Consider the following 56905-nt stretch of genomic DNA (forward strand, 5'->3'; position numbering starts at 1 on the left):
TCGTCGCTGGCGAAGGCGTCGATGGCGTTGCCGCCGCCGCTGCGCAGATTGCGGGCGTGGGCAAGGTGCATGTCGCTGACGATGCCGCCTATGGCCATGCGCTTGCCGAGAATATCGCGCCGCTGGTTGTCGAACTGATGGGGCATCATGACGCCTTTATCGCGCCTGCCACCAGCAACGGCAAGAATATCGCGCCGCGCGTCGCGGCTCTGCTCGACGTGATGCAGATCAGCGATATCCTGTCGGTCGAGAGCGAAGACACGTTCACGCGGCCGATCTATGCGGGCAATGCGATTGCTACGGTCAAGAGCAAGGATGCCAAGAAGGTCATCACCGTTCGCGGCACGGCGTTCGAAAAGGCGGCTCGCGAAGGTGGTTCGGGCACGGTGGAAGCGGTGGCGTCGACCGGGGACAAGGGGCTGTCGGCCTTTGTCGGGGCGGAGATCGCCAAGCTGGAGCGGCCGGAACTGACCAGCGCCAAGATCATCGTGTCGGGTGGCCGGGCGCTCAAGGATGGACCGACGTTCGAGGAGGTCATCTATCCGCTCGCCGACAAGCTCGGCGCTGCGGTCGGGGCCAGCCGGGCCGCGGTCGATGCGGGCTATGTGCCCAACGACTATCAGGTCGGGCAGACCGGCAAGATCGTTGCGCCGGAAGTCTATGTTGCGGTTGGTATTTCCGGGGCGATCCAGCATTTGGCGGGGATGAAGGACAGCAAGACCATCATCGCCATCAACAAGGATGAGGATGCGCCGATCTTCCAGGTGGCGGATATCGGTCTGGTGGGCGATCTGTTCAAGATCGTGCCGGAATTGACAGCCAAGCTCTAAGAGCTGGGCAAGACACAGAAAAGGGCGCGGACCATGTGGTTCGCGCCCTTTTTTTGTGCGTCGTCGGCGGGGTTATTCGCAGTTGACGTCGTTCTTGTCTATGGCTCGACCGGCCAGAGCGCCAGCGCCGCCGCCAAGGATGGTGCCGAGCGTCTTGGAGCCGCCGGGGGCGATGACGTTGCCGAGGACGCCGCCAGCCAGGGCACCGACGATGGTGCCGGTGGTGCCGTCGTCGCGCTTGCAATAATAGCGGCCGTCGCGGTCGCGGTAGATTTGGTCATTGTCGCGCAGTGGGCGGCGTTGACCGCGGGGCGGGCCGCGACGGTCGCTGGGACGGTCGTAGCCGTAGCCGCCGCCGCCGTAATTGTCGGTGGCGCAGGCTGCGAGCGGCAGCATGCTGAGGATCGCGGCAGCGAGAATGGGTTTGCGCATGGGGTGGCTCCTTCTTTGGGATGGCCGGGCAGACGGGGATGCCGCCCGTCCGAGCCGCTAGAGGGAGCGGCGGCTCAGGACGGACGGCGACCGGCGGCGAACGGGGGGTGAGCGGCCGCCGGTATCTGAAAAAAATCAGTTGAAGTTGGTCGCCGATGCCACCGAAGGGCTGGTCATGGCAGGCGTCGTCGGGCGAAGCGTGGTGTCGCTCTTGTCGGCCAGTTCCGCCTTGGCTTCGCCATAGCGGGCGACGATGTCGTCCTTAAACTGGGTCAGCTTGCCGTCGTCATACAGCTTCTTGCCGACATAACCTGCGATGGCGCCGAAAATCAGGGTGCGGATCATGATATACTCCTTGGGGATGGGGTTCGCCAGTCATAACCGGCGGCGGCCCCAGGAGTTCCGCAATGATGTGGATTGTCAGGCGGCGTCGAGCGCTTCGGACGCGGTCTTGTCGCGGCGGGCGCGGCCCGCGTCGGTCAGATCCTGGCGGCCGGCCATGGCGAGCCATGCGGCTTCAGCGCGCAGGCAGCGGTCGCGGACATTGTTGAGGGTAGCGGCGTCGGCGTCCGTGCGCGCCTTGGCAGCGAGGGTACGGTAATCAGGGGCGGCCATGTCGGGTCTCCTCTTGGAAAAAGGGAAAGTGGGGCGGGCGCGGCGCTCTTTTGCAAAGCGCCGCGCCCGATCCGAAGGCCGTCTATATTACTCGGCGTGCGAGATATTCACCGCAGCCATCTTGCCGCGCTTGTCCTGCTCCAGGTCATAGGACACGCGGTCCTTTTCACGCAGGGTAGCCAGGCCAGCACGCTCGACGGCGCTGATGTGAACGAACGCGTCCGCGCCGCCATTGTCGGGGGCGATGAAGCCATAGCCCTTGTCGGCGTTGAAGAACTTGACGACGCCAGTGATGCTGCTCATAAATTATTCCTTCTTTGCTGTCGGCGAACCCCGTGTGGACGCGCCGGGTTGCTAAGGGGCAGGGAAAGAAGGAAGTAAGGTGCCGCAAAGCGCCAAAAACCGTCGATTTGCGACTGTAGCCTCCCCTATGTAGGGCAAGGCGCAGCAAATAGCAAATGGCGTGCGCGCGGCCGACCCGATGCCCCCTTTCTTGTGGTCGCAAACACGGCCCGTTCAGCCCCAAACGCCGCGCGTTCAGCCGGATGCTGCGGCCTGGGCGGTGCCGAAATAGGCGTCGCGCGCGCGGGCGGCGGCTTCCTCATAGGGGCGGCGATCGGCGGCGATGCGGGCGTTGACGGCGTCTTCCTCGTCCGGCGTCAGGTCACGCTCATAGGCGTCGATCTCATAGATGCTGTCGCTTTCCTCGCCAACGAAGCCGGGCGGAGGGGGATAATCGGTGCGCCATTGTTCGAGAAATTCATCCCACCAGATGCCGCGCAGATGGGTGACGGCCTCTTCGGGCGGCAGGGTGGTGAGGTCCAGCTCCGGTTCGCGGGGCGGATCGGGCGGAAGTTCACACCGTTCCTGGAAGGCGGAAAAGGGCGGATACGCGGCCTTGGCGGTGCCGGTCATCAGCGTCATGCGCGCGGCGACGAACAAAGCGGCGGAAGCGCCGGGCGACAGGGCGGTGGCGGCAGTCTCGACCGCTTCGGGCGTGGCGGGGCTGGTGCCGTCGAGCAGGCGGGCATCGTCCATGTCGCGCGCCATCGTTTCGGCACCGGGGCGGGGCAGGCCGAGCTGGTCGGCCTCCGCCTGCGCTTCGTCGGCCGGGCAGAGCATGTCGAGATAGGCGGCGAAGTCCTGCGCGACGACGCGGGCGAGCGCGGCGTCGCTGCCCGGTGTCGGGCAGTCGGCCATGCGATCGAGCCGGGCGAGCATCGACATGGCGAGGCGATTGTCATGGCGGTGGCGGGTGACTTCGAAATTCTCTTCATCTTTGCGGATGGTTTCGGTCTGGCCGACGATGGCGCGGGCCATCAGATCATCGGCGAGGCGCGCGCGGGCAATGAGGATGGCCGCGTCCCAGCCGAGGCGAAAGGCCGCGCCGTCCTGACGAATGCGCAGATTATAGGCCGAGCGCGCCGTGATGCGGACCGCTTCGCAGGCGAGGCGGATGACGCCGGTGGCCGCGAGGGTTTCGATAAAGCGGCGTTGGCGCGCGGGGCACCAGCCATCGGCGCGGGTTTCGGGCGACGGGGTGAGGGTGGGGAAGTGGTACGACATGAGTGCGCGCGCCTCCGGCTGTGGGGTTTGCGGCAAGGGTAGGCAGAAAGGGGGGATGTAGGAAAGAACAAAATGGGAACAAGGTGGTGTTCAGGACTTGTTTTTGTGGCGGTCCAAGATGGCCTGCAATTCCTTCATGACCTCTTCATGCGGAATGCCGGGTTCGTTTGATGCCATCGCAGCTTCCACCTCTGCGCGGAACCAAGCATCATATTCGGCGGGGTCTTCCGGCGACATCAGATGAGGCGGCGGGTCGAAGTCTGACTCGGTGAAGGCGTCATCGTCTGGCATAGTGGGGTTATAGCATAGAGAGAAGCGTGCGTGGACAGGCAGTTTTAGGCGCGATATTGTCTTTTGCCTATAATCGGTATAATCCTGATTTTGGTAATAACGCTCACTCGTGTCACGGCAGTCAGGCCAGGCACCCCTTATAGAGGATGGTATGGGCAGGATTGATCACAAGCTGCTGGAGGTTTCCGCGAAGGAGATTGCCGGGAAGCTCGGCTTTTATACCGATGAGGCGATGTTGCGCCCGGTCGGTATTCAGAAACATGGCGTCACGCGGGTCGTGATGCTGTCGCTGATGGAATATGAACGACTGCTGCGCCGGGACCGGCAGGTCATGTTGACGAGAGAGCTTGATGACGAAACGCTCGACGCCATCCTCACCGCAGAGCCGGGGGAACGCGCCAAGGAAGCCGGGCGGCGGCTGGCCAATCCCGACGCCGGGTGATGTCCTCTGCTATGCCTATCTTTGGGCGCGGGAAGCGGCCCAAGGGCAGGAAGAAGGATTAAAGGACAGGCCGGTCGTGGTGGTGCTGGCGGCGACGGATACCGGGTCCGGCATTAAACTGACGGTTGCGCCGATCACCCATCGCGCGCCGGATGGTGCGGGGGATGCCGTCGAGGTGCCGCTGGCCGTGAAGCGCGACCTGGGGCTGGACCGCGATCGTAGCTGGATCGTCGTGACTGAGGTCAACAGCTTCCTGTGGCCGGGGCCGGACGTGCGACCGCTGGCGGATGGCAGTCCCTTTTATGGCGCGATACCGGACTGGCTATTCCTGCGGATGCGGGAAGGGATTGGGGTGCATGCTGGGCGGGTGAGGGTGACGAAACGGACGGAGTGAGGTTTTCGGACTTGTTGAACCGCTCCCGTAGTTGGCCAAAGTTGAAAGTGCTGTCTTATCTATGTCGCAATGGAATAGAAGATACAAAGATTTTTGAATCGGGGTCTTCGATTCCGCAATCTGCTAAGATAGTTCTGAAGGCATGTAGCATAGGCAATTGATTATCTGTCGGGCCGATTATCACCCTATCCAGCAATGATGGAATGTCGACGCCTTCTAATCCCTCGTCCGGGATATTGCTCAATGGAATTTTGCAAACCTGTTGAGGCACACCCCGCACTATTTCTATATCCATTTTAATATGCGAGGATAATTCAAAGTCTGGTGAGTAAATTATACGCCACTCACGTTCCTCGCGAAAGCCTGGATGCTTTGTGCATAATACTGCGAACTTAAATGCGTAAAATAGTCCATCCAGTAAAGCTTGTGATCCCAATGATTTGATGAATTCGGCTTCATATAGTAGTGCGTCTACTGTGTCAGAAAAAATCTCTTCAAATCGACCTTGATCTAAATAGGCTACAGGAGAAGAATAAGCTTTCAAAGCGTCGGTTGGACTCAAAAAAGGCCCATTTTTGAATACTAATGCAACCCCGTTTGAACCACCATATGCTCGCCACATTGAAAGGCGGCCTAAAAAATCTTCGCTATCCCGATGTTCTGAAAAACATGTTATAAAAGTCTTGTATTCCAGATTATTGAGCCATCCATTAAATAAATCCTCTAGTCTTTTGTCAAGATTTTCTTCGATCTCATTCAAAAAATTTCTTAGTTTAATACCTGCATTGCTCTTGTAAGCGGGGAATAAGCAAGATTTTCCATGTTCCACTTCAGCGAAGTCGTTCATCGTCACGAGATTTCGCATCCATACGTTGTTATTGCGTAATATGCTCGCTGCCACTTCAGCGGTTGTGTAGTGTACAAAACGTGCATTTCGTCGACGCATGGATGATTGCCGCTGAACCATATGCGGCATGAGCAAGCCGGTAAATTTCAAGGCTTCAGGGGGAATTTCAATCATAAACTCACTCCGCTGCCACACTCTCCAGCCCCAACAACGGCGCGAGATAGTGCCCGGTAAATGACCGTGGCTCCTTCGCGACCTTTTCCGGCGTGCCCTCGGCCACGACTTCGCCGCCTTTGACGCCGCCCTCTGGACCCATGTCGATGATCCAGTCGGCGGTCTTGATGACATCTAAATTATGTTCGATGACCACGACGCTGTTGCCCTGGTCGACCAGCGCGTGGAGGACTTCGAGCAGTTTGCGGACGTCTTCGAAATGCAGGCCGGTGGTGGGTTCGTCCAATATGTAGAGCGTCTGGCCGGTGGCTCTGCGCGCGAGTTCCTTGGCGAGTTTGACGCGCTGGGCTTCGCCGCCTGAGAGGGTCGTGGCCTGCTGGCCGACCTTGACATAGCCCAGGCCCACTTCGGCGAGCATGGCCATCTTGTCGCGGATGGGGGGGACGGCCTTGAAGAATTCGACGGCGTCCTCGACCGTCATGTCCAGCACGTCGGCGATCGAGTGGCCCTTGAACTTCACCTCCAGCGTTTCGCGATTGTAGCGCGCGCCGTGGCATACGTCGCACGTCACATAGACGTCGGGGAGGAAGTGCATCTCGATCTTGATCAGGCCATCGCCGGTGCAGGCTTCGCAGCGGCCGCCCTTGACGTTGAAGCTGAAGCGGCCGGGTTTGTAGCCGCGCGCCTGGGATTCGGGCAGCCCCGCGAACCAGTCGCGGATGTTGGTGAAGGCGCCGGTATAGGTGGCCGGGTTGGAGCGGGGGGTGCGGCCGATGGGCGACTGGTCGATGTCGATCACCTTGTCGCAATGTTCGAGGCCCGTCACCTTGTCATGCGCGCCGGCCAGGATGCGCGCGCCGTTGAGGGCGCGGGCGGAGGCGGCGTAGAGCGTGTCGATGGTGAAGCTGGACTTGCCGGAGCCGGAGACGCCGGTGATGCAGGTGAAGGTGCCGAGCGGGATCGACGCGGTGACGCCGCGCAGATTATTGGCGCGGGCGTTGTGGACGGTCAGCTTCTTGCCGGTGCCCTTGCGGCGTTTCTTGGGCACTTCGATGCGGCGGGTGCCGTTGAGATAATCGGCGGTGAGGGAGTTTTTGGCTTTGAGGATCTGCTTGAGCGTGCCCTGGGCTACGATCTCGCCGCCGCGAATGCCGGCGCCTGGCCCCATGTCGACGATATAGTCGGCGTGGCGGATGGCGTCTTCGTCATGTTCCACGACGATGACGCTGTTGCCGAGGTCGCGCAGGCGTTTGAGGGTGACGAGCAGGCGGTCATTGTCGCGCTGATGCAGGCCGATCGACGGTTCGTCGAGGACGTAGAGGACGCCGGAGAGGCCGGAGCCGATCTGGGAGGCGAGGCGGATACGTTGGGATTCGCCGCCGGACAGCGTGCCGCTGGTGCGGTCGAGGTTCAGGTAATCGAGGCCGACATTGTTGAGGAAGCCGAGGCGCTCAACGATTTCCTTGAGGATGGCGCGGGCGATCTGGTTCTGCTGGTCGTTGAGCTTGTCGGGCATCGCGGTGAAGAAGGCGAGCGCGTCCACCACCGAGCGGCGGGTGGAGAGGGAAATGTCCTCGCCCGCGATCTTGACGGCGAGCGCTTCGGGCTTGAGGCGGGCGCCGTGGCAGGTTTCGCAGGGCTGGGCGCGCTGGTATTTGCTCAGTTCCTCGCGCATCCAGGCGGACTCAGTTTGCAGGAGGCGGCGGTTGAGGTTGCCGATGACGCCTTCGAACGCCTTTTTGACCTCGTAGCTTTTGCGGCCGTCCATGAATTTGAGCGTGACCGGCTTGCCGCCGGTGCCGTGGAGGATGATGAGCTTCACTTCGCCCGGCAGGTCGGCCCAGGGGGTGTCGAGCGAGAAGCCGAATTCCTTGGCGAGGGAGCCGAGGACTTGCATATAATAGGGGCTGGGCGGGTTGGACTTGGCCCAGGGGACGACCGCGCCCTTTTTGAGCGAGAGGGCTTCGTTGGGGACGACGAGTTCGGGGTCGAACTCCTGCCGCTCGCCCAAGCCATCGCAGGCGGGGCAGGCGCCCATGGGGGCGTTGAAGGAGAAGAGGCGGGGCTCGATCTCGGCAATGGTGAAGCCGCTGACGGGGCAGGCGAATTTTTCGGAAAAGACGATGCGGTTGGCGGGGATGCCGGTGTTTTTCATGCCTTTGGCGGATTTGCCCCCACCGCCGTTCGTGTCGAGCGCAGTCGAGACACCTTGCGCGGCGTCTGGGATCGGTTTCTCGACTTCGCTCGAAACGAACGGACTTTGTTGGGCCACCTCAGCTACCGTGCCATCCGCCAGGTCCACGAACGCCAGCCCGTCCGCCAGTTTCAGCGCCTGTTCGAAACTGTCCGCAAGCCGCGTGCCCATGTCGGGGGCGACGGCGAGGCGGTCTACGACGACTTCGATGTCATGCTTGTACTTCTTGTCGAGCGCGGGGGCGTCTTCGATCAGCATCATTTCGCCGTCGATGCGGACGCGGGTGTAGCCCGCCTTCTGCCATTCAGCGAGTTCCTTGCGATATTCGCCCTTGCGGCCGCGCACGACCGGGGCGAGCAGGTAGAAGCGCGTGCCTTCGGGCAGGAGCATCACGCGGTCGACCATCTGGCTGACGGTCTGCGCGCTGATCGGCAGGCCGGTCGCGGGGCTGTAGGGAATGCCGACGCGCGCCCAGAGCAAGCGCATATAATCGTAGATTTCGGTGACGGTCGCGACGGTGGAGCGGGGATTGCGGCTGGTCGTCTTCTGCTCGATGCTGATCGCGGGGCTGAGGCCTTCGATATGTTCGACATCGGGCTTCTGCATCATCTCAAGGAACTGGCGCGCATAGGCGGAGAGCGATTCCACATAGCGGCGCTGTCCCTCGGCATAGATGGTGTCGAAGGCGAGCGAGGATTTGCCCGACCCCGAAAGCCCGGTGATGACGATCAGGCTGTCGCGGGGCAGATCGACATCGACGCCCTTGAGATTATGTTCACGCGCGCCGCGGACGGATATGTGGGTAAGGCTCATGTGGGGCGTTGTTCCAGATTTGTTCTAATTGGGCAATATCGAAATCGCCCACTGAAATGGCAACGCTGAGCATGTTCGGCAAGGCGTCCAAAGGGCCGACTGGGCGATCATTCATAAAAATGCACGATGCATAGTCCAGGTGAATTTAGTAATAATCATTGACGAATCCGGATCAAAAGATGTTGATTTATTATAATTATTTCATAAAGTAGCACAAAAAAAATATGTGTTCAGGCCTGTTGAGCCGCAAAGGGATTTTTATGGCTACTGCTGATACGACGAAACCAACTTTGACTTCGCTGAGTTTCCCGAAAACTGTGGACGTGAAGAATGGTGGCAAATATCTGACGTTTACAGCAGGTGCCAGTGATGTTGGGCTGGGCGTGGATTATGTCTATGTAGGCTTTACCAAAAGTTGGCAGTCTAGTTCGAGCAGGACATCAGCCTTCGTTGCTTACGATAGCACTGACAGCTACGCCGATGGCGTGTCTTCTCGCGAATATTATATCGACGCGACATCCGGAGCGGGAACATACAGTATTAGCAATGTAACTGTGTATGACAAGGCTGGAAATTATAGATATTATGAAGCCTCTGAGCTGGCAGCCATGGGCATAGCGACCAGTTTTGAGGTCGAGAGCAATCAGCTATCTGATTCGACAAAGCCAGTTTTGACGTCTCTAAGTTTTCCAAGTAGCGTGGATGTAACCGACGGTGGGAAATACCTGACGTTTACAGCAAGTGCCAGCGATGTTGGGTTGGGCGTAGATTATGTTTATGTAGGCTTTAACAAAAGTTGGCAGTCTAGTTCGAGCAGGACGTCAGCCTTCGTTGCTTACGATAGCACTGATAGCTACGCCGATGGCGCTTCTTCTCGCGAATATTATATCGAAGCGACATCCGGAGCGGGAACATACAGTATTAGCAATGTAACTGTGTATGACAAGGCTGGAAATTATAGATATTATGAAGCCTCTGAGCTGTCAGCCATGGGCATAGCGACCAGTTTTGAGATTGAGAGCAACCAGCCGTCTGACTCGACAAAGCCAGTTTTGACGTCTCTGAGTTTTCCAAGTAGCGTGGATGTAACTGACGGTGGTAAATACCTGACGTTTACAGCAAGTGCCAGCGATGTTGGGTTGGGCGTGGATTATGTCTATGTAGGCTTTACCAAAAGTTGGCAGTCTAGTTCGAGCAGGACATCAGCCTTCGTTGCTTACGATAGCACTGATAGCTATGCCGATGGCGCTTCTTCTCGCGAATATTATATCGACGCGACATCCGGAGCAGGAACATACAGTATCGGCAATGTAACTGTGTATGACAAGGCTGGCAATTATAGATATTATGAAGCCTCTGAGCTGTCAGCTATGGGCATAGCGACCAGTTTTGAAATTCTGGACTTCAATGCTGGTGTTACGGCCACAGTTGCAGCATCCGGTGTTGTCGCCGAAGGCACAGGCGCAACGCTAATACCATTGCTGACGCTGAAAAATATCGGAGCTTACACAGGGACTGTAACGCTCGCCTTCGACGCCGAGCAGTCGACCATGACGGCCAGTGAGGTCAATGTTCCGAACTTCAACGGCCTCTACAGTATTTCGCAATCGCCCGCTCGCGATTATGTGATCGATCTGCCGGCGATCGGCGTCATCGACGACCTTCTCATCGAAGGTGATGAAATATTGGCATTCAAGGTGGCAGCCAGTGGGCAGATATTTTCGTCGGGCAGTGACAATATCATCGTGAAGGTCACCATTGCTGATAACGATCGCGTCGGTACGGTCGGCAATGACGTAATGAATGGAGATGAGGGGCATAATCTGTTCGTTGGTCTTGCGGGTAACGATGTGCTGAACGGGTTTGGGGGCGATGACTGGTTGCAAGGTGGTTTAGGCCATGACCGGCTGAATGGTGGCTTTGGCAATGACCGTCTGGACCCTGGCGCGGGGAACAACATCGTCGATGGAGGCGCTGGGAGCGATATGCTGGTGCTGGCCGGGGTCAAGGCGAGCTACAGCTACCTTTTGTCTGGCGGCTGGACCTTTGTGGTGGGCGAAGAAGGCGCCTCGCGAACTGTAAATGTAGAACATGTCGCCTTTGCCAACGGGGCGCTGGGAAGTGCCGATCTGGCGGGTAGCTTGTCGGCGTTCGACGGGTTGCGCTATATCGCTGGTTATGGGGACCTGATCGCTGCCTTCGGATCCGATGCAGATAGCGCGACCGCGCATTATGTGGCGAGCGGCTTTGCCGAAGGGCGCGATGCCAAAGAGTTCGATGTGCTCGATTATATCGCAGGCTATGACGATCTGATCGCAGCTTTTGGCACCGACACGCAAGCGGCGACACGCCATTATATCGATGGCGGCTTTGTGGAGGGCCGCAGCGACGCCTTGTTCGATGGGCTGCAATATATCGCCTCCTATGCCGATCTGATCGAGGCATTCGGAACGGACGCGGACGCCGGGGCGCGCCATTTCATCCAGGACGGTCGTGACGAGGGACGGAGCGACGATCTGTTTGACGGGCTGCAATATGTCGCGTCCCATGGCGATCTGATCGGCGCGATTGGTACGGATGTGGAGGCGGCGGCCGAGCATTTCATCAAAAACGGCTATGGCGAAGGCCGAATGGCAGACGATTTTGACGGCTTGCGTTACATTGCGTCGAACGCGGACCTGATCGTCGCGCTGGGCGATGATGATGACGCGGCTGCGCGCCATTATATTCTGGCAGGGCAGCAAGAAGGCCGGGATGTCGACGGGTTCGATGCGCTGGCCTATGCGGCGGCCAATCCTGATCTGGCGGCAGCTTTCGGCAGCGACGTCGATGCGCTGACCGAACATTATATCGACACGGGCTATTTTGAGCATCGTGTGGTGGCTCCGGGCGCGGATATGTTCATGGCGGCCTAAGCGGATCATCCCGCGAAATGTCTGGCCAAGTGCGTCTTGCTGGCGCACGTTCGGCGTTACCGTGCCTCTGCCTGATCCTGCCATCTGCATCGCCGCTGGGGCGTGGCTGGCGGTGCGCCGATTGAGGATGTGATGCCATGACCGATCCTGTTCCACGCGATATCGTCATCATCGGGGGCGGGCAGATGGGGGTGGCGCTGGGCTATTATCTGCGCCGGGCGGGGGCGGATTTCCTGATTTTGGATGCGGAGGACGGGCCGGGCGGAGCGTGGCGGCATGGGTGGGAGTCGTTGCGGCTGTTTTCGCCCGCTGGCTATAGCTCGCTGCCCGGCTGGCTGATGCCGCCGCCGGCCCATGATGGCTATCCGACGCGCGATGACGTACTGGCCTATTTGCGGGACTATGAGGCGCGCTATGCGCTGCCGATCGAGCGGCCCGTGCGGGTGGCGGCGGTCGAGCGGGCGGGCGATGCTCTGGCGGTCGTGACCGACAAAGGGCGCTTTGCCGCGCGGATGGTGGTCAGCGCGACGGGCACCTGGTCGCATCCCTATATGCCCGACATGGCGGGGCGGGCGCTGTTTGCGGGGGTGCAGGTCCATTCCGCGCATTATGTCGGGCCGGATGCCTATGCGGAGCAGAGCGTGCTGGTGGTCGGCGGCGGCAATAGCGGGGCGCAGATCGTGGCGGAACTGGCGCCGGTGGCGCGCACAAGCTGGGTGACGACGCAGGAACCGTTGTTCCTGCCCGATGATGTCGATGGCCGGGTGCTGTTCGAACGGGCGGTGGCGCGCATGAAGGAGGCCCCAAGCGATGTGCCGGTGGGGGGCATTGGCGATATCGTCATGGTGCCGCCGGTCAAGGCGGCGCGGGCGCGCGGCGACCTCAGCACCCGGCGGCCGTTCACGCGGATGACGGCGACGGGCGTGGTGTGGGCCGACGGGTCGGAGACGGCGGTCGATGCGATCATCTGGTGCACCGGGTTTCGCCCGGCGCTGGCGCATCTGGCGGGGCTGGGCGTGGTGGAGGCGGATGGGCGCGTTCTGGTGGAGCAGCAGCGGTCGATCAAGGTGCCGCGGCTGTGGCTGGCGGGCTATGGCGACTGGTGCGGGGCGGGATCGGCCACGCTGATGGGCGCGGCGCGCACGGCGCGGGATCTGGCGGCGAGGCTGGTCGAGGCGCGGGCGGTTTAGGGGAGGGGGGCTTTGCGGGCGGAGGGGGCGCGCCTGCGCACGCAAGGCCACGGAACGGCACACGGCGATGACCCTGTCTGATCCTCGACATCATAGAGGCCGTAACAGTTGACCTGTCAGGATTTATTGTCCAGTCCATAGCCGAATAAGTCGGAGAAATGCTGTGGCCGTTACATTTGGTTCGCCTGGTGATGATGTATTTAACGGCACGGACGGTGATGACGAAATCTATGGTTGGACCGGTGCCGACATCATTTACGGCAATGGCGGCAACGACAAGCTGTGGTCCGGCACGGTCGACCCCTATGCGGGTGCCACGATAGACTGGACGGGCGTCGATATCGGCCTGGAGCATGACCAGATATTCGGGGGCGACGGCGATGACATCATCGGCGTCGGCACTGGCGACGATGTCGATGGTGGAGCGGGAACGGACCGGCTTTATTATTCCTTCTATGGCGCGACAGACGGGGTTACCATATCGACGTCCCAGTTTCTGGGCGAGGCACCGCGCATCGTCGCCGGTGGCACCATCCGCAACATAGAGATCGTGGTGCAGCTGGAGGGCAGTAGCGCCAGCGATGTGATCGATGCGGCGACTCAAAGCGAGCGGATCACGATCTTTGCCGGAGACGGTTTTGATAGCGTGACGGCGCATGACAGCAGCGTGACGCTCTATGGTGGTGCCGGCGATGACCGGTTTTTCAGTGGGACGGCGGCCGACTTTTTCAGCGGCGGCGAAGGAACCGACACGGTCGATTACAGCCGCTATGGCCAAGGCGTGACCGTCACCCTGGGTCAGTCAAACTGGGGCGAGGGGCCGGACGGCGATCAGTTCGTCGATGTCGAGCAGGTGGTGGGATCGGCCCATGCCGACACGATCTCCGGCAACGACCAGGCCAATAATTTGGAAGGTGGCGACGGCGATGACAGCCTGTCCGGGCTGGGCGGCGATGACCTGATGTTCGGGGGTGCCGGTAACGACCAGATGATGGGCGGAGACGGTGGAGACACGCTGTTCGGCGATGCAGGCGACGACCGCATGTCGGGGGAAGCCGGCAATGATTATCTGGTTGGCGGCAGCGGCAACGACCAGTTGTCCGGTGGCGACGGCGATGACGAACTGTCCGGCGGCCAGGGCAATGACCTGTTGGAAGGTGGGCGCGACAACGACACCATCTACGGCGGCATCGGTGACGATGTGGTCCGCGGCAATGATGGCGATGACAAGCTCTATGGCGACGGCGTCATCAGCAGCACTGGCGATGGCGACGATCTGATCGAAGGCGGAAATGGCAATGACCTGATCCGTGGCGGGGGCGGTGACGACACTCTTTATGGCGATTCGGGCAATGATGATCTTGCCGGGGGTAGTGGCAGCGACGTCATTTATGGCGGCGACGGCGACGACTGGATCGATGGTTTTGGCGAATATGGCTATGGCCTCGACGAGCATCCCGACAGTCTTTTTGGCGGTGCGGGCAACGACCGCATCAGCATATCCTATGGCGACAGCGCCGATGGCGGGATCGGCGACGACAGCCTTTTCGTCAACTTTTATTCCGGCGCTACGAGTGGTGTGTCCGCTGACCTGACGCTGTTGACCAATGGCGGATCCCTGAACATCGGTGGAGGGACACTGTCTGGGTTCGAATATGTTAGCGGTTTGTCGTTGACCCAGTTCGATGATGTCGTCGTGGCGGGCGCGGTACGCAGCGCGGCCGAAGGGATCAGCATCGATGGTTGGGGCGGAAATGATGACCTGACCGGTAGCCTGGGCGTCGATATGATCTATGGCGGCGATGGCGATGACATCCTGCGCGGCGGGCTGGGGCGCAACAGCGAGGTTTCGCCAGGTCTTGATCGTTTGTTCGGCGAAGCGGGTAACGACACTATCCTGATCGATCGCGACGGCGCATTTGCCTTTGGCGGCGAGGGTGACGACCGCATCATCGGCGGCGATGGCGACGATGAGATACAGGGTGACAATGGCGATGACGTTCTGAGTGGCGGCGGCGGGAATGATGCTCTCGCCGGCGGGGACGGTGTCGATTCCTTGCAGGGCGGCTCCGGGGACGACATTTTGGACGGCGGCGCTGGCGACGATCGCCTGTTGCCGGGGACGGGCCACAATATCGTCGACGGCGGGGATGGGTTCGATACGGTGGTTCTTACGGGTGGCGTTGCAAGTTACAGCTATCTCGTGTCGGGCGCTTCGACTTTCGTCATAGGCGAAGAGGGCGCTTCGCGGATCGTGAATGTAGAACATGTCGCTTTTGCCAACGAGGCGCTGGGAAGTGCCGATCTGGCGGGCAGCTTGTCGGCGTTCGATGGGTTGCGCTATATCGCTGGCTATGGGGACTTGATCGCTGCCTTCGGACCCGATGCAGATAGCGCGACCGCGCATTATGTGGCGAGCGGCTTTGCCGAAGGGCGCGATGCCAAAGAGTTCGATGTGCTCGATTATATCGCAGGCTATGACGATCTGATCGCAGCTTTTGGCACCGATACGCAGGCGGCAACACGCCATTATATCGATGGCGGCTTTGTGGAGGGCCGCAGCGACGCGTTGTTTGATGGGCTGCAATATATCGCCTCCTATGGCGATCTGATCGAGGCATTCGGGACGGACGCGGACGCCGGGGCGCGCCATTTCATCCAGGGCGGTCGTGACGAGGGACGGAGCGACGATCTGTTCGACGGGCTGCAATATGTCGCGTCCCATGGCGATCTGATCGGCGCGATTGGTACGGATGTGGAGGCGGCGGCCGAGCATTTCATCAAAAACGGCTATCGCGAAGGCCGAATGGCCGACGATTTTGACGGCTTGCGTTACATTGCGTCGAACGCGGACCTGATCGTCGCCCTGGGCGATGATGATGACGCGGCTGCGCGCCATTATATCCTGGCAGGGCAGCAAGAAGGCCGGGATGTCGACGGGTTTGATGCGCTGGCCTATGCGGCGGCTAATCCTGATCTGGCTGCCGCTTTCGGCAGCGACGTCGATGCGCTGACCGAACATTATATCGACACGGGCTATTTTGAGCATCGTGTGGTGGCTCCTGGCGCGGACATGTTCATGGCGGGCTGAGCGGTAGTGATAGTTCAAGCCGATGACGCTGCTGCGTTATGGGTTTAATGAGTTGAGGAGGGTGAGATGGATTTCACGGGTGGTGCGGGCGACGACATCTATACGGGCGACAATAGTGACGAATATATTTCCGGTTTGGGGGGAAATGACTGGTTGAGCGGCGGAGAGGGCGCTGACAATATTGCCGGTGGCGCAGGGGCAGATCGTCTCAATGGCGGGGACGGCAGCGATGTGCTGTTCTCCTTCGGTCGGACCACCAATATGATGGCACCCTATTTCCCTTTGTTGGCCGGCGTTGTTTCCGATGATATCTTCGCGGATGTCGACACGCTGATCGGTGGTGCGGGGGACGATTTTTTCTTCGCGGGCTATGGCGACCATATTGATGGCGGCAGCTATGATTCCTTCGGCAATCGGCTTTTTATTAGTTTTCAGGGCGCGACGTCCGGCGTGGTTGCGGATTTTCGTCCGCTGCAAAACGGCGAGTCGATAACGATCGGCGGCGGAATCATTTCCAACATCCAGAATATCGGCTTTTTGGAGGGAAGCGAATATGATGATTTCATCGCTTCTATCGACACTTATTATCCCAGCGGTGCTGACATATTCGGCCGCGGTGGTAATGATACCATCATCGCAGACTATTATTCTGGTTGGGGTGGTGCGATCTGGGGTGGTGATGGAGAAGACACCGTCGATGCGACTGGAGCGCAATATGGCGCCAGGGTATATGGGGAGGCCGGCAACGACATTATCCGGATGAACTACGGTACTGCTGATGGCGGTGATGGTGACGACATCATTTATGGCGGTTCGGCCTTTGGCGGTGCGGGCAACGACAGGCTGATCGATGTGATGAGTGGCGATGGCGGCGACGGTAACGACATCATTACCCTGAACTTCAGTTATTATGGCAACGGGGTCGCGACCGGCGGTCGGGGCGACGACCTGATACGAGGCACGGACTATGGTAGCGTGTTGGTCGGTGGAGAAGGTGCCGACGAGCTGTTTGGCGGCGCGGGTGCCGACTTGATCTATACAGGCGGCAGGAATGAGGATGGATCGGCCCTAGCCGATGTCGGCGTAGAAAAAGACTTCGTTTCAGCAGGCGCGGGTGCAGACACCATATGGGCAGGTGTAGGCGACGACGTTGATGGAGGAGATGGCGCTGACACACTCTACTATTCGTTCGGCGGCGCGACGACGGGCGTAGACATTTCTACACACCAGTTCCTCGGCGCAACAGCGCGGGTGATCGGTGGTGGAACGATCATCAGTATCGAGAGCCTAGCCGAATTACGAGCGAGCAGTTTCGACGACAGGATCGTGGCCACAACACAAGATGTCAGGCTGTCAATTTATGGCGGTGCAGGCAATGACGTTGTGACATCAAGTGGCAGTTCTATCACATTTCGGGGCGAGGAAGGGGACGACCGGCTGATCAGCGGCGAAGCGGCCGACATGTTCGTCGGTGGTTTTGGTACCGATACGATAGACTATTCCTTGTACACAAATGGCGTAACCGTAACTCTTGGCCTTTCTGGTGCAATCGGGATCGGCGGCGGCGGCGATAGTCTCATTAGCGTGGAGAATGTGGTCGGCTCTGCGTTCAGTGACGACATTCAGGGCAACGAGCTTGCCAATATGCTGGAGGGCGGTGCAGGTAACGATACAATTCACGGCGGCGCTGGCGATGATCGCCTGCTGCCGGGGACGGGCCACAATATCGTCGACGGCGGGGATGGGTTCGATACGCTGGTTCTTACGGGTGGCGTTGCAAGTTACAACTATCTCGTGTCGGGCGCTTCGACTTTCGTCATAGGCGAAGAGGGCGCTTCGCGGATCGTGAATGTAGAACATGTCGCCTTTGCCAACGAGGCGCTGGGAAGTGCCGATCTGGCGGGCAGCTTGTCGGCGTTCGATGGGTTGCGCTATATCGCTGGCTATGGGGACTTGATCGCTGCCTTCGGACCCGATGCAGATAGCGCGACCGCGCATTATGTGGCGAGCGGCTTTGCCGAAGGGCGCGATGCCAAAGAGTTCGATGTGCTCGATTATATCGCAGGCTATGACGATCTGATCGCAGCTTTTGGCACCGATACGCAGGCGGCAACACGCCATTATATCGATGGCGGCTTTGTCGAGGGCCGCAGCGACGCCTTGTTCGATGGACTCCAATATATCGCCTCCTATGGCGATCTGATCGAGACATTCGGGGCGGACGCGGACGCCGGGGCGCGCCATTTCATCCAGGGCGGTCGTGACGAGGGACGGAGCGACGATCTGTTTGACGGGCTGCAATATGTCGCGTCCCATGGCGATCTGATCGGCGCGATTGGTACGGATGTGGAGGCCGCGGCTGAGCATTTCATCAAAAACGGCTATGGCGAAGGCCGAATGGCCGACGATTTTGACGGCTTGCGTTACATTGCGTCGAACCCGGACCTGATCGTCGCCCTGGGCGATGATGATGACGCGGCTGCGCGCCATTATATCCTGGCAGGGCAGCAAGAAGGCCGGGATGTCGACGGGTTTGATGCGCTGGCCTATGCGGCGGCCAATCCTGATCTGGCGGCAGCTTTCGGCAGCGACGTCGATGCGCTGACCGAACATTATATCGACACGGGCTATTTTGAGCATCGTGTGGTGGCTCCTGGCGCGGATATGTTCATGGCGGGCTGAGCCGCGCCCGCCGCAAAAGGGCTGGCCAAGCGCGCTTGGCTGCGGCACAGCGCGCGCCATTATGCGCCTGCCTGATCCTTCCACCTTCATCGCCGCCGGGGCCAGTGCCGAGGTGTTCCGGCTGGGCGAGGGGCGGGTGTTGAAGCTGTTTCACGACGGGATCGACTCCAGCATCGTCGCGCGCGAATATGCGATCGCGCGGGCGGTGCAGGCGAGCGGGCTGCCGGTGCCGCGCACTTATGGCGTGCAGGAAGCGGGCGGGCGGCAGGGGATCGTCTATGCCGACATGGCGGGGCCGGACCTGCTCGCCTATATGGCGCGCAACCCGCATCGCGGGCGCTGGGCACTGGGCGAGATGGCGCGGTTGCAGCAGCGGATTTCGGAATGCCATGTGCCGACGCTGCGCAGTCGCAAGGCGATATTGCGCGTGGACATAGAGGCGGCACCGGTGGGCGAGCGGCTGCGCGCGGCGGCGGTCGATCGGCTGGACCAGCTGAACGAGGGCGATGCGTTGTCGCATGGCGACCTGCACCCCGCCAATCTGATCGTGACCGAGGAGGGGCTGGCGGTGATCGACTGGTCGCGCGCGGCGCGAGGCATGGCGGCGACCGATGTGGTGCGGACGGAGATGGTGATGCGCTTCGGGCCGGGCGGCGATGTCGGCGGCGAGGGCGGCGCGGCGGTACTGGGTTGGGCGGCGGCGAAGATGCGCGATGCGGCGAGCGCTTATTATGTGCGGCGGCACCGGGCGCTGACCGGGCTGGACCCCGAAGCGCTGGCGGCGTGGCGGGCGCTGGTGGCGCTGGCGTGGATGCGGCAGCGGGCGCCGTCGCGCGAAGCGGCGTTCGAGGCCTATCTGGTGGAGGCGTTGGAGGTGGCGGGGCTGCCGCCGCTGGAGCGGGACGCGGCGCCCATGTCGTTGGTCGGGCCTGATTGACGGTTGATCCCCCGCACATGCCGCCCAGCGGGAGCGGAGGGCCGATTATCGAACGGACGGCGCATCGGGCGTGCGCTGCCCTATAATGGCGGTAAGTTCAGAGACGGTTCAGCCCTGATGGTGTCGTCTCCGGCCTGACAGTTTATCCTGATCCCGGTGTGCCCGACAGCAACCTGGATACGCCCCCGGCCATCCCTTGCGCCGGGGGCGTTTTCTATTGTCCCTCCCATCGTTACGATTCGAGCTTTCCCTTACGGCACATGTCGTTCGTGGCGGCGCGAGATGTCGTTCGTCCTGCGGTTGGTCGGCGCGATTTTGCGCTTCGTCGGTGCAGGCGTCGTTCGCCGATGACGCGGGCTGCCGGTCGAAGCGGGCGGGCATCGGGCGGGGCGCGGGGCTAAACAGAATGGGCGAACGGGGCAGGACGCCGACCCCAAGACCCCGGCTCCCCCCGTTCGCACCCCGGCCCGCCGCGCAGCCCCCCATTTGGCGGCGGACCGGCCAAACCAGATTTTTAAGGAGATAGATGATGTTCCGTTCGACCCTGTTTGCCGCCGCCGCTTCCGCCATCCTGTTCGCTAGCGCCGGTGCCGCTTCCGCCGAGGATTTCGCGTCCAATGGCCGCACCAGCCCGGTCTATCATGGCGACCTCGACCTATCGAACCCCGCGCATCAGGCGCAGTTGCGCAGCCGCATTGCGCGTGCCGCCAAGCGGGTGTGCGCCGCCAGCGACCTCGCCACCGAGCAGGCATGCAAGGCCAAGGCGATCGCCCGCGTCGAAGCGCCGATCAGCGCGGCGATCGCGCGGGCCGAGACGAGCGAGCGCTATGCCGATGCGCGGGGCAAGGACGGGTTGCCGCTGGTCGCGAACTGATTGGTAGCGCGACGTGATAGAGAGAAGGCCCGGTGAATTGCCGGGCCTTTTTTGTGTTTCGGCATCCTCCCCTGGTAGGGGAGGTGGCAGGGCGTAGCCCTGACGGAGGGGTGTCACGCTATCGTGAGGGTGACACCCCTCCACCGCCTTCGGCGGTCCCCCTCCCCTTACAGGGGAGGATTGGACTTGTAACGGTTTTGTGCCGGTCACCTATCTCATTATGCCACCTTGGCTTCGAACGCGAGCGGGCTGATGCCGCCTAGATATGAATGGCGGCGACGGGTGTTGTAGAAGCCATTGATGTACTGAAAGATGGCGGCTTCTGCCTGACGCCGCGTCGGCCAGCTCTGCCGCCAGATGAGTTCCGCCTTCAGGGATTTGAAGAAGGTCTCGACGGACGCATTGAGGCTCCTATATTTGTCAAGCGCTGGTCAGAGATGCTTTTGGGCGACATAGGTGGGTAAAGATTTCGCGAACGATGTATCGCTTAAGGCAGCGTATAATCTCCCGGTTGCTCTTTCCCTCCATTTTTCGTTTGCTGACATAGGCAAGTGTCGGCGGATGGTTGCGCATCCGAACGATTGCAACCCGATATAGCGCGGCATTGGCTTGCCGGTTTCCACCACGGTTGAGTCGGAAGCGGTTGGTCTTGCCACTTGATGCGGGGATGGGACACACCCCGCAGAGCTTGGCGAGTGCAGCTTCGGAGCGGATTCGGGTGGGATCATCGCCGACCAGTATAAGCATTTCTGCCGCCGTCATCGTCGCGATCCCGTGCGATGCCAGCAACGTTGGTGCGTTGGCCATGACCAGTTGCTCGAGCGCCTTGTCGTGCGACTGAATTTCTTCGTGTAGAGCCAGCCAGCGTTGTGCCAAGGCCCGCAAGGCGGTTTTGGCCGATGCGATCGTCGAGGTCATTGCGCCGGGCCTGAGTGCAGCAATATATCGGATCAGCGCGATTTTTCCGTTTATCTGATCGAGCGTGTCGCGCAGCGCCGCAGGTGCGTTGATGATCAGGGTTTTCAGGGTCACCATGGCCTGCGACCGGCATTTGACTGCTGTGTCGCGTGCGATTTTGAGATGCCGGATCATCTCGACGGATCCTGTTTGCGTTTTGGGTTGGGCGATCGCCTGTCCGCCCAGCACCGACCGTGCGGCGCCTTCAGCGTCGAGGCTATCGCTTTTGCCATGTTGATAGCGCAACTGTCGATTAGGTCTGGTGACCTCGATGACTTTATGGCCCTGGGCCAGAAGATGGCGAGACAGCCCGGCTCCGTATGATCCAGTCCCCTCGATGCCAAAGGCTGTGATGGTGCCCAACGCACACGCCCAGTCCTCGAGCAATTTATAGCCCTTTGTTGTCGCTGGAGCCGAAAAGGCCGTCAATCGGCTGCCGTTGTTATCGATTGCCACGGCAACATGGATGGATTTATGGGTATCGACACCGATAATGACGCCGCTGATGTTGGTATTGGTCATGTCCTGTCCTTCTCTGAACGGTGCCCGGGCACCGTTCAGAGAAGGACAGGACTGTGAAGGGGCAAACCCGTCAGGCTCCTATCAAGTCACATCTCGCCCGTTGCCAGGGCGACTTGATGGCCGACACGTCAACGCAATGACACGGGGTCAATCGTAGCATGGGTCAGACCATCAAGCCGCAGCAACATAATCACAGTCGTAGCAATTTCCCTTGCCGCTCATTGATGGACGCAGGCCATAGGCCTGCAGCTTTTTCTGATAGTCGTAGGAGCAATATTGGCTACCGCGATCCGAATGGAAAAGGCAGCCCTCGGGAGGCTGGCGCAGGCGCACCGCCATATCCAGCGCCCTGATCGCCAGGTCTTTCTTCATCCTGTCGTTGACTGCCCAGCCTACGACGCGACGGCTATGCAGATCGAGAATGACGGCAAGGTAGAGCCAGCCTTCGGACGTCCAGATATAGGTGATGTCGCCGGCCCATTTACGGTTGGGCGCATCTGCGGCAAAATCGCCGTCCAGCCAGTTCGCTGCGACACCCAGGCGATGGTGGCTGTCAGTCGTAACCTTGTGCTTGCGCGTGCGGACTGGCGTAAGCGTGGCCTGCGGACCGCGGTGGTTCAGGGTAAGTGCGGTTTGTAGGCCACATTCTGTCATTTTGGCAGAGAGTGTCTGAGTTTGAAAAATTTACGATGTCGCTCGATCGTTTCTATTCCTTTCGCTATTATGCGGTTGGATTAGGGAGAACATGAGTGACTAATGACGAGTTGAAGGTATTGGTCATCGAGGCCGGGGCGATTTTTGACCAGATCGATGATCTCCCGCTGAATGATGATGGAACCCGCGAATTGCCTCCTGGAATGCTGGATCGTGCCAGAGAAATTGCAGCTATAGCATTCAGTTTGCGGTCACCGACATGATCCTTGGCCGGAGTGGCGTAAGAATCTAGCTTTGGCATCTCCACTAGGCAGCTTGAGCAACGTCTTGGTCGGTCAAGCGCCAGTTCCATGGCATGAGTTCATCCCATTTGGCTGCGGGCCAGTTGCCAGCGATCCTGCCCATGACATCGGCGATATAGGCCTGCGGTTCGAGGCCATTGAGCTTTGCAGTCTCGATGATGGAGTAGATGGCGGCGGCCCGATCACCGCCTGCTTTTGAGCCTGCGAACAACCAGTTTTTGCGGCCAAGGGCCACGCAGCGCATGGCGCGCTCGGCTATGTTATTGTCAATCTCCAGTCGGCCATCGTCGAGGAAGCGCGTCAGCGCGATCCAGCGCTTGCGGCCATAAGCGATCGCCTTGGCCATCTCCGACTTGGGCGCAAGACGGCGCAGGGCATCGTCGAGCGCCTGGCGGAGATCGTCGATCAATGGCTTGGTGCGGTCCTGCCGGCTTCGTCGTCGGATATCGGGCTGATGGCCGCGAACCTCTGCTTCGATCTCATAGAGCTGACCGATACGTTCCAGCAGATCAGTGGTGAGCGGCGTCGGCTTGGTCGCATGAATGTCGAATATCTTGCGCCGGAAATGTGCCCAGCAGGCGACTTCGGTGACGCGGTTGGTGTTGTAGAGCTTGTCATAGCCAGCATAGCCATCGGCCTGCAGATAGCCGGTGAAACTGGCCAGCTGGCGTCGGGGATGCGCGCCGGTGCGGTCGGTGGTGAACTCATACCAGACCAGTGGCGGCGAGGTCGCACCAGAGGCGCGATCATCGACGGCGTAGGCCCAGAGCCTGCCAGTCGCTGTCTTGCCACGTCCTGGATCGAGCATAGGCACCGGCGTATCGTCGGTGTGGATCTTTGAGGCGGTCAGGCCGACCTCGCGGATACGATTGATGATTGGATCGAGCAGCACGGATGCTTGGCCGACCCAGCCTGCCAGCGTCGAGCGGTCGATCTCGATGCCCTGCGCGGCCATGATCTCGGCTTGGCGGTAAAGTGGCAGATGATGGTCGAACTTGGAGACGACGACATGGGCCAGGGTGCCGAAGGTCGCCTTGCCCCGCGCTATCGCCTTTACCGGCGCGGGCGCCTGCACGATCTTCTCGCAGGACCGGCAGCTATACTTGGGGCGGATGGTCCGAATGACGCGCCACTGCACGGGCACGGCATCGAGCATCTCGTCGCTATCCTGCCCCAGCGGCCGCAGCGCGCCGCCGCAGTCGGGACAGGTGCAGTTACCCTGATCGGGCTCGATCCGCTGTTCCTCGCGCGGCAGATGGGCGGGCAGCGCCCGAACCGGTGATGGCCGAATGACGGCTACCGGATCGCCTCGACGCACGGCGGCAACGATGGCCTCGCCTTCGAGTTCTTCAAGGGCCAGCTCAAGCTGGGCAATCTGGGTATCGAGCTTCTCGGACGACTTGCCGAACTGCATCCGCTTGAGGCGTGCAATCTGCACGCGCAGCGTATCAATCAGGATGTCGCGGGCGGAAATATCGGCATGGGCGGCGGCCAATGCGGCTTCGAGCTCGGCGATCCGAGCATCTTTATCAGGAGTGAAAAGGCCTGCGTCCGACACCGCGATTATATAGCAGATTGGTGGTGGCAATGCTAATAGAAGTGCCAGAAAATGGGCGTTTTACCCCGCCAATGAAGGGGTGAAAGTGCGTTCAGGTCGCCGCCAGTCGATGCCTTCCAATAGCATCGAAAGCTGGGCCGCGGTCATGATCACCGACCCCGTCTTGGTCGACGGCCACACGAAGCGCCCCCGGTCCATCCGCTTGGAAAACAGGCACATGCCCTGGCCGTCATACCAGAGCAGCTTCACCAAATCGCCGCGCTTCCCCCGGAAGGCGAACAGCGCACCGGAATGTGGGCTCTGCTCCAGGATCTGCTGCGTCATCACCGCCAGGCCGTCGAAACCCTTACGCATGTCGGTCGCACCGCAGGCCAGGAAGATCCGCGTCGATGGCGGCAGCGGGATCATCGTGTCAGCGCGCCGATCACCCGCGACAGGGCCTCGGCATCGACCGTGGCGTCCACACTCACTTTGATGCCCGACGGCAGCTCGATCCCGATCACGCCGTTGCTGCGCGCCGCAGCCGTTGGGGCGGGCAAGGCCGGCTGCTCGCTGATCTGCACCTGCGCAAATACAGGCTCGATCGGCTTGCACACCCCGGTCAACTCGCCTGACATCGCCTGTTGCCGCCATGTGTAGATCGAGCCGCTGCCGACGTCGTGGCGCTCACAGGCTGTCCGCACGCAACCGTCGGGGCCGAATGCATCCCGTAATACGGCCAGCTTCTGTTCCACCGTCCAGCGCCGACGGCCCGACACCCGGCTAACGACCTCGATCCGACTACTCATACGATTACTCGTATGATTAATCGCCCGTTCGCTTGCTGAATCCTCGATCTCGTCCGACACCCGCCACCTCGCTCAAAGAGCGGCAATCATCCCGGCGAATGGGCATTACGCAAGGCGGCCCTCAGGCCCCGCTTACGGACTGGCTTGATCCCGTTGATCTTCATCAGCCGCCCGACCCGGCGCTCGCCAACATCGAGCCCTACCTCCTTCAACTCCATCGTCATGCGAGGACGGCCGTAGCTGCCAAGGCTCAGCCTGTACTGTTCCCGGATATGGGCCAGCACTTTCATATCTGTCCGCTCCCGCCTGCTGATCGGGCGCGAGCGCCAGGAACGATAGCCGCGTTCACTGACATCCATGACACGGCAGAGCAGTTCAACGGGCCACCGGTGCCGCCAGCTATGCACAAATGCGAACTTCACGGCCTTTGGCTCGCGAAGAACTGCGTGGCCTTTTTTAGCACTTCCCTCTCCTCCCGCAGCACACGGTTCTCAAGGCGAAGGCGTTCATTCTCACGCGCCAGATCTGCCTGCGGCGCTGAAACCAGATCACTGGGCCGATACTGCGATACCCACTTGCCCAGCGTCGACTTCCCTATCCCCAAATCCGATGCAACCCGATCGCGCGGCAACCCGCTGGTCAGCGCGATCCGTACCGCCTCTTGCTTGAACTCTTCTGTATGCTTGATCATCTCGTCGGTCTCCTGTTGCGAGCTCTAATCGCTCAGGTGACCGGCGCAAAACCGTTACAAGTCCAGATTGGTTAGCGGCCGGTCATGGCTCTGGCGTTGGCGAGGAAGGTGCGGCCGATGCGGATTTCATTGCCGTCGGCGAGCGCCGCGAACCACACGCCGCTGCCGTCATGGCGCAGGCGGGCGATATGGTCGCGGCGGACGATGTGGGAGCGGTGGAGGCGGACGAATTGCTGCGGGTCGAGCCGTTCCTCCAGGCTGCTGATCGTCTGGTGGAGGAGATAGCTGTGGCTGCCGACATGGAGGCGCATATAGTCGCGCTCCGCCTCGATCCGGTCGATCTGGTCGGTGGCGATGCGGATGAGTTCGGAGCGGTGTGGCACCCAGAATTCCTCGGCCCAGTCGGGTTGCGCCTCGGTCGAGATGGCGGGGGCGTCGGTGGGGGCGAGGCTGCGCGCCGCCTCCACCCGGTCGATCGCGCGGGTCAGCCGGTCATGCGCGACGGGCTTGAGCAGATAATCGACGGCGGCCAGATCGAAGGCTTCGACCGCGAAGCCTTCGAAGGCGGTCACGAAGATGATGGCGGGGCGCAGGCCCATGCGGCTGACGGCGCGGGCGACGCCGATGCCGTCGAGCAGCGGCATGGCGATGTCGAGCATGACGAGGTCGGGCTTGAGCGCTTCGATGAGGCGCAGCGCGGCTTCGCCGTCGCTGGCGGTGCCGCAGAGCGTCAGGCGCGGTTCGCGGGCGCACAGCATCTGCAACCGCTCGATCGCGAGCGGTTCGTCATCGACGATCATGGTGCGGATGGACATGGGATCAGCAACTCTGGCGGATGATGGGGAGGGTGATAAGGACGGAGAAGCCGCCGCCCTCACGCGGACCATAAGCGATGCGGCCCTGATCGCCAAAGCGCGCGGTCAGCCGGTCGCGCACATTGGCGAGGCCGATGCCGCTGCCGCGATCGGCGTCGCCGGGCGGCTGGTCGCCATTATCGGTGACGTTGATGTGGAGCAGGTCGCCATCGGCGCGGGCGGTGATGCGGATCTGCACCGGGCTGGACGTGCGCGAAACGCCGTATTTGATCGCATTTTCGACCAGCGGCTGGAGGATGAGGCCGGGGACGCAGGCGGTCATCAGGTCGGCGGGGATGTCGATGACGCTGGTCAGCCGTTCGGGGAAACGGACACCCTCGATATCGAGATAGAGTTGTTGGAGATGGACTTCCTCCGCCAGCGGCACATCGTCGAGCGGATCGCCGGTCAGGCTGGTGCGGTAGAAGTTGGAGAGCGACAGGATCATCTTTTCCGCTTCGTCGGGCTTGTTGCGCATGACGAGGGTCGAGAGGCTGTTGAGCGTGTTGAACAGGAAATGCGGGTTCACCTGATAGCGGAGCGAGCGCAGTTCGGCCTGCTGCGCGGCGCGTTCCAGCCTGGCGGCGCGGCGTTCGGTGCGGTGGACTTCGCTAGCGTAGGACAGAGCGAGGTAGAGCGCGGCCCAGGCGGAGAGGAAGAAATAGCGGCTGATCGCATCCTCGACGATCTGGATCAGCGCGAAATGTTCTTCGCTGCGAAATTTCATCCGGTCGCCATCGGTGAAGATGTTGACCGGGTCATAGACGTTGAACATGTAGAAATTGGCCGACGCCATGGCGAGCGCGAAGGGCGCGGCGAGCGAGAAGGCGGCGACGACGCGGACGCTCAAGGGCTTCGTGTCGAAGCGGCGCAGCATCAGGTAGAAGATCCAGGTCGTGACGATGCCGATGACGGTGACGATGGCCCGGCGGGCGGCCAGCTCATAGGGGGCATCGAAGCCCATGACCGTGGCGCGCAGCGTGACCAGCACGGCATAGAATAACCAGAAGCCGAGAATGGAATAGAGCGCGATCGCAGGCGAAATGCCGCGTTCGCCGTCGTCGGGCGCATATGTCATGGCATCCTGTTTACGCGCGCGTGGGCCGCTTGTCGCCCCATCGCGTGGCTGCTGGTCGAAGCGGTTGGCGCGTTGGTCGAACGGCGCGTGGGAACCGGGATGCGGCCCGGCCCGTTGATCGGGGGAGATGCCTGTGTGGCATCGAGGAGGAGAGACGCATGACCCCGATTGATCATTCCCAGACCAAGGCCCACGAGCAAGCCGACGCGGCGCGCAGCAGCGACGCGCAGGACCATGTTCGCGATGCCGAGGAAAAGCTGGACGAGGAATTGGAGGATTCGATGGACGCATCCGATCCGCCGTCCAGCACGCGACCCGGCGACAAGGGCGAACCCGTGCCATCTTCGGGCTTTACGCCGGAGGATTGATGGTTTTTCGATCCGAACGATGATAGAGTTTGCGGGCGGCAGGTGAAGCCATCGCCGCCCGTAACGAGAGGAGCCTGCACCCCATGCCGACATCCGCAACCCCCGCCGTCGAGCGCATTGCCCGCGTCCTGGCCGGACGGCATCTGAGCCATAATGGCGAAGGCAGCGATCCCCATGCTTCAGGGGCCGTGGATGCGGCGTGGCAGGACCATGTCGAGGACGCCTATGCCATATTGCATACGTTGCGCGAACCGGACGCGCAGATGGCGCAGGCAGGCGATGTGGCGGTGTGGCGCAGCATGATCGGCGCGGTGCTGGCGCGGCGACCGGGAGCGTAACGGGCGACGCGACCAAATGATGATTGTCATCCGATTTACATGTTGCGCTGCACAAGGAAATCTGATCCCTTGTGAACGGCGGCGGAACAGGCGCTTAAGCCTTCAGTAACTATAGAGGGCGCATGTTCTGACGATCGACTACGGGTCGGAGGGCATGAACATGGGTACGAATGCAAAACCTGCGGACGGCGCCATTACCTTGGCGGAACTGCGCGAGTTCGCGAGCTTCTCGTCTGCCACGCAACGCTATATTCGCCGATCGCTCGACATCGGCCTGCATCGCCGCGACGCGATGAAGCTATGGTCGCGCGACATGGTCGAGGAAGCCTCCATCCGGGCGCAGGCGCGCATCTATGGGCGGCTGGACGAGATCAAGGCGCGGGTGCCCGACGATAGCGGGTTGGAGCAGGTGGAGCCGTTCATGGCGCCGCTGGTGACGATCTCCGCCTTCGACCTGGGGCAGGACCGGCTGGCCAGTTTTTCCTCCTATCGTTTCCTGTACGAGCGCTTGCTGGGCGCGGGCGCGCGGCCCTGGCTGCCTGGTGCCTTTTGCGCGGCGGCGAGCCTGCCGCATCTCCACCCTGAAAAGCGGCGCATCTTGTTGCAGTCGATCAGCGAGGCGGCGGCGACGGCGGCGGGCTGGTCCAATCGCGAACCGAGCTTCTACCCCGAATGGGTCGAGAAGGTCGATCTGAGCAAGGCGAACTGACACTGGACGTTGGTGCCCGCATCCGGGGGGAGGCGGGGATTGGCGAAACTGACGGCGCAGCGGACGTGGTTCGCTGCGCCGTTGTCATATCGGGGGTTGGCCTGGTCCGGGTCGGCCATAGGGGAACGAAGTGATGCGGATTATGGGCAAGATCGCGGCTATGGCTTCGATCCTGATCGGGGCGACGGTGCCCTTGTCGGTGGAGGCAGCCCCAGCGGCTGCCGTGCGCAATATCGGCGTCGGCGATCCGCAGCGGCGGGCGGTGCTGGATGCGTTGCGGCCGGAGATTGCGCGCGACCTGGGGCAAGCGGTGCAATTCGTGGTGCGGGCCTTGCGCGTGCAGGGCGACTGGGCCTTCGCCCATGTCGTGCCGCAGACGACGGCCGGTGATGCGATCGATCTTACCCGGACGCGCCATGCCGAGCGGCTGCGCGCCGGGATGCTCGATGGGCCGGATGTTTATGCGCTGTTGCAGCGGACAGGCAGCGCGTGGCGCGTGCGCGAGTTCGTCGTGGGGCCGACAGACGTGGCCTATCTGGCATGGCCCGACGCCCATGGCGCGCCGCCCGCGCTGTTCGACAGGGCGGATTGAGCCTGCGGCTCAGCGCTTGCGATAGCGGAAGTACCAGACTTCATGGCCCAGCCGCCGGGCCTTGGCCTCATAGCGGGTTTCGGGCCAGCCGCCGGGGCGGGTGAGGAAATCCTTGGGGTCGCTTGCCAGCCAGTCGAAATCGGGGTGGCCGTTCATCACCATCAGCGCCCAGCGTAGATAAACGGGATGATCGGTGCCGAAGCGAAATTCGCCGCCGGGTTTGAGCTTGCGCGCGATCATCGCGACCGGGCCGGGGTTCATCATGCGGCGCTTGGCGTGGCGCGCCTTGGGCCAGGGGTCGGGATGGAGCAGATAGACGAAGCTGAGCGATCCGTCGGGGATGCGGTTCAGCACGGTCAGGGCATCGCCCATATGGACGCGGACATTGCCGAGCGCGCCGTCGCGAATATGGCCAAGCGCGGTGACGACGCCGTTGAGGAACGGTTCGCAGCCGATGAAACCATGGTCGGGCAGCAGGTCGGCGCGCCAGGCCATATGCTCGCCGCCGCCGAAGCCGATCTCGAAATGGAGTGGGCGGTCATAGCCGAACAGATCCGCAGCGGTGATCGGCCCTTCGTCCGGCACGGACACGGCGGGCAATAAGGTATCGACCAGTTCTTGCTGCGCCTGGCGCAGCTTATGCCCCGACTGGCGGCCATAGAGGCGGTTGAGCGTGGTCGGATCGCCGGGTTTATGCGCTGTCATGGGGCGGCCGCTTAGCGGGCGCGGGCGCGCGGGGCAAGCGGGGAGGCGGCTACTCCCCCTTCATCGCGTCAGGTGACAGGCTGATCATATTGCCTTTGCCATAGACGCTCGTCGTCGACAGCGGATTTTCGCTTTGCACGATTTCGACGGCCTGTGCCGGTGGAGGCATGGCGTCATAGCTGGGATATTGCACCCATTTGTCGAGCTTCATCACCGTAACCGACCATGGCGTTGCGCCATCATCCTGGGCTGCTTCCCCCAGCAAGATTCCAGCGAGCGAGTCTTTGCCGATATCAAGCAGTTCACCGGAATCCCCCAAGGGAATAAGATAGCCGCCCTCTCCGCCTTCTTTCTGATAGACGGGCAGCCTGCCACTGATCCGTTCGCCGTGGATGCACAGTGCGGGAGACGTGGGTACATCCCCCTTTTTTCGTGCTTCTCTCGCCAAGCTGCCCCTCATCGCACCCAAGAGAACGGCCGCATCATTCGCTTCCATTTTGGCGGCGCGCTGTCCGAAGGCAAGGGGCTGGCTGCAGCGCTTGAGCGGTGTGACAGTGCCCGAAGACGGGAGCTTCTTTGGCCAACCGAGCGAGTCCATGAACTGCGTGATGGCTGCGTCGAGCTGCGCTGGATCAAGATTGGGCGATGTCATGCGAAGTTTCACCACCCATTCGCCGATGGCCACCAACGCGACGCCGCTGCTCCGGCCGATCTTGGTGATAGTGAAACTCTGGCGAAGAGCTGATGCGATGGGGCTACCGGGCAGGGTGAAGACGATCGGATCACCCTGATGCTGCGGTTCGCCGAACTTGCTGTTGGTGGCGATCATCGTCGCTGCCACATCGAACCATAGTGCGGTGGAGGGAACCGCCGCATGGTACAAGTAGACGTTGACGTGGGTGCGGGAGACGGCGTCGTCATAAGCGACCGATACGTCGAGTAGCGGGCCGCCGCTAAGATCCATCACGTCGCCGCGCGCAAAAGTGCCGATGGTGGGCGGCAGGCCGATCTTCGTGGGCTTGTGCGTCCAGCTCTTGCGGGCAGACGCCTCGATGCGGGTAGGTTGCGTCTGGGCATAGCTGCTATGTGCGGCGGATAGTGCGGTTATGACCGCCGCTATCTCGATCAACCTGCGTTTCATGGCTTGTTCTCCCCCGTACCGAGCGGCTTACCCTAGCGCATGGCGTATGGAAGAACAGGCCAATTTATTCGACGATCGCCGCCTTTGACCCACTCGTGTCAGAGACCGAGCAGGGGCCAGAGGACCATGCCGAGGCCGATGATGCTGACGAGGAAGATCAGCGTGCGGATCATGGGGATGCCGAGCGCGTAGACGGGGAGGTAGGCGAGGCGCGCGCCGAGCCAGATCCAGGCGCCGAGCGCGGTCATGTCGCTGGTGCGGCCCGCCAGCACCACGCCGATCAGCGCGACGATGGCGATCGGCAGGGTTTCCTGGAAATTGGCCTGGGCGCGGGTGAGGCGTCCGGCGAGCGGATGGAGTGGCGGGAGTTTTTCGTCGCGCGCGCCCATATTCCAGCGCGGGCCATATTGTTTGGTCTTGAAATGCGCCGCTGCGAAGATGTGGACGAGCAGCAGGACCATCGACCATGCCAAAATCGTCAGTTCGACAGCCATAGCGCGCGCCTCCATTGGGATAAGGGGCGCACGCTATGGCATTGCGGCGGGCGCGACAAGCGCTGGATGTGGCGCGCGCTTAGAGGCTGAAGCCGACGCGGGCGATCAGGCGGTCGCCGGCATGGGTGCGGGCGGGGCCATCGATGCTGCTGCCAGCATAGCGGATGCCGGCGAACCATTGGCCGCGATACCAGTCGAGTGCGACGCCATGGTCCCAATAATTGCCATCGGGGCGCAGGCGGGCGGCGGCGAGGGGATCGCGCACTTTGCCGGACGAGCGGCCGACATGGCCCGACAGGGTGAAGGGCGTGCCGGGGACGGCGACGGCGGCAGCGGCGGAGACATAGAGATTGTCGCCGCCGATCGCCGATTGGCGCGGGGCATAATGAGCGGCGATATCGACGCTGGCCGGGCCGATGAGGAAGCCCGCCTGTGCGCCGACTTCGCCATAGCCCTGATCCGAGGCGCCGGGGAAGAGATGATAGCGGCCCTGGGCGGTCAGCCGCCAGCCGCCAATCTGCTGCGACCAGCTTGGGCCGATGTCGATCGCCGCGTCGGCGCCGCCATGGCGGGTGCTGCCCCATAAAGTGGTGGCTGCGCCATCGAGGCTGAGGCCGGAGGTGACGGGGACGGACAGGGTGCTGCGCAGCACCGGGTCGCCCTCGCTCCAGCTGAGGCCCCGGCGGCGTTCGTCGCTGGCGGCTTCGAGCGTGGCGGAAAGGCCGCGATCCTGCGCGATGGCGGGAAGGGCATGGACGGCGAGCCCGAATGCCGCTGCCCATGCCACCCGCATCCTGATGGGATCAGTTCGACGCAAGCGCGCGCACCGAATCCAGTTCCGCCATCAGCGGCGCACGATCACGCTCCGCCATCGCCACAAGCGTCGACTGGATGCGATCGCCATGCTGGGCCAGCACCCGCTGTTCCAGCCGGTCGTCGCGCGCGCAGGCACCGGCTTCGCTGCCGGAAAAGCGCGTGTCGCTGGCGAGGGTGCGGGCGAGCGCGGGGCCATGGTCGAGCTTGCGATCGACGACGACGGTTGCGGTCCACTTGCACCGCTGCATGTCCATGCGGTTGGGCGTCTTTGCGCCCACGGTACGCGCTTCGACGTCGGCGCGGGCGGTGTAGAGCGCCTGCATCGACGTGCCATGATGATCGAGGGTTACGCTATGCGTGGCGGCAGCGGCCGCCAGCGCGATGAGAGTTAGGCTCATTATCATTCTCCTGCGTTGCGGCGTCGGGCTATGTTGTCCGATCGCCTGCCGCGGATGTAGGTCCGCTCTGTTGCCCGTTCATTGCCAAAGGGCAACAAAGTCCTGCCTGATCAAGCCGCAGCCTTGGCCAGCCCCTTCGACAATTGCAAGGCGCCGTTGAGCCGCGCGGCGGAATCGGCCCAGGCGCGGTTGACGACGATCTTGCTGTCGGGACGCAGGCGGGCGACGCCGTCGAGCCGCTGGACATAGGCGATGAGGCCCGCCGGATTGGGGAAGCTGTCTTCGAAGAAGCTGACGAGCGCGCCCTTTTGGCCGACATCGATCTTGGCGATATTGGCCTTCACGCAATTCTGCTTGATCTCGATGATCTTGAGCAGGTTTTGCGTAGGGGCTGGCAGTTTGCCGAACCGGTCGATCAGTTCGGCGGCGAAGGATTCGAGCGCCTGGCGGTCCTCCAACTCGTTGAGGCGACGGTAGAGGCCCATGCGCAGGTCGAGGTCGGGGACATAATCGTCGGGGATCATGATCGGCGCATCGACGCTGATCTGCGGCGAGAAGCTGTCGCGGCGGATTTCGAGGCCGACGCCGCCCGCCTTGGCATCCATGATCGCTTCTTCCAGCATCGATTGGTAGAGTTCGAAGCCGACTTCGCGGATATGGCCCGACTGTTCGTCGCCGACGAGGTTGCCCGCGCCGCGAATGTCGAGATCGTGGGAGGCGAGCTGGAAGCCTGCGCCGAGCGTGTCGAGGTCGGACAAGACCTTGAGCCGCTTTTCCGCCGTTTCGGTGATGATGCGGTTGGCGGGCGTCGTCATATAGGCATAGGCGCGCGTCTTCGACCGGCCGACGCGCCCGCGCAATTGGTAAAGCTGGGCAAGGCCGAAGCGGTCGGCGCGGTGGATGATGAGCGTGTTGGCGCTGGGGATATCCAGGCCGGATTCGACGATGGTGGTTGAGAGCAGCACATCGTAGCGCTTGTCGTAGAAGGAGGACATGCGTTCTTCCACCTCGGTCGCCGACATCTGGCCATGGGCGACGACGGAGCGGATTTCGGGGACGTCGGTGCGGAGAAACTCCTCGATTTCGGCGAGGTCGGCGATGCGGGGGACGACGAAGAAACTCTGTCCGCCGCGATAATGTTCGCGCAGCAGGGCTTCGCGGATGACGATGCCGTCCCAGGGCATGATATAGGTGCGCACCGCGAGGCGATCGACCGGCGGCGTCTGAATGACCGAGAGTTCGCGCAGGCCCGACATCGCCATTTGCAGCGTGCGCGGGATCGGCGTGGCGGTGAGCGTCAGGACATGGACGTCGGTTTTGAGCGACTTCAACCGTTCCTTGTGGGTGACGCCGAAGCGCTGTTCCTCATCGACGATGACGAGGCCGAGCCGCTTGAAGTCTATACCCTTGGTCAGCAGCGCATGGGTGCCGACAACGATATCGACCGTGCCGTCGGCGAGGCCTGCCTTGACCGCCTTCGCCTCCTTGTCGGTGACGAGGCGGGAGAGGCGACCGATATTGACCGGGAAGCCGCGGAAGCGTTCCTCGAACTGCATATGATGCTGGCGCGCTAGCAGGGTGGTCGGGCAGATGAGGACGACCTGCATCCCCGCCATTGCCGCGACGAAGGCGGCGCGCAGGGCGACTTCGGTCTTGCCGAAGCCCACGTCGCCGCAGACGAGGCGATCCATCGGCTTGCCCGATCCCAGATCCTCGATCACGTCGCTGATCGCGCGGTCCTGGTCCTCGGTTTCCTGATAGGGGAAGCGATCGACAAAGGCAGGGTAGCCCGCGACATCGGGTTCGGCGACGGTGGCGGCGCGCAGCGCGCGTTCGGCGGCGGTTTTCAGCAATTCACCCGCAATTTCGCGGATGCGCTCCTTCATCTTGGCCTTGCGCCGTTGCCAGGCTTCGCCGCCCAGCTTGTCGAGGCCGACGCCATCGCTGTCCGATCCGTAGCGCGAGAGGACTTCGAGATTTTCGACCGGCACGAACAGCTTGTCGCCGCCCGCATAGCTCAAGGCGACGCAATCATGCGCCGTCTTGCTGACCGGAATCTGGGTCAGCCCTTCATAACGGCCGATGCCATGGTCCATGTGGACGACGAGGTCGCCGGGCGACAGGGTGGCGAGTTCCGCGAGGAAGGCGTCGGTATTCTTCTTGCGCTTGGCGCGGCGGACGAGCCGGTCGCCCAGCATATCCTGTTCGGTCAGGACCGCGACGTCGGGCGCGGCAAAGCCATGGTCGAGCGGCAGGACGGTGAGTGTCACGCTGCCATTGGCGGCGATGCCGAGCGCTTCCTGCCAGCCATCGGCGGCGGCGAGGCGCTTGACGCCATGGTCGAGCAGCAGGCCGGACAATCGTTCGCGCGCGCCGCCCGAATAGCTGGCGATCACGACCTTTTTCTTCGCGCGTTGCAGCGCGGCGATATGTTTGCCGACCGCTTCGTAGATGTTGATATTCTGCGCGCGTTCGGGGGCGAAGTCGCGCGGGCCATCGACCGCGAAGTCCAGCACATCGGCGCTGGCGGGTTCGTGGAAGGGGGTGGTGGCGTGCATCGGCCGGGTGGCGACCGCGGCGTTCCATTCGGCGCTGTCGAGATAGAGCAGGTCGGGCTTCAATGGCCGATAGGCACCGGGGTCGGAGGTTTTGGCCTGGACCCGGTTGGCATGATAGTCGCGGATCGCTTCAAACCGGGCATCGGCGGCCCCGGCGACGCCATGGTCGCGGACGATGACGGTGTCCGCGCCGATATGGTCCGCGAGCGGGACCAGCTTCTCCTCGAACAAGGGCAGCCAATGTTCCATGCCCGCGAGGCGTCGGCCTTCGCTGACCGCCTGATAGAGCGGATCGCCGGTGGCGGTCGCGCCGAATGTTTCGCGGTAGCGGCTGCGGAAGCGCTTGATCGTTTCCTCGTCCAGCAGCGCTTCGGAAGCGGGGAGCAGGGTGAAGCCGTCGATGCTGCCGGTGGTGCGCTGGTCGGCTGGGTCGAAGCGGCGGACGGTTTCGATCTCGTCGCCGAAAAAGTCGAGGCGGAGCGGTTGCTCCTCGCCGCCGGGGAACAGATCGACAATGCCGCCGCGTATCGCGAACTCGCCGCGATCATGCACGGTGTCGGTGCGGACATAGCCATTGCCCTGCAGCATGGTGGCGAGGCGCGTGATCGCGATCCGCTCCTTGGGCGCGAGATGGGCGACGAGTTGGCGCACGCGGAAGGGGGTGAGCGTCCGCTGCGTCATGGCGGCCAGCGTGGTGACGACCAGTTGCGGTGCTTTGGGCGTGGCTTGAAGCGCGTGCAGGCCCGCCAGGCGCGCCGAGGCGGCGCGCAGCGAGGGGCTGGCCCGGTCATAGGGCAGACAGTCCCAGGCGGGGATTTCGATGATCCCGATCTCCGGCGCGAAATAATGGGCGGTGTCGGCGATGGCGCGCATCTGCTGCTCATCGGCGGCGATGAACAGCGCGCGGGCCTGACCCGACCCATAGGCGGCGCGGGCGATGTCGGCGAGCAGCCAGGGCTGAAACCCGGCAGGCACGCCCGACAGGGTCAGCGGGGCTTTGGCGCGGAGGATGGTTTGGAGATCGGTCATTGTCACTACTCGTCCCCCTCCCGCTTGCGGGAGGGGTTAGGGGTGGGCTGGTCGAACAGAGGTAGAGCAGGCCCACCCCCGGCCCCTCCCGCAAGCGGGAGGGGAGCAGGTCAGTTCTCGATCTTCACGAAATCGAGTTTCAGGAATTTGTCCATCATCGCGCCTTTCCATTGCTCGGGCACGGGGATGGTGCCCAAGGCCCAGCCGATGATGTCGGCATCCTGTTCGTCCATGAAGCGTTCGAACCAGGCGATGTCGGCTTCGTCCCATTCGGCATGATAGCGTTCGAAATAGCCGCCGACGGTATAGTCCGCTTCGCGCGTGCCACGGTGCCAGGCGCGGAATTTCATGCGGCGCATCTGGGGATTGTCGTTCATGGTCATTCCCATTTCCGTTCGTCCTGAGTAGCCATTGAGCGAAGGCGAAATGGCGTATCGAAGGGCCGGTGCTTCGATACGGGTCTTCGACTTCGCTCAGCCCCTACTCAGCACGAACGGGAGTAGGGTTGAGCAAAAACCGCCGGGCCGAACGTGCGTTTGAGTATATGTCCTGCCTGGAGTAGAGCGCAGCAGATAGACATGCGACCCGATATTCTCAATCCGCTCTTTGCCGAAATCTCTGTCCTTAAGGGCATTGGCCCGGCGCTGGCCCGCCCGCTGGAGCGGCTGGGGCTGGCGCGCGCGGTCGATATCGCCTTTCATTTGCCGGTCAGTTGGGTCGACCGGCACCTGACCGACGAACTGGACATGGCCGATGCGGGGCGGGTGATCGGCATCGAATTGACGCCGGTGGACTATAAGGCCAGCGGCGGCGCGCGCACCCCATTTCGGGTGCAGGCGACCGACCGGTACGGCAATTATGTCTCGCTCGTCTATTTCGGCAAGAATAGCGGTTGGCCGCGCAAGCTGTTGCCGCTGAACGAAGCCAAATTCGTGTCGGGCAAGCTGGAAAGCTATGGCGAGACGCTGCAGATCGTGCATCCCGATGTGCTGCCGCCGGAGGAAGCGGGCAGCGTTCCTGCGCGCGAATCGGTCTATGGCCTGTCCGACGGATTGACCAACAACCGAATGCGCGACCTGGTGGCGCAGGTGCTGGCCCGTGCGCCCGACCTGCCCGAATGGATCGAACCCAGCCTGCTGGCACGCAAGGGCTGGCCGGGGTGGCGCGAAGCGCTGGCGCGCATCCATGCCGATCCGTCCGACGCCCAGGCGCGCGAGCGGCTGGCCTATGACGAGATTTTGGCGGGGCAGTTGGCGTTGATGCTGGTGCGGCAATCGTCGCGGCGGCGGCGGGGCGTGCCGATTGCGGGCGACGGGCGGCTGCGGGCGATGCTGAAATTGCCGTTCGCGCCGACCGGGGCGCAGCGGCGCGCCTTCGGTGAGATCGAGGGCGACATGGCGCAGGCGACGCCGATGCTGCGCCTGCTGCAGGGGGATGTGGGGTCTGGTAAGACGCTGGTGGCGCTGATGGCGCTGCTCAATGCGGTCGAGGCCGGGATGCAGGGGGCGATGCTGGCCCCGACCGAAATATTGGCGCGGCAACATTATGAGACGCTGCGCAAGATGGCGTCGGGCTTGCCAGTCGAGATCGCTATCCTGACCGGGCGCGACAAGGGGAAGGTTCGCGAGGCGACGTTGATGGGGTTGGCCGATGGCAGCATCGACATATTGGTCGGCACCCATGCGATCTTTCAGGAAAAGGTGCAGTATAAGGCGCTGGGGCTGGCTGTGATCGATGAGCAGCATCGCTTTGGCGTGGCGCAGCGGATGATGCTGGCGAACAAGGCGGCGCAGGCCCCGCATCTGCTGGTGATGACGGCGACGCCGATTCCGCGCACGCTGACGCTGACCTATTATGGCGAGATGGAAGTGTCCAAGCTGGACGAGATGCCGCCGGGGCGGCAGCCGATCCAGACGGTGGTGATGGCCGCGACGCGACTGGACGAGGTGGTCGATGCGCTGGCCCGCCATGTGGGGAGCGGGGGGCAGGCCTATTGGGTGTGCCCGCTGGTCGAGGAAAGCGAAACCAGCGATCAGGCAGCGGCCGAGGCGCGGGCGGAATCGCTACGGCTGCGTTTTGGCGAGGCGGTCGGGCTGGTCCATGGCCGGATGAAGGGGCCGGACAAGGATGCCGCCATGGAGGCCTTTGCCGCCAACCGGACGCAGATATTGGTCGCGACCACGGTGATCGAGGTCGGCGTCGATGTGCCCAATAGCAGCCTGATCATCATCGAGGGGGCCGAACGCTTCGGCCTGGCGCAGTTGCACCAGCTGCGCGGGCGGGTGGGGCGCGGCGACAAGCCGTCGGTCTGCCTGCTGATCCGGGGCGGCGGGCTGGGCGAGACATCGCGCGCGAGGCTGGCGTTGATGCGCGAGACCAATGACGGTTTTCTGATCGCCGAGGAGGATTTGCGGCTGCGCGGCGCGGGCGAAGTGCTGGGCACGCGGCAGTCGGGCGAGGCGGCGCTGAAGCTGGCGACGCCCGAACATATGGCCGCGCTGATCGACCCGGCGCGCGATGATGCAAGGCTGCTGATCGATCGCGATGGCGGGCTGGACAGTGCGCGCGGACAGGCGGCGCGGGTGTGCCTGTATCTGTTCGAGAAGGATGCGGCTGTGGGGTTGCTCAGGGGGGGGTGACGGGTCGCGATTATTGCCCTCTCCCGTCTTCGCGGGAGAGGCTACGGAGACTTGGCAGCGTGCTGCCTAGTCGCAGTCGGTGAGGGTCTTCTTCGCTAGGGTTTGCCAGACAGTAAGACAGACCCTCACCCAACCCTCTCCCGCGAAGGCGGGAGAGGGCTAAGAAAAGCAGGCCGCCGGCTGAGCGCGACGGTGGGTTGCAGCGCGCGCGAGCGGGTGGGGAACTCCAAACCTTCGGCAACCATGCTGCACTTGCGAAACAATCGGCCTACTGCCGCGTTTTCGTGGGATGGACCTCAGCCTGACCCATATCACATCGACCGCCGCCGTTTCGATCGCGCTCGCTGTCATCACTGCCTTTCTCGTTCACTGGGCGCTCTACGCGATCGCGTTGCGGCTTGTGCGGCAGCGGATGGACCCGGTGTTGTTGCCGGCGCTGTTTCAGCCGACGCGGTGGCTGGTGGTGTTGCTGGCGCTGGGGGCGGGGGTGCAGCCACTGGAGTTGGGGCCGCGCGTCGAAGGGCTTTGGTCGATCGGGTCGAAGATGGTCTTCGCGCTGCTGGTTGGCTGGCTGCTGTTCCGGCTGATGCGCGCGACCCGCGTGATGATCGAGCGCAGCGCCGATATCAACGCCGAGGATAATCTGAAAGCGCGGCAGCGCCACACCCGCGTCCGCATCCTCTATCGCATCGCGCAGAGCGTCATCGCGGTGCTAGTGATCGCGATGATATTGATGGCGATCCCCGGCGTGCGGACGATCGGCGTGACGCTGGCGGCGTCGGCCGGTCTGGTCGGCCTGGCCGTGGGTGCGGCGGCCCAGCCAGCGCTCAAAAATCTGATCGCGGGCATCCAGATGGCCTTTTCCGAGCCGATCCGGCTGGACGATGTGGTGATCGTCGAGGGCGAATGGGGGCGGATCGAGGATATTACGCTGACCTTCGTCGTGGTGCGAATCTGGGACGATCGGCGCATGGTGGTGCCGGTATCCTATTTCCTCGAAAAGCCGTTTCAGAATTGGACGACCAAGACGTCGGACCTGTTGGGCACCGTGTTCCTCTATGTCGATCCGACCGCCGATGTGGCGCGTATCCGCGAGAAGCTGGTGGAAGTGACGACCGCCAACGCGCGCTGGGACAAGCGGGTCGTGCTGTTGCAGGTGACCGACCATCGCGCCGATGCGCTGGAACTGCGCTGCTTGCTGTCGGCGCGCAATGCCGGGGTGGCGTTCGACCTGCGCTGCGATGTGCGAGAGGCGATGCTGGACTTTTTGCGGACCGAGATGCCCGAAGCGCTAGTGCGCGGGCGGCAGCGGATCGAGACGGCGGAGGGGGCGGCGATGCTGCCCTTTACCAGGCCGTCCGACGCGGCGGGATGAGCGCCATCAACGCGTCATAGATGCGGGGCTTGATAGGCTCGATGAACTCCATGCCGATCCGGCCATCTTCGACCCAGCGAATGTCAGCGGGCATGTCCTGCACCAAGGGGAGCCACACCGTCACGCGCTCGCCCACCGGCACCCTGTCGTCACTGCGGCACATGAGGCCGAGCGGCGACAGGTTGATGATCCGCACACTATGGGCGCGGATGTCCACAGTGACATGGCTGACCAGGTCAACAAGATCGCGGCGCGCCCGGCGCTGATCCACGGCGGGATCGCGGGATTGCAGGACATGGTTCAGACTGGAAAGGAGGTTGGACATGAGCGCAACCTGCCGTTTCCGTTATGAACGGCGTGCTGACAGAAGCGGTTAATGTCAGCCTAAGCCTTTATTCCCCTTCAGGCGACGATAATACCGTGCTTTTTCGCGCCAAAACTCAATTTGTCGCCTGCGTTCAGCATCATGGCCGGATCGGTCACGACCTGACCGTTCACGCGAATCGCGCCCTCGGCCAGCTTGCGCCGCACTTCCTTGTTCGATGGCGCAAAGCCAAGGCCAGCGGTCGCCTGAACGACGGTCAGGCCGTCGGCGCCGAGGCCGACGGTCGGCAGGTTGGCGTCGGACGCGCCTTCCTCGAACGTTTTGCGCGCGGTTTCGGCGGCGGAGGCGGCTGCGTCCGTGCCATGGGCCATTGCCGTGGCGGCATCGGCCAGCAGTTTCTTGGCACGGTTGATTTCCGCGCCGCCAAGCCGTTCAAGTTCGGCAATCTCTTCAAGCGGCAGGTCGGTGAACAGGCGCATGAAGCGGCCGACATCGGCATCCTGCGTGTTGCGCCAGAATTGCCAATAGTCGTAGGGCGAGAGCGCATCGGCATTGAGCCACACCGCGCCCTTGGCGGTCTTGCCCATCTTGCCGCCGTCCGCCGTGGTGATGAGCGGGGAGGTGAGGCCGAAGACCTGGGTGCCATCGACCCGGCGGGCAAGTTCGATGCCGTTGACGATATTGCCCCATTGATCCGACCCGCCCATTTGCAGGCGGCAGGATGCGCGACGCGACAGTTCCAGAAAGTCGTAGGCCTGCAGGATCATGTAATTGAATTCGAGGAAGCTGAGCGATTGCTCGCGGTCGAGCCGCAGCTTGACCGAATCGAAGCTGAGCATCCGGTTGACCGAGAAATGCTGGCCGATGTCGCGCAGGAAGGGGATATATTCGAGCTTGTCGAGCCAGTCGGCATTATCGACCATGATAGCGTCGGTCGGGCCATCGCCGAAGGTCAGGAAGCGTTCGAACACGCGCTTGATGCTAGCGACATTTTCCGCGATCTTTTCGTTGGTCAGCAACGAGCGGGCCTCGTCACGCAGCGAAGGATCGCCGATCTTGCCGGTGCCGCCGCCCATCAGGACGATCGGCTTGTGCCCGGCCTGCTGCATCCGCCGCAGCATCATGATCTGCACCAGGCTGCCGACATGAAGCGAGGGGGCGGTAGGATCGAAGCCGATATAGCCCGGCACCACCTGGCTTACGGCCATGGCGTCGAGGCCGGCCGCGTCGGTTAGCTGGTGGATGTAGCCGCGCGCTTCGAGCAGGCGCAGAAGATCGGACTGATAGTTGCTCATGGGCCGCGCCTGTAGCATTGGCGATGCGTGGCGAAAAGTCCCTCATCCGTTCGGGCTGAGCTTGTCGAAGCCCCTTTCTTGTTTCAGAACGGCCCTTCGACAGGCTCAGGGCGAACGGAGTACGAGGAATGCTGGCAATTGGCCTGATGTCCGGAACGTCGCGCGACGGGATCGACGCGGCGCTGATCGAGACGGATGGGGCGGGGGCGGTGACGCCGGTCGCTTTTCACGCCAAAGCCTATGAGGACGGGTTTCGCGTGCGGCTGGCGGAAAGCTGCACGCGGGCGATGGCGATGGACGCGCCGGGATTCGAGCCGCTGATCGCATCGGTCGAGAGCGAGCTGACCGAGTTGCATGTCGAGGCGGTCGCGGACCTGCTGGGACGCAGCGGGCATGTGGCGCAGGATATTGGCGTGATCGGCTTTCACGGCCATACTGTGGCGCACCGGCCCGATCGGGGCTGGACCTGGCAGATTGGCGACGGGGCGGCACTGGCGGGGGCGTTCGGCATTACGGTGGTGGGCGACCTGCGCAGCGCTGATGTGGCGGCGGGCGGGCAGGGCGCGCCGCTGATGCCGGTCTATCATCGCGCGCTGGCGGAGGGGCTGACGAAGCCCGCCGCGATCCTGAACCTGGGCGGCGTGGCCAATATCACCGCGATCGGGACGGACGGCGATCTGGTCGCGTTCGACACCGGCATGGCGAGCGGGCTGATCGACAATTGGATGCAGGCGCAGGGCGATGCGGCCTATGACGAAGGCGGCGCGGTGGCGGCGCTTGGCCAAGTGGACGAGGCGCGGCTGGCGGCGATGCTGGCCGATCCCTGGTTCGATTTGCCACCGCCCAAGAGCATCGACAGGGAAGCGTTCACGATCGACGCGGTGCTGGGCCTGAGCCTGGAGGACGGCGCGGCGACGCTGACCGCTTTTTCGGCCGCAGCGGTGGCGCGCGCGATCGACCATCTGGCGGTACGCCCCGCCTGCATCCATGTCGCGGGCGGGGGGCGGCATAATGCAACCTTGATGGCGATGCTGCGGGCGCAGACGGGGTTGAACGTGGTGCCGGTCGATGGCCTGGGCTGGGACGGCGACGCACTGGAGGCGCAGGGCTTTGCCTATATGGCGGTGCGTTCGATGCTGGGGCTGCCGATCAGCTTTCCGGGGACGACTGGCGTGCCGGAGCCGATGACGGGTGGGGTGGTGTTCAAGGCGTAAAGGGGCGGTCTCGTCCTTTTGGGAACGAGACCGCCTGCCGCTTCAGGCAATTGTCTTTTCGACCGTCAGTTTCTCGTCCTTTTGCATGGCCGTGACGGCGCTGTCGATCTGCGCAAGGGCGGCATCCCGTTTTGCGATCAGGTCGGACCTGCTCGCCAGCAAGTCCATTGGGGTCGCGCTATCATTTGTGACCACCTTGCTGGGATCAGCCCCATTTTTGCGCATTGTTTCAATGCTGCTATCAAGCGTGTTCAGCGCCGTTTCGAACGTGCCGGCAACCTGAGCGCGTTTTTCCTGCAACGTCGCGAGATGACATTCGAACAAAGCGGCTGTGCGTTGAGCGGCTGTTTCCTTTTGACGAGCCGCCAGCGCCATGGCGTCAGAGCCGAGTTCGTCGCCGCGCGACTTGAGCTTTTCTGCTTCAACTACGAAATTGCGCAGCGTGACTTCGGGGATTTTTACGAACCATTCCTTCCGGTCGGAGTGAATTTCGGGAATATCCAATTTGAAGTCGGTGCGGTCCATTTTCGTTTCGGGAATATGCATTTTGATTTCGCGTCGCTGCATCGTCGTGACCGGGACGTGGGCGATGATATCACTCCACTCCACCTTGCACTTGGGAATCCAGCCTCCGCTGCAGCGAAATTCGGGGTACTGACCTACCTTCTTTGCTACCATCGTAATTACGGGCTCATCCCACGACATCGCCCGCAAATTCATCGTTACCTGTGGCAGGTCGAGCGACATCGCTTTCGTCTTCATCACGACAGTCGGGATATCGAAAATCAATTTCTGCTCGACCATCTTTATGTCGACGGTGCCGGATATTTCGGCCTTGCCTGCATCATTTTTGATGCTTTCAGATCGGCTGGTTATGTTTTCCTGATCTTTGGCGAACAACGCGGTGATTTCGTTGATCGCAGCCTCTTGTGCGGTACATTCATTATCTTGCGCCAGCGCGACCGCTGGAAAGGAAAGAGCAAGTGCAGGAATAATATAGACGGCACGCATGAGTCTTCTCCCACCTGTTATGGCAAGACAAAGGCTGGTCCCATATCGCTAACGTAACAACGAGAGTCTGGACCGTTTCGATGCCAACTGTCGCGCAGCACCGAAACCTATCCGATATGGATCAATCTACCGCTTCCGCGTCAATTCCCGCATCGCTTCGTCTATCCCCTCGATTGTCAGCGGATACATGCGGTCGTTCATCAGGTCGCGGATCAGGCGGGTGGACTGGCTATAGCCCCAATGGGCCTGCGGCGTGGGGTTGAGCCAGACGGTCGCGGGGTAGGTGTGGGCGACACGTTCGAGCCAGACCGCGCCGGATTCCTCGTTCATATGTTCGACCGATCCACCCGGATGGCTGATTTCATAGGGGCTCATCGCCGCGTCGCCGACGAAGATCACTTTATAATCATGGCCATATTTGTGGAGAATGTCCCAGGTCGGCGTGCGCTCGGCGAAGCGGCGGCGGTTGTCCTTCCACACGCCTTCATAGAGGCAATTGTGGAAGTAGAAAAATTCCAGATTCTTGAATTCGCCGGTCGCGGCGGAGAATAATTCTTCGCACAGCGTGACGAACGGGTCCATCGATCCGCCGACGTCGAGGAAGAGCAGCAGCTTGACCGCATTATGCCGTTCGGGGCGCATGCGGATGTCGAGCCAGCCCTGGCGCGCGGTGCCGCGGATGGTTTCGTCGAGGTCGAGTTCGTCGGCTGCGCCCTCGCGCGCGAAACGGCGCAGGCGGCGAAGCGCGACCTTGATGTTGCGGGTGCCCAGTTCCTTGGTGTTGTCGAGATTGGCGAAGTCGCGCTTTTCCCAGACCTTGATCGCGCGCTTGTGGCGCGATTCCCCGCCGATGCGGACGCCTTCGGGATTATAGCCGCCATGGCCGAAGGGCGAGGTGCCGCCGGTGCCGACCCATTTATTGCCGCCCTGATGCCGCCCCTTCTGCTCCTCCAACCGCTTCTTGAGCGTGTCCATGATCTCGTCCCAGTCACCCAGCGACTTGATCTTCTCCATCTCTTCCGCGCTCAGATATTTTTCCGCGACGAGGCGGAGCCATTCTTCGGGGATGTCGGCCTCGACGCCTTCCGCGCTGAACACGCCCTTGAACACCTGCGCGAAGACCTGGTCGAAGCGGTCGAGCAGGCCCTCATCCTTCACATAGGTCGCACGGGCGAGATAATAGAAATCCTCCGGGCGGCGGGCGATGACATCGCGGTCGAGCGCTTCGAGGAGCAGCAGATGCTCCTTGATGCTGGCGGGAATGCCTGCCGCGCGCAGGGCGTCGAGAAAGTTGAGCAACATGGGAAGGCTTGTCGGACAGGGCGCGCGCCGATGCAAGCCGGTCGCGCGATCATAACGGCAGCACAATATTAAGTGTTGCAGTGCAGGGTTAATGCGTCACTATCCAGATATAATTGATGCTGCGGGGCGCGCTTGAAAAACGGGGATTTATTGGCCGATTTGGGCGAAAGGTCGGGCGACATTGCATTGCAATGCAGCGAAACGGCCGGGTTTCTGGGCGCGCTCAATCACCGTATCCAAGGCGATGCCGCGCAACTGACCGATTTGCAGGCGAATATGGATGCGCTGGCGGCCAGCCATGGCGAAAGCGTGACGGCGGCGCAGGAATTGCGTCTGACCGCGCGGCGGGCCGGGCAGATCCTGGCCGAGGGGCATGATGTCATCACCCTTTCGATCGGTGAGCTGACGGGTCTGGTCGAGCATGTCACCGGGCTGGAGGGGCATTTGCGCCAATTTCTCAGTGTGATCGAGGCGGTCGGCGATGTGTCCGACGAACTGGGTGCGATCGCGCGGCAGACGCGGTTGCTCGGCGTCAATGCCGCGATCGAGGCGGCGCGCGGGGGCGCAGCGACGCAGGGCTTTGCCGTTGTGGCGGACGAAATCCGGCGGCTGGCGGGACAGGCTGGGGAATCGGCCGCGTCGGTCGGCGACACGCTGCACCAGCTCGATCGCGATGCGCGTCAACTGATCGGCGGCGTCGAAGCCAATATCGTGCGCGGGCGCGGGGTCGGTACCCATATCGACCGGCTGCGGCTGAGCATGGCCGAAATCGCATCGCTGGTGACGCAATTTGGCGAGCGATCCGAGACGATCGTCGCCTGCACCGATGCGGCCGATGGTGACGTCGCGGCGCTGCGCCACGGGCTGGCGACGTTCCGCCAGTCGGCCAGCGAAAGCGCGGCGCGGGCGGACGAGGCGCGGGTGCAGCTCGAAGGGCTGGAGTCTATGGCCAATGCCATGCTCAACAGCGCGGCGCACGGCCCGCAGCGCACGCGCAACAGCCGCTATATCGCACTGGCTGAGGAGGGCGCGGAGGAGATCGGCGCGCTGATCGAGCAGGGGCTGGCCGACGGACATATCGACATGGCGCAGCTATTTGATGTCGATTATCGCCGCGTCGCGGGGTCGGACCCGGCACAATATCAGACCGGCTTTACCGCCTTTGCCGACGCGATGCTGCGCCCGGCGCTGGACCGGCACACGGCGCAGGACAGCGCGATCGTGGGCTGCTGCCTGATCGACATGAACGGCTATCTGCCGACCCATATCAGTGCGCGTAGCCAGCCGCAGCGGCCCGGCGCGCATGACTGGAATATGGAACATGCGCGCAACCGGCAAATCTTCATGGACAGCCAGACCCGCCGCGCACTGGACGGCGAGGGCGATTTCTTCCTCTACACCTATCGCCAGGATCTGGGCGAAGGCCGCTATCGCGCGCTGCGCAGCGTGTTCGTGCCGCTGCTGTTCGGCGGGCGACGCTGGGGCCTGTATGAGGTGGGTTACCTCATCTGATTGGCCTGCACCAGCGTCACCTCGCCGGTCGCGGTGTAGGCGGCGGTGGCGCTCGCCTTGGCGGTGTGGGGATCGTCGCCGTCGAGGATGGCCGCGACCTGGCGGGGGCTGGGGACGCGGTCGTAGGTGCCGTAGAGGTCGGTCTGGCCGACCATGTGGATCGACAGCTTATAGCCTGCGCCGCTGGTGGCAGGATCGAAGGCGAGGACGGTGCCGCTGTCATCGACGGGCACGATGATCGCGCCGTCGGCGCGGCCGACCTGCTGCAGCATGTCGTAACTGCCCTGCGCGGTGGTGACGGTGCCGCGCACGCAGAGCGCGTCCTTGCCCTCGCGCGGCATGCGTACCTCTTGCGGCACGGCTTCGCCGGACCCGGTCGTGCGGGTCAGGCGCGCGTCCTTGTTGGCGGCGACCGGGCACGCTTCGAACCTGGCAGGGGCGGTGGCGTGAAGCGAGGCCGGATCGTTCAGCGTCATCTGCGCGAGCATGGCGTCCAGCCCGGCCAGCACTTCGGCACGGCGTTCGGTGGGGCCGGTGACGCGGATCTTGGCGATCCAGCGGCCGGCATGGACGAAGCCTGCCGCCGTGGTCAGCGCGCCATCGGCCGCATCATCATAAACGGCGCGGATCGCGCGATCGGCCTGGCCCGCGACAGGCGCGCTGGCATAGGCGGTGCGGCGGGTCTTGGGGCCGAAACGCTCCATCACCGCCTTGTCGGTCATATAGGCAGCGAGCGAGGCATCGGCATAGGTGGGCAGATAGACATAGAGCGTCGCCTGCACCGCGCCGTCCTGCGAGACATATTGCGCATAATTGTCGACACCACGCCCGCCGTTCGAGGCCTCGCCGCTCTTGGTGAGTGAGAGGGTGGCGATGCTGTGCGGCAGGCTGATCCCGGCGGCGCTCGCGCGGATGCTGCTATCGGTCGGGGTCCAGGCTCCGGGCGCGTCTTCGGCTTGCGCGGCAAAGGGTGCGGCCAGACAGAGGGCGGCGGTAAAGAGAAAAAGGGCGCGCTTTGGCATTGGCATCCAGCTCCTGATCCAGACCGTCTTGGCGCGGCGTTGAATAGTTACAGGAAGGCTACAGACAATGCGCGCGGGCGCAAGCGGATTCGCGCGAGATTAGGGGTATCCGCGTTGGGGTGAGCCGTTACCTGCCCTGACGACGCGCCATGAAGGCGAGGCGTTCGAACAGCATGATGTCCTGCTCATTTTTGAGCAGTGCGCCGTGGAGCGGGGGGATAGCCTTGGTCGGGTCGCTATTCTGGAGGACGTCGAGCGGCATATCCTCGTTCAGCAACAGTTTGAGCCAGTCGAGCAATTCGCTGGTTGAGGGCTTTTTCTTGAGGCCCGGAACGTCGCGAATCTCGTAGAAAATATCCATCGCTTTGCTCACCAGGATTTTCTGGATGCCGGGGAAATGGACGTCGACGATCGCCTGCATCGTCTGGCGGTCAGGAAATTTGATATAGTGAAAGAAGCAGCGGCGCAGGAAGGCGTCGGGCAGTTCCTTCTCATTGTTCGAGGTGATGATGACCACGGGGCGGTCGGCGGCGGCGATCGTCTCGCCGGTTTCATAGACGTGGAAGGCCATGCGATCGAGTTCCTGCAACAGATCGTTGGGAAATTCGATGTCGGCCTTGTCGATTTCGTCGATCAGCAGCACGGGCAGGGTGGGGGACGTGAACGCCTCCCACAATTTGCCCTTGCGAATATAGTTGGAGATTTCGTGGACGCGCGGGTCGCCGAGTTGGCCATCGCGCAGGCGGGCGACGGCATCATATTCATACAGGCCCTGATGCGCCTTGGTCGTCGATTTGACGTTCCATTCGATCAATGGGGCGCCAAGTGCGGTCGCGATCTCCTGCGCCAGCACGGTCTTTCCGGTGCCCGGTTCCCCCTTCACCAGCAACGGGCGGCGCAGCAGCACGGCGGCGTTGACCGCGACCTTCAGATCGTCGGTGGCGACATAGTCCTGGGTGCCTTCAAAACGCATCATCGTCCGCCTGCTTAGCCTGTCACTGTGGCGGGACTAGGCAAAGCAGAGCGTGGGCGCAAGCCGTGTGGGCGGTATCGGTGGGGTTCAGTCCTGCCGCGCGCGCACATCAGCGCGGGCGGCGAGCAAGTCCCACAGGCCGCGATGCTGGTTGAGCAACTGGCGTGCGCCGAACTGGATGGCCCGGTCCACGCCATCGTCGCCGCCGATCGCGCGGGCGACATCGAGCGTGGCGGCGCGGTCGGGCAGGGTGCAGGCATGGGGTTCGATACCCGCGCGCAGGGCGGCGATATCAAGCACCTGGCGCACGGCGCGCCAGTCGAGCACCAGCGCCATCGCCGCGCCCATGGCGCAGCCGCGCCGGTCGGACTGGGCGAGCATGTCGAGCGCGTGGCGTTGCTGGCTGACGGCGGTTTCGCAATCGGCCTGACCAGCGGTGCTGGGGACGGGACCGGCGGCGACGGTGACCTGGGTGATATAGGCGCGTTCGGCAGCGAAGGCGTCGGCGGCCTCGATCAGCCAGGTGCGCGCGGCATTATCGGCCGAGCGGGTGGCGGCATGATCGATGACGCCGGGATGGCGGCCATGAAGCAGGCAGAGATAATAGGCCGCGTCCGCAAGGTCGCCGAGCGACAGCAGCGTGTCACGGGCAATGCCAGTCCCCGCGCGCAGCGCATAGCTATGCGCTGCGGTGCCATCGGCAGCGACCAGCGCCTCCAATATCCGCGCGATGTCGCCAAATTGGTAGCGGGGTGCCGCTTCACTCATGCCAGGATTCCTTTCTTGCCCGATCCGCCGACGGGTTTCGCAACGCAGGTTAAGCAAAAGGGGGTAAAGAAGCGGTTTACGCCGACATGAAAAAAGGCGACCCGCAGGCCGCCCTTTCTCATGTCGCTGAAAAGCGGCAGATTATTGGTCGAGGAAGCTGCGCATCTTGCGGCTGCGCGAAGGGTGTTTGAGCTTGCGCAGCGCTTTCGCTTCGATCTGGCGGATGCGTTCGCGGGTCACGCTGAACTGCTGGCCGACTTCTTCCAGCGTATGATCGGTGTTCATGCCGATGCCGAAACGCATGCGCAGCACGCGCTCTTCGCGCGGCGTGAGGCTGGCGAGGACGCGGGTGACCGTTTCCTTGAGGTTCGCCTGGATCGCGGCATCCACCGGGATGATCGCATTCTTGTCCTCGATGAAATCGCCCAGATGCGAATCTTCCTCGTCGCCGATCGGCGTTTCGAGGGAGATCGGCTCCTTGGCGATCTTCATCACCTTGCGCACCTTCTCCAGCGGCATGGAGAGGCGCTCCGCCATCTCCTCTGGGGTCGGTTCGCGGCCCTGCTCGTGCAGGAACTGGCGGCTGGTGCGCACCAGCTTGTTGATCGTCTCGATCATATGGACCGGGATGCGGATGGTCCGCGCCTGATCGGCGATCGAGCGGGTGATCGCCTGCCGGATCCACCACGTCGCATAGGTGCTGAACTTGTAGCCACGGCGATATTCGAACTTATCGACCGCCTTCATCAGGCCGATATTGCCTTCCTGAATGAGATCCAGAAATTGCAGGCCGCGATTGGTGTATTTTTTGGCGATGGAGATGACGAGGCGCAGATTGGCTTCGACCATTTCCTTCTTGGCGATGCGCGCCTCGCGCTCGCCCTTTTGCACCATGTTGACGATGCGGCGGAATTCGCCGAGCGACATGCCGGTGGCCTGCGCGATTTCGCTGACTTCGTTACGGATGCGCTCGACTGCGCGCGCTTCGGCGGCGGCGAAGGCGGCCCATTTCTTGTCGATGCCGCTGACCCGGTCGAGCCAGGCATCGTCCAGTTCGAAATTGACGTAGCGGTCGAGGAAGTCCTTGCGGCTCACCTTGTGGCGCTCGGCCAGGCGCAGCATCTGCCCGCCCAGCGCGGTCAGGCGGCGGTTATAGGCATAAAGCTGATCGACCAGATATTCGATCTTCTGCTGATGGAACTGGACGCTTTCGACCTGCGCGGTCAGGCTTTCGCGCAGTTCCTGATAATCATCCTCATCTTTCTGGCTGAGCACTTCGCCGGTGCCCATGGCGAGCATGCGCGAGGATTGAATGGCCGAGAAGGCGCGGAAGATTTCGGTGATGGTGGCGAACTTCTCCAGCGCGATCGGCTTGAGCGTCTCTTCCATCTGGGCGAGGGAGAGGGTGTTGTCCTCCTCCTCTTCCTCTTCGACGCGGCGGGGGCGGCGTTCATTGCCGTCCTCATCCTCATCGGCGTCGGCGGATTCTTCCTCCGGCTCTTCTTCTTCCTTGAAGCTGGGGCCAGCGGTCTTCTCGCTGATCTCGCCATCATCATCCTCGGCGCCTTCCTCCAAGCTTTCCGGGGCAGGGTCTTTAGACAGCATGGCGTCGAGATCGAGTATCTCGCGCAGCTGCATTTCGCCATTGTTGAGCGCGGTCGACCATTCGATGATCGCGTTGAAGGTGGTCGGGCTTTCGCACAGACCCAGGATCATGGTGTCGCGGCCAGCCTCGATCCGCTTGGCGATGGCGATTTCGCCCTCACGGCTGAGCAGTTCCACCGCGCCCATTTCGCGCAGATACATGCGAACGGGATCGTCGGTGCGATCGACCGTTTCCTTCTTCTTTTCGGTGACCAGGCGGGGCGAGCCATCGTCATCGTCCGCCGCTTCGTTGGCGTCGTCGTTGTCGTCCTCGCGCTGCTGGTCCTCGCCATCCTCGCTGGCTTCTTCATTTTCGACGATGTTGACGCCCATGTCGTTGAGCGCGGACATGACATCCTCGATCTGCTCGGACGACATCTGGTCCTGCGGCAGGGCGTTGTTCAGCTCGTCATAGGTGATGTAGCCACGCTTTTTGGCGCGGGCGAGCAGCTTCTTGACCGAGGCTTCGTTGAGGTCGAGCAGGGGCGCATCGCCACCTTCATCCCCACCATCGCCTGCACCCGCCGCATTCTTGCTGTTCGCCTTGGTCGCCATCTATTCGCCTTAACTCCGCCGCTCCCTCTGGCGGGAGCGATCAATTCCAATGCATCGTCCGCCAAAGGGACGTTTCGTTCAAACCTTGCCGCCCCGCGAGGGAACGGCTCGTTCAAACAATGTCTTCGGGCTGCGCCAGTTCCGCCAGTCGACGGTCATGGTCGGCCTTGAGCGCCAGCAAGCGCTGTTGCTCAGCGAGATTTTCCTCGCTGACGTCGCTCTTGAACCGCCGTGTCGCCTCCGCCAGCGCTGCCTCAAGCTCCGGTCCCTGCGCCATCACCCGAATGGCCTCCTCCAGATCGCGCGCAAGGCGATCCGGGTCAGCGGTCATCTTGTGAGGGGTGAGTGTGAACGTGTCGGCCCGGAGCATCCCTTTAGCCATATTATACACTTCACCTGCCCCCAATATGGTAAGGAGGCCCTGTGTTTCAACAGTTTCTTTGCGTAGCGATGCACTAATCATCGAATCGGCCAGCCGGGCGAGGATGGGATCGCCGATCGGCAGGCCCGCCAGCGTCTCACGATGCAGCGCAATCTGGTCCGGATGGCGCAAAAGGCCCGCCAGAATCGCGCGCAAAAGCCGCTGTTCCATGCCGCTGGCACCAATGGCGCGGACCTCATGGCCCGCCGGGCCGATCGGGGCTTTCCAGTTGCCGCGTTTGTCGCGTTGCCAGCGGGCGGTGCCATTGCCGCCGCCGGAGCCGCGCGCCGTGGGGGTGAAGGCGGGGCGAGCGAAGAAGAGCGCGTCATAGCGTTCGCGAAAGGCGTGGGCATAATGCGCGCGGACATCGGGGTCCGCGATCGCATCGGTCAGCGCGCGCAGGCGCTGCTTGAGCGCGGCCTTCTGCTCCGGCGTGTCGAGCGGGGCTGAGCCTTGTTCATGGCTCCACAGTCGCTCGACCAGCGGCTGCGCGGCATCCAGCACCGCGTCCATTGCCGCCGGGCCACTGGCGCGCAGCAGGTCGTCTGGGTCTTGCCCCTGGGGCAGGGTGGCGAAGGCTAGGCTGTAGCCGGGGCGCAGCAGGGGCAGGGCGCGGGTGGCAGCGCGGATGGCGGCTTTCTGCCCCGCCGAATCGCCATCGAAGCAAAGGATAGGCACCTCGACCATCTTCCAAAGTCGCTCGATCTGATGCTCGGTCAGCGCGGTGCCGAGGGGGGCGACGGCATCGTCGAACCCGGCCTGCGCGAGCGCGATCACATCCATATAGCCTTCGACCACGATCACCCGGCCAGTCTGGCGGCTGGCGGGGGAGGCGCGGTCGATATTGTAGAGGGTGCGGCCCTTGTCGAACAGCGGGGTGTCGGGGGAGTTGAGATATTTGGGTTCGCCCTGGCCCAATATCCGTCCGCCAAAGGCAATCGTGCGCCCGCGAATGTCGCGGATCGGCAGCATCAGGCGACCCCGGAACCGATCATAGGGATCGCGCTTCTTGGCCCGGTCACTGTCCGGTTCGGCGGCGTCGGGATCGATCAGCAGGCCCGCTTCGACCAGCATTGGATCGCCGAACTCCTTGAGCGCGGTGCGCAGCCGCCCGCGACTGTCGGGCGAATAGCCAAAGCCGAAGGCGCGGCGGGTGGCGTCGCTGATGCCGCGCTTGCCGAGGTAGGCGCGCGCCTCCGCCCCCTCGATCGCGTCGAGTTGGGCGGCGAAGAAATCCTGCGCGGCGGCCATGGCGTCGTGCAGGCCTTTGGCCGCTTCGGCGCGTTTGGCGGCGCGCGGATCGGGCGCGGGCACATCCATCCCCGCCGCCTGCGCCAATTCCTTCACCGCCTCCATGAAGGGCAGGCCGCGCTGGTCGGTCATCCAGCGGATCGCATCGCCATGCGCCCCGCACCCGAAACAATGATAGAAGCCCTTTTCATCGTTGATCGTGAAACTGGGCGTCTTTTCATTATGGAACGGACAGCAGGCCTTATACTCGCGCCCGGCCTTCTGCACCTTGATGGTGCGGCCGATGAGCGTGGACAGCGACGTGCGCATGCGCAGTTCGTCGAGAAAGGCGGGGGTTAGACTCAAAATCTCCCTTCCCGCGAAGACGCACCAGATCCGTTCGTGTCGAGCGAAGTCGAGACACGCTCGCACTGCGCTTGCAGCTTTTCCAAGTCATCTGGCGTGCGAGATGCATCGCCCACATCCCGCTCTTTCGGCGGTCTGGCGAAGTAGGAGAGTAAGGACCAATTCCCGGCGATCAGTGCTTCCTTCTTGGCGCGCGACCAGCCGCCAACGATGCGTTCGGCTTCCAGCGCTTCGATCCGCGTTCCGAACGTCTCGCTCCATACGAGGGTCACCGGTCGGCGATCGCGGGTGAAGGTGCTGCCCTGGCCGCAATGGTGCTGGGCGATTCGATGATCCAGATTATCGGTGTGGCCCGTATAATAACGGCCGTCAGAACATTTGAGCATATAGGTCCAGAACGCCATTGACGGAATATGCCTGAACCCGCGCCGGTGTCGAGCGGTGTCCCACGCCATCGGTGTCGCTGGCCTTGGCTCTGCCGCGTTTCTCGACTTCGCTCGAAACGAACGGAGGTGGGGAAGGGCGCGTGACCCCTCCCTTCGAAGGGAGGGGCTTTTATCGTGTCACGAAAGCGCTGCCTTCACCATGCCGCTGGCCTTGCTCATGTCGATCACGCTGCCGTGGCGTTCTTTCAGGACGGCCATGACCTTGCCCATATCCTTGAGGCTCGCCGCACCGACTTCCGCTTTGATTGCGTCGATCGCGGCCCTGGTCTCGTCCTCGCTCAATTGCGTCGGCAGGAAGCTTTCGATGACGTCCAGTTCGACCTGTTCCTTGGCCGCCAGTTCGTCGCGGCCGCCATTGGTGAACATCTCGATCGATTCGCGGCGTTGCTTGACCATCTTCTGCAGCACTTCGACCACCGTGGCGTCGTCGTCCGGCACGGTCGATGCGGTGCGCAGTTCGATGTCGCGGTCCTTTAGCTTGGCCAGGATGAGGCGCACGGCGGCGAGGCGTTCCTTGTCGCCTGCTTTCATGGCGGTGATCTGGGCGCTCTTTATCTGCTCGCGAATCATGGCGAAGCGAATCCTCGTGTCTTTGCGGAAAGCGACAGATATAATGTGAAAAGAGATTTTTAACAGACGTTGACCCCAAGCGCACACAGGCATAGGTGACCGGCCGTTTAACCCGCATCAGACGGGTTCCAAAGCCAACGCAAAAAAGGACGCTGATCTCATGGCTGACGCCAAGACCCTTACCGTGCCCAAAGGAGCGACCGGGGTCGTGGTTTTTGCCGATGGCAGCGCCGTGTTCGGGCGCGGTTTCGGCGCGGTGGGCGATGCCGTCGGCGAACTCTGCTTCAACACCGCGATCACCGGCTATCAGGAGATCATGACCGACCCCAGCTATGCGGGCCAGGTCATCACTTTCACCTTCCCCCATATCGGCAATGTCGGCACCAATTTGGACGATGTCGAGGCGACCAGCCCCTATGCGTTGGGCTGCGTGGTGCGTGAGGATGTGACCGCGCCGTCCAATTTCCGCAACGTCATGGCGTTCGACCAGTGGATGGCGGATAATGGCCGCATCGGCCTCGCTGGGGTCGATACCCGCGCGCTGACCCGGATGATCCGCGAAAAGGGCGCGCCTAATGTCGTGATCGCGCATGATCCCAATGGTGCGTTCGACCTTGCCGCGCTGGCGGCGAAGGCGGCGGGTTGGCCGGGGCTGGAGGGCATGGACCTCGCCATCGAAGTCACGGGGCAGGAAACGCGGCTGTGGCAGGATGGCGGCTGGACGCTGGGCAAGGGCTATGGCCTGAACGCCGTGGGCGAAGGCGCGCCGCATGTCGTGGCGATCGATTATGGCGCGAAGAATAATATCTTCCGCAATCTGGTGCAGGCCGGCGCGCGCGTAACCGTGCTGCCCGCGACCGCGACCGTCGAGCAGATCATGGACCTGGCCCCCGATGGCGTGTTCCTCTCCAACGGGCCTGGCGATCCGGCCGCGACCGGCAGCTATGCCGTTCCGGTGATCGCAGCGCTGTTGGCGCGCGACGTGCCGATCTTCGGCATCTGCCTTGGCCATCAATTGCTGGGGCTGGCGGTGGGTGCCAAGACGATCAAGATGCATCAGGGCCATCGCGGTGCCAACCATCCGGTCAAGCGGCTGAGCGATGGCCTGGTGGAGATCACGTCGATGAACCATGGCTTTGCGGTCGATGCCGAGACGCTGCCCGCCAATGTCCGCACGACCCATGTGTCGTTGTTCGACGGCAGCAATTGCGGCATCGAACTGACCGACAAGAACGCCTTTTCGGTGCAATATCACCCCGAAGCCTCGCCGGGGCCGCAGGACAGCTTCTACCTGTTCCAGCGGTTCGTCGATGGCCTGAAAAAGCCGGTGGCGGCATGAGCATCAAACTGCCCCCCGTCGATGAAGCCCGGCTGGCCGCCGAGTGGGAAGCGGACCGC

The 56905-nt window shown here is 62.5% G+C and carries 52 protein-coding genes and 3 pseudogenes (2 of these 55 cut by a window edge); 20 read left to right on the plus strand and 35 right to left on the minus strand.

Going from position 1 to position 56905, the window contains the following annotated elements; all coding sequences use genetic code 11:
* Positions 1-830: the 3' portion of an electron transfer flavoprotein subunit alpha/FixB family protein gene (locus ACZ2HM_RS01630; RefSeq protein WP_470426052.1), read on the plus strand. It extends 100 nt beyond the left edge of the window; only the last 830 of its 930 coding nucleotides appear in the window; its start codon lies beyond the left edge, outside the window; its stop codon occupies positions 828-830.
* 72 nt (positions 831-902) lie between these two features.
* Here the strand turns inward: ACZ2HM_RS01630 and ACZ2HM_RS01635 are convergent, their stop codons facing one another.
* The 6 genes from ACZ2HM_RS01635 to relB form a co-directional block, all read right to left on the minus strand.
* On the minus strand, positions 903-1262 hold the full coding sequence (locus ACZ2HM_RS01635) for a glycine zipper 2TM domain-containing protein (protein ID WP_069064936.1): 360 nt from the start codon (positions 1260-1262) through the stop codon (positions 903-905).
* 135 nt (positions 1263-1397) lie between these two features.
* The gene (locus ACZ2HM_RS01640; RefSeq protein ID WP_037479446.1) at positions 1398-1607 is read right to left on the minus strand and encodes a hypothetical protein; all 210 of its coding nucleotides are present in this window, start codon (positions 1605-1607) and stop codon (positions 1398-1400) included.
* A gap of 75 nt (positions 1608-1682) precedes the next feature.
* Positions 1683-1877, minus strand: coding sequence for a hypothetical protein (locus ACZ2HM_RS01645; protein ID WP_470426053.1), 195 nt, complete (start codon positions 1875-1877; stop codon positions 1683-1685).
* Between the two features lie 87 nt (positions 1878-1964).
* Positions 1965-2180, minus strand: coding sequence for a cold-shock protein (locus tag ACZ2HM_RS01650; protein ID WP_037479442.1), 216 nt, complete (start codon positions 2178-2180; stop codon positions 1965-1967).
* A 234-nt stretch (positions 2181-2414) separates the two neighbouring features.
* Complete coding sequence (locus ACZ2HM_RS01655; RefSeq protein WP_470426054.1) at positions 2415-3443, minus strand: hypothetical protein; 1029 nt, start codon at positions 3441-3443, stop codon at positions 2415-2417.
* 90 nt (positions 3444-3533) lie between these two features.
* On the minus strand, positions 3534-3680 hold the full coding sequence (gene relB, locus ACZ2HM_RS01660) for a type II toxin-antitoxin system RelB family antitoxin (RefSeq protein ID WP_470426779.1): 147 nt from the start codon (positions 3678-3680) through the stop codon (positions 3534-3536).
* A gap of 205 nt (positions 3681-3885) precedes the next feature.
* Between relB and ACZ2HM_RS01665 the strand changes: the two genes are divergently transcribed.
* Both ACZ2HM_RS01665 and ACZ2HM_RS01670 read left to right on the plus strand, forming a co-directional pair.
* Positions 3886-4176: a type II toxin-antitoxin system Phd/YefM family antitoxin gene (locus tag ACZ2HM_RS01665; protein WP_470426055.1), complete on the plus strand. Its 291-nt coding sequence runs from the start codon at positions 3886-3888 to the stop codon at positions 4174-4176.
* A complete protein-coding gene (locus ACZ2HM_RS01670) occupies positions 4085-4570 on the plus strand; it encodes a hypothetical protein (protein ID WP_470426056.1) in 486 nt (161 codons plus the stop codon). Before ACZ2HM_RS01665 ends, ACZ2HM_RS01670 begins: the two co-directional genes overlap by 92 nt.
* A 55-nt stretch (positions 4571-4625) precedes the next feature.
* Here ACZ2HM_RS01670 and ACZ2HM_RS01675 read toward each other — a convergent pair whose 3' ends face one another.
* Entirely contained in the window at positions 4626-5591 is a 966-nt protein-coding gene (locus tag ACZ2HM_RS01675) for a DUF2971 domain-containing protein (RefSeq protein ID WP_470426057.1), read from the minus strand.
* A gap of 4 nt (positions 5592-5595) precedes the next feature.
* The gene (gene uvrA, locus ACZ2HM_RS01680) at positions 5596-8598 is read right to left on the minus strand and encodes an excinuclease ABC subunit UvrA (RefSeq protein ID WP_470426058.1); all 3003 of its coding nucleotides are present in this window, start codon (positions 8596-8598) and stop codon (positions 5596-5598) included.
* 260 nt (positions 8599-8858) lie between these two features.
* Between uvrA and ACZ2HM_RS01685 the strand changes: the two genes are divergently transcribed.
* From ACZ2HM_RS01685 to ACZ2HM_RS01710, 6 genes are all read left to right on the plus strand, one after another.
* Positions 8859-11513, plus strand: a complete 2655-nt coding sequence (locus tag ACZ2HM_RS01685; protein ID WP_470426059.1) for a calcium-binding protein — start codon at positions 8859-8861, stop codon at positions 11511-11513.
* Between the two features lie 137 nt (positions 11514-11650).
* On the plus strand, positions 11651-12703 hold the full coding sequence (locus tag ACZ2HM_RS01690; RefSeq protein ID WP_470426060.1) for an ArsO family NAD(P)H-dependent flavin-containing monooxygenase: 1053 nt from the start codon (positions 11651-11653) through the stop codon (positions 12701-12703).
* Positions 12704-12866: 163 nt separating this feature from the next.
* Entirely contained in the window at positions 12867-15794 is a 2928-nt protein-coding gene (locus ACZ2HM_RS01695) for a calcium-binding protein (protein WP_470426061.1), read from the plus strand.
* A gap of 66 nt (positions 15795-15860) precedes the next feature.
* Entirely contained in the window at positions 15861-18476 is a 2616-nt protein-coding gene (locus ACZ2HM_RS01700) for a calcium-binding protein (RefSeq protein ID WP_470426062.1), read from the plus strand.
* 61 nt (positions 18477-18537) lie between these two features.
* Positions 18538-19413, plus strand: coding sequence for a phosphotransferase family protein (locus tag ACZ2HM_RS01705; protein ID WP_470426063.1), 876 nt, complete (start codon positions 18538-18540; stop codon positions 19411-19413).
* A gap of 529 nt (positions 19414-19942) precedes the next feature.
* Positions 19943-20287: a UrcA family protein gene (locus tag ACZ2HM_RS01710; protein ID WP_069066834.1), complete on the plus strand. Its 345-nt coding sequence runs from the start codon at positions 19943-19945 to the stop codon at positions 20285-20287.
* Positions 20288-20505: 218 nt separating this feature from the next.
* Here the strand turns inward: ACZ2HM_RS01710 and ACZ2HM_RS01715 are convergent.
* From ACZ2HM_RS01715 to ACZ2HM_RS01725, 3 genes and pseudogenes are all read right to left on the minus strand, one after another.
* A pseudogene (locus ACZ2HM_RS01715) lies at positions 20506-20691 on the minus strand (IS3 family transposase); the annotation flags it as partial.
* Between the two features lie 16 nt (positions 20692-20707).
* Complete coding sequence (locus ACZ2HM_RS01720; protein WP_470425396.1) at positions 20708-21766, minus strand: IS110 family RNA-guided transposase; 1059 nt, start codon at positions 21764-21766, stop codon at positions 20708-20710.
* A 195-nt stretch (positions 21767-21961) separates the two neighbouring features.
* A pseudogene (locus tag ACZ2HM_RS01725) lies at positions 21962-22342 on the minus strand (IS3 family transposase); the annotation flags it as partial.
* Between the two features lie 173 nt (positions 22343-22515).
* Between ACZ2HM_RS01725 and ACZ2HM_RS01730 the strand changes: the two are divergent.
* Positions 22516-22683 carry a hypothetical protein gene (locus ACZ2HM_RS01730; protein ID WP_156106061.1) on the plus strand — a complete coding sequence of 56 codons (168 nt, stop codon included), beginning with the start codon at positions 22516-22518 and terminating at the stop codon, positions 22681-22683.
* Positions 22684-22726: 43 nt separating this feature from the next.
* Here ACZ2HM_RS01730 and tnpC read toward each other — a convergent pair whose 3' ends face one another.
* The 6 genes and pseudogenes from tnpC to ACZ2HM_RS01760 form a co-directional block, all read right to left on the minus strand.
* Complete coding sequence (gene tnpC / locus ACZ2HM_RS01735) at positions 22727-24280, minus strand: IS66 family transposase (protein ID WP_037472588.1); 1554 nt, start codon at positions 24278-24280, stop codon at positions 22727-22729.
* Positions 24281-24340: 60 nt separating this feature from the next.
* Positions 24341-24688 (minus strand): IS66 family insertion sequence element accessory protein TnpB, encoded by a 348-nt coding sequence (gene tnpB / locus ACZ2HM_RS01740; protein ID WP_037472586.1) that lies wholly within the window; start codon positions 24686-24688, stop codon positions 24341-24343.
* Positions 24685-25068: an IS66-like element accessory protein TnpA gene (gene tnpA / locus ACZ2HM_RS01745; RefSeq protein ID WP_470426064.1), complete on the minus strand. Its 384-nt coding sequence runs from the start codon at positions 25066-25068 to the stop codon at positions 24685-24687. Before tnpA ends, tnpB begins: the two co-directional genes overlap by 4 nt.
* A gap of 98 nt (positions 25069-25166) precedes the next feature.
* Positions 25167-25759: pseudogene (locus tag ACZ2HM_RS01750) on the minus strand (transposase); the annotation flags it as partial.
* Positions 25760-25830: 71 nt separating this feature from the next.
* Positions 25831-26574, minus strand: a complete 744-nt coding sequence (locus ACZ2HM_RS01755; RefSeq protein WP_470426065.1) for a LytR/AlgR family response regulator transcription factor — start codon at positions 26572-26574, stop codon at positions 25831-25833.
* Between the two features lie 4 nt (positions 26575-26578).
* On the minus strand, positions 26579-27691 hold the full coding sequence (locus tag ACZ2HM_RS01760; RefSeq protein ID WP_037476615.1) for a sensor histidine kinase: 1113 nt from the start codon (positions 27689-27691) through the stop codon (positions 26579-26581).
* 158 nt (positions 27692-27849) lie between these two features.
* Between ACZ2HM_RS01760 and ACZ2HM_RS01765 the strand changes: the two genes are divergently transcribed.
* From ACZ2HM_RS01765 to ACZ2HM_RS01780, 4 genes are all read left to right on the plus strand, one after another.
* The gene (locus ACZ2HM_RS01765; protein ID WP_096061980.1) at positions 27850-28059 is read left to right on the plus strand and encodes a hypothetical protein; all 210 of its coding nucleotides are present in this window, start codon (positions 27850-27852) and stop codon (positions 28057-28059) included.
* A gap of 83 nt (positions 28060-28142) precedes the next feature.
* Positions 28143-28397, plus strand: a complete 255-nt coding sequence (locus tag ACZ2HM_RS01770) for a hypothetical protein (RefSeq protein ID WP_069064926.1) — start codon at positions 28143-28145, stop codon at positions 28395-28397.
* Positions 28398-28557: 160 nt separating this feature from the next.
* A complete protein-coding gene (locus tag ACZ2HM_RS01775) occupies positions 28558-29106 on the plus strand; it encodes a hypothetical protein (RefSeq protein WP_096062084.1) in 549 nt (182 codons plus the stop codon).
* Positions 29107-29236: 130 nt separating this feature from the next.
* The gene (locus ACZ2HM_RS01780) at positions 29237-29698 is read left to right on the plus strand and encodes a hypothetical protein (protein ID WP_470426066.1); all 462 of its coding nucleotides are present in this window, start codon (positions 29237-29239) and stop codon (positions 29696-29698) included.
* 9 nt (positions 29699-29707) lie between these two features.
* Here ACZ2HM_RS01780 and trmB read toward each other — a convergent pair whose 3' ends face one another.
* The 7 genes from trmB to ACZ2HM_RS01815 form a co-directional block, all read right to left on the minus strand.
* Positions 29708-30403 (minus strand): tRNA (guanine(46)-N(7))-methyltransferase TrmB, encoded by a 696-nt coding sequence (trmB, locus tag ACZ2HM_RS01785; RefSeq protein WP_470426067.1) that lies wholly within the window; start codon positions 30401-30403, stop codon positions 29708-29710.
* Between the two features lie 49 nt (positions 30404-30452).
* Positions 30453-31544, minus strand: coding sequence for a hypothetical protein (locus ACZ2HM_RS01790; protein WP_470426068.1), 1092 nt, complete (start codon positions 31542-31544; stop codon positions 30453-30455).
* 98 nt (positions 31545-31642) lie between these two features.
* On the minus strand, positions 31643-32038 hold the full coding sequence (locus ACZ2HM_RS01795; RefSeq protein WP_470426069.1) for an MAPEG family protein: 396 nt from the start codon (positions 32036-32038) through the stop codon (positions 31643-31645).
* Between the two features lie 79 nt (positions 32039-32117).
* Positions 32118-32831 carry a TorF family putative porin gene (locus ACZ2HM_RS01800; protein WP_470426070.1) on the minus strand — a complete coding sequence of 238 codons (714 nt, stop codon included), beginning with the start codon at positions 32829-32831 and terminating at the stop codon, positions 32118-32120.
* Positions 32832-32841: 10 nt separating this feature from the next.
* Positions 32842-33252 (minus strand): hypothetical protein, encoded by a 411-nt coding sequence (locus ACZ2HM_RS01805; RefSeq protein ID WP_037476621.1) that lies wholly within the window; start codon positions 33250-33252, stop codon positions 32842-32844.
* 110 nt (positions 33253-33362) lie between these two features.
* Positions 33363-36839 (minus strand): transcription-repair coupling factor, encoded by a 3477-nt coding sequence (mfd, locus tag ACZ2HM_RS01810; protein ID WP_470426071.1) that lies wholly within the window; start codon positions 36837-36839, stop codon positions 33363-33365.
* A gap of 110 nt (positions 36840-36949) precedes the next feature.
* Positions 36950-37216 (minus strand): FAD assembly factor SdhE, encoded by a 267-nt coding sequence (locus tag ACZ2HM_RS01815; protein ID WP_470426072.1) that lies wholly within the window; start codon positions 37214-37216, stop codon positions 36950-36952.
* 201 nt (positions 37217-37417) lie between these two features.
* Between ACZ2HM_RS01815 and recG the strand changes: the two genes are divergently transcribed.
* Positions 37418-39478 (plus strand): ATP-dependent DNA helicase RecG, encoded by a 2061-nt coding sequence (recG, locus tag ACZ2HM_RS01820; RefSeq protein WP_470426073.1) that lies wholly within the window; start codon positions 37418-37420, stop codon positions 39476-39478.
* A gap of 289 nt (positions 39479-39767) precedes the next feature.
* Entirely contained in the window at positions 39768-40853 is a 1086-nt protein-coding gene (locus ACZ2HM_RS01825; protein ID WP_470426074.1) for a mechanosensitive ion channel family protein, read from the plus strand.
* On the opposite strand, the gene ACZ2HM_RS01830 is transcribed toward ACZ2HM_RS01825, so the two are convergent.
* Positions 40825-41178 carry a PilZ domain-containing protein gene (locus ACZ2HM_RS01830; RefSeq protein WP_470426075.1) on the minus strand — a complete coding sequence of 118 codons (354 nt, stop codon included), beginning with the start codon at positions 41176-41178 and terminating at the stop codon, positions 40825-40827. The genes ACZ2HM_RS01825 and ACZ2HM_RS01830 overlap by 29 nt on opposite strands.
* Positions 41179-41255: 77 nt before the next feature.
* On the minus strand, positions 41256-42473 hold the full coding sequence (gene tyrS / locus ACZ2HM_RS01835) for a tyrosine--tRNA ligase (protein ID WP_470426076.1): 1218 nt from the start codon (positions 42471-42473) through the stop codon (positions 41256-41258).
* A 128-nt stretch (positions 42474-42601) separates the two neighbouring features.
* Here tyrS and ACZ2HM_RS01840 point away from each other — a divergent pair, with 128 nt between their 5' ends.
* Positions 42602-43687, plus strand: coding sequence for an anhydro-N-acetylmuramic acid kinase (locus ACZ2HM_RS01840; RefSeq protein WP_470426077.1), 1086 nt, complete (start codon positions 42602-42604; stop codon positions 43685-43687).
* Positions 43688-43729: 42 nt separating this feature from the next.
* Here the strand turns inward: ACZ2HM_RS01840 and ACZ2HM_RS01845 are convergent, their stop codons facing one another.
* Together ACZ2HM_RS01845 and ACZ2HM_RS01850 are read right to left on the minus strand one after the other, a co-directional pair.
* Positions 43730-44698: a hypothetical protein gene (locus tag ACZ2HM_RS01845; protein WP_470426078.1), complete on the minus strand. Its 969-nt coding sequence runs from the start codon at positions 44696-44698 to the stop codon at positions 43730-43732.
* A gap of 126 nt (positions 44699-44824) precedes the next feature.
* A complete protein-coding gene (locus ACZ2HM_RS01850) occupies positions 44825-46000 on the minus strand; it encodes a vWA domain-containing protein (RefSeq protein WP_470426079.1) in 1176 nt (391 codons plus the stop codon).
* Positions 46001-46132: 132 nt separating this feature from the next.
* Here ACZ2HM_RS01850 and ACZ2HM_RS01855 point away from each other — a divergent pair, with 132 nt between their 5' ends.
* Entirely contained in the window at positions 46133-47512 is a 1380-nt protein-coding gene (locus tag ACZ2HM_RS01855; protein WP_037473475.1) for a methyl-accepting chemotaxis protein, read from the plus strand.
* On the opposite strand, the gene ACZ2HM_RS01860 is transcribed toward ACZ2HM_RS01855, so the two are convergent.
* The 7 genes from ACZ2HM_RS01860 to ACZ2HM_RS01890 form a co-directional block, all read right to left on the minus strand.
* On the minus strand, positions 47500-48534 hold the full coding sequence (locus ACZ2HM_RS01860; protein ID WP_470426080.1) for a hypothetical protein: 1035 nt from the start codon (positions 48532-48534) through the stop codon (positions 47500-47502). The two genes, ACZ2HM_RS01855 and ACZ2HM_RS01860, sit on opposite strands and share 13 nt — an antisense overlap.
* Positions 48535-48661: 127 nt before the next feature.
* Complete coding sequence (locus ACZ2HM_RS01865) at positions 48662-49507, minus strand: AAA family ATPase (protein WP_037477788.1); 846 nt, start codon at positions 49505-49507, stop codon at positions 48662-48664.
* Between the two features lie 87 nt (positions 49508-49594).
* Entirely contained in the window at positions 49595-50275 is a 681-nt protein-coding gene (locus ACZ2HM_RS01870; protein WP_069064914.1) for a DUF6975 family protein, read from the minus strand.
* 141 nt (positions 50276-50416) lie between these two features.
* Positions 50417-52474: an RNA polymerase sigma factor RpoD gene (gene rpoD / locus ACZ2HM_RS01875; protein WP_069064913.1), complete on the minus strand. Its 2058-nt coding sequence runs from the start codon at positions 52472-52474 to the stop codon at positions 50417-50419.
* Positions 52475-52586: 112 nt separating this feature from the next.
* Positions 52587-54491, minus strand: a complete 1905-nt coding sequence (dnaG, locus tag ACZ2HM_RS01880; protein ID WP_037473481.1) for a DNA primase — start codon at positions 54489-54491, stop codon at positions 52587-52589.
* Entirely contained in the window at positions 54488-54895 is a 408-nt protein-coding gene (locus ACZ2HM_RS01885) for a GIY-YIG nuclease family protein (RefSeq protein WP_333972829.1), read from the minus strand. The genes dnaG and ACZ2HM_RS01885 overlap by 4 nt, the downstream gene beginning before the upstream one ends.
* A gap of 159 nt (positions 54896-55054) precedes the next feature.
* Entirely contained in the window at positions 55055-55507 is a 453-nt protein-coding gene (locus tag ACZ2HM_RS01890; protein ID WP_470426081.1) for a GatB/YqeY domain-containing protein, read from the minus strand.
* Between the two features lie 160 nt (positions 55508-55667).
* Between ACZ2HM_RS01890 and carA the strand changes: the two genes are divergently transcribed.
* Both carA and ACZ2HM_RS01900 read left to right on the plus strand, forming a co-directional pair.
* Complete coding sequence (carA, locus tag ACZ2HM_RS01895) at positions 55668-56846, plus strand: glutamine-hydrolyzing carbamoyl-phosphate synthase small subunit (RefSeq protein WP_470426082.1); 1179 nt, start codon at positions 55668-55670, stop codon at positions 56844-56846.
* Positions 56843-56905 carry the 5' portion of a ribonuclease E inhibitor RraB gene (locus ACZ2HM_RS01900; RefSeq protein ID WP_037473487.1) on the plus strand. It continues 306 nt past the right edge of the window, so only the first 63 of its 369 coding nucleotides appear in the window; it begins with the start codon at positions 56843-56845; its stop codon lies off the right edge, out of view. The genes carA and ACZ2HM_RS01900 overlap by 4 nt, the downstream gene beginning before the upstream one ends.

The sequence above is a fragment of the Sphingobium sp. KKT206 genome (genome assembly GCF_055640555.1).

Coding starts and splice junctions, on each gene's coding strand:
- tnpB (WP_037472586.1), bottom strand. CDS start 24,688: ATGATCCCGCTGCCGCCATCGACGCGGATCTTCCTGGCCTGCGGTGCG.
- rpoD (WP_069064913.1), bottom strand. CDS start 52,474: ATGGCGACCAAGGCGAACAGCAAGAATGCGGCGGGTGCAGGCGATGGT.
- uvrA (WP_470426058.1), bottom strand. CDS start 8,598: ATGAGCCTTACCCACATATCCGTCCGCGGCGCGCGTGAACATAATCTC.
- ACZ2HM_RS01705 (WP_470426063.1), top strand. CDS start 18,538: ATGCGCCTGCCTGATCCTTCCACCTTCATCGCCGCCGGGGCCAGTGCC.
- mfd (WP_470426071.1), bottom strand. CDS start 36,839: ATGACCGATCTCCAAACCATCCTCCGCGCCAAAGCCCCGCTGACCCTG.
- ACZ2HM_RS01870 (WP_069064914.1), bottom strand. CDS start 50,275: ATGAGTGAAGCGGCACCCCGCTACCAATTTGGCGACATCGCGCGGATA.
- ACZ2HM_RS01840 (WP_470426077.1), top strand. CDS start 42,602: ATGCTGGCAATTGGCCTGATGTCCGGAACGTCGCGCGACGGGATCGAC.
- ACZ2HM_RS01685 (WP_470426059.1), top strand. CDS start 8,859: ATGGCTACTGCTGATACGACGAAACCAACTTTGACTTCGCTGAGTTTC.
- carA (WP_470426082.1), top strand. CDS start 55,668: ATGGCTGACGCCAAGACCCTTACCGTGCCCAAAGGAGCGACCGGGGTC.
- ACZ2HM_RS01805 (WP_037476621.1), bottom strand. CDS start 33,252: ATGAGCCTAACTCTCATCGCGCTGGCGGCCGCTGCCGCCACGCATAGC.
- tyrS (WP_470426076.1), bottom strand. CDS start 42,473: ATGAGCAACTATCAGTCCGATCTTCTGCGCCTGCTCGAAGCGCGCGGC.
- ACZ2HM_RS01825 (WP_470426074.1), top strand. CDS start 39,768: ATGGACCTCAGCCTGACCCATATCACATCGACCGCCGCCGTTTCGATC.
- ACZ2HM_RS01815 (WP_470426072.1), bottom strand. CDS start 37,216: ATGAACGACAATCCCCAGATGCGCCGCATGAAATTCCGCGCCTGGCAC.
- ACZ2HM_RS01770 (WP_069064926.1), top strand. CDS start 28,143: ATGCCGACATCCGCAACCCCCGCCGTCGAGCGCATTGCCCGCGTCCTG.
- ACZ2HM_RS01860 (WP_470426080.1), bottom strand. CDS start 48,534: ATGCCAAAGCGCGCCCTTTTTCTCTTTACCGCCGCCCTCTGTCTGGCC.
- ACZ2HM_RS01645 (WP_470426053.1), bottom strand. CDS start 1,877: ATGGCCGCCCCTGATTACCGTACCCTCGCTGCCAAGGCGCGCACGGAC.
- ACZ2HM_RS01845 (WP_470426078.1), bottom strand. CDS start 44,698: ATGCGTGCCGTCTATATTATTCCTGCACTTGCTCTTTCCTTTCCAGCG.
- ACZ2HM_RS01775 (WP_096062084.1), top strand. CDS start 28,558: ATGGGTACGAATGCAAAACCTGCGGACGGCGCCATTACCTTGGCGGAA.
- ACZ2HM_RS01795 (WP_470426069.1), bottom strand. CDS start 32,038: ATGGCTGTCGAACTGACGATTTTGGCATGGTCGATGGTCCTGCTGCTC.
- ACZ2HM_RS01755 (WP_470426065.1), bottom strand. CDS start 26,574: ATGTCCATCCGCACCATGATCGTCGATGACGAACCGCTCGCGATCGAG.
- ACZ2HM_RS01700 (WP_470426062.1), top strand. CDS start 15,861: ATGGATTTCACGGGTGGTGCGGGCGACGACATCTATACGGGCGACAAT.
- ACZ2HM_RS01675 (WP_470426057.1), bottom strand. CDS start 5,591: ATGATTGAAATTCCCCCTGAAGCCTTGAAATTTACCGGCTTGCTCATG.
- ACZ2HM_RS01830 (WP_470426075.1), bottom strand. CDS start 41,178: ATGTCCAACCTCCTTTCCAGTCTGAACCATGTCCTGCAATCCCGCGAT.
- ACZ2HM_RS01790 (WP_470426068.1), bottom strand. CDS start 31,544: ATGAAACGCAGGTTGATCGAGATAGCGGCGGTCATAACCGCACTATCC.
- ACZ2HM_RS01665 (WP_470426055.1), top strand. CDS start 3,886: ATGGGCAGGATTGATCACAAGCTGCTGGAGGTTTCCGCGAAGGAGATT.
- ACZ2HM_RS01850 (WP_470426079.1), bottom strand. CDS start 46,000: ATGTTGCTCAACTTTCTCGACGCCCTGCGCGCGGCAGGCATTCCCGCC.
- ACZ2HM_RS01765 (WP_096061980.1), top strand. CDS start 27,850: ATGACCCCGATTGATCATTCCCAGACCAAGGCCCACGAGCAAGCCGAC.
- ACZ2HM_RS01635 (WP_069064936.1), bottom strand. CDS start 1,262: ATGCGCAAACCCATTCTCGCTGCCGCGATCCTCAGCATGCTGCCGCTC.
- ACZ2HM_RS01690 (WP_470426060.1), top strand. CDS start 11,651: ATGACCGATCCTGTTCCACGCGATATCGTCATCATCGGGGGCGGGCAG.
- tnpA (WP_470426064.1), bottom strand. CDS start 25,068: ATGAGTAGTCGGATCGAGGTCGTTAGCCGGGTGTCGGGCCGTCGGCGC.
- ACZ2HM_RS01720 (WP_470425396.1), bottom strand. CDS start 21,766: ATGACCAATACCAACATCAGCGGCGTCATTATCGGTGTCGATACCCAT.
- ACZ2HM_RS01710 (WP_069066834.1), top strand. CDS start 19,943: ATGTTCCGTTCGACCCTGTTTGCCGCCGCCGCTTCCGCCATCCTGTTC.
- ACZ2HM_RS01885 (WP_333972829.1), bottom strand. CDS start 54,895: ATGGCGTTCTGGACCTATATGCTCAAATGTTCTGACGGCCGTTATTAT.
- ACZ2HM_RS01865 (WP_037477788.1), bottom strand. CDS start 49,507: ATGCGTTTTGAAGGCACCCAGGACTATGTCGCCACCGACGATCTGAAG.
- ACZ2HM_RS01640 (WP_037479446.1), bottom strand. CDS start 1,607: ATGATCCGCACCCTGATTTTCGGCGCCATCGCAGGTTATGTCGGCAAG.
- ACZ2HM_RS01760 (WP_037476615.1), bottom strand. CDS start 27,691: ATGACATATGCGCCCGACGACGGCGAACGCGGCATTTCGCCTGCGATC.
- ACZ2HM_RS01800 (WP_470426070.1), bottom strand. CDS start 32,831: ATGCGGGTGGCATGGGCAGCGGCATTCGGGCTCGCCGTCCATGCCCTT.
- ACZ2HM_RS01890 (WP_470426081.1), bottom strand. CDS start 55,507: ATGATTCGCGAGCAGATAAAGAGCGCCCAGATCACCGCCATGAAAGCA.
- ACZ2HM_RS01650 (WP_037479442.1), bottom strand. CDS start 2,180: ATGAGCAGCATCACTGGCGTCGTCAAGTTCTTCAACGCCGACAAGGGC.
- ACZ2HM_RS01655 (WP_470426054.1), bottom strand. CDS start 3,443: ATGTCGTACCACTTCCCCACCCTCACCCCGTCGCCCGAAACCCGCGCC.
- trmB (WP_470426067.1), bottom strand. CDS start 30,403: ATGACAGCGCATAAACCCGGCGATCCGACCACGCTCAACCGCCTCTAT.
- ACZ2HM_RS01670 (WP_470426056.1), top strand. CDS start 4,085: ATGACGAAACGCTCGACGCCATCCTCACCGCAGAGCCGGGGGAACGCG.
- relB (WP_470426779.1), bottom strand. CDS start 3,680: ATGTCGCCGGAAGACCCCGCCGAATATGATGCTTGGTTCCGCGCAGAG.
- recG (WP_470426073.1), top strand. CDS start 37,418: ATGCGACCCGATATTCTCAATCCGCTCTTTGCCGAAATCTCTGTCCTT.